This is a genomic window from Prevotella aff. ruminicola Tc2-24, assembly GCF_900110895.1.
Taxonomy (GTDB): Bacteria; Bacteroidota; Bacteroidia; order Bacteroidales; family Bacteroidaceae; genus Prevotella.
The window spans coordinates 230,687-288,357 of the sequence record NZ_FOIQ01000001.1 but is presented as its reverse complement, the minus strand read 5'-3'; the positions used below and the strand labels follow the sequence as shown (position 1 = coordinate 288,357).

Sequence of the window (57,671 nt, the reverse complement as noted above, 5' to 3'; positions counted from 1 at the left end):
GATATCTACCAGGGCAACGACTATGCCGGTGTTGTGACTGGTCTGGCCTGGACGAGTGTGGGTGGTGAGATCCTCTTTATCGAGACCTCGTTGTCAAAGGGAAAAGGTTCGAAGCTTACGCTAACAGGAAATCTCGGTGATGTGATGAAAGAGTCGGCCATTCTTGCACTGGAATATGTGAAGGCACATGCCGATCTCCTGAACATCGATTATCGGATCTTTGACAACTGGAATATCCATATCCATGTGCCAGAAGGTGCCACCCCGAAGGATGGTCCGTCGGCAGGTATCACAATCGCCACTTCTATCGCCTCTGCTCTCACCCAGCGCAAGGTACGAAAGAACACAGCCATGACAGGAGAGATCACCCTTCGTGGAAAGGTGTTGCCTGTAGGCGGTATCAAAGAGAAGATTCTTGCAGCCAAGCGTGCGGGTATCACTGATATCGTGATGTGTCGTGAGAATGAGAAAGATATCAATGAGATTCCCGATGTCTATCTGAAGGGGGTCACTTTCCACTATGTGGAGAATGTGCAAGATGTGTGGGACTTTGCCCTTACGAAGGAGATAGTGAAGCATCCGCTTGACTTCAGCATAAAGGAAGAAGAGAAGAAATGACATTTGAGGTTCAATACAGAGACAATGCGAGTGACGCTCGGGCTGGTCTGATACAGACCGCTCATGGTCCCATTCAGACTCCGATCTTTATGCCTGTCGGCACGGCAGGTACTGTCAAAGGTGTGCATTTCAGTGAATTACGCGATCAAGTTAAAGCGCAGATCATTCTAGGCAACACCTATCATCTCTATCTCCGTCCGGGATTGGATATTCTTAAGAAAGCAGGCGGTCTGCATCAGTTCAATACATGGGATCGTCCGATTCTCACCGACTCCGGTGGCTTTCAGGTTTTCTCCTTAACAGGCATCAGGAAACTCCGCGAAGAGGGATGTGAGTTCCGTAGTCATATTGACGGTTCGAAGCATTTCTTTACTCCGGAGAACGTGATGGACACCGAACGTGCCATTGGTGCAGATATCATGATGGCTTTTGATGAGTGTCCACCGGGACAAAGCGATTACCAGTATGCCAAGAACAGTCTCCACCTTACCCAGCGGTGGTTGGAACGCTGCGTGAAGCGTTTCCGTGAGACTGAACCATTATACGGTTATGAGCAGAGTCTATTCCCCATTGTTCAGGGATGTACGTATAAAGATCTCCGTCGTGAAGCGGCCAAACATGTGGCCGATATCGGGGCGGACGGAAACGCTATCGGCGGTCTGGCCGTTGGTGAGCCTACCGAGGTGATGTATGAGATGATTGAGGTGGTGAACGAGATTCTACCGAAAGACAAGCCTCGTTACTTGATGGGAGTGGGTACTCCACAGAATATCTTGGAGGGTATTGAGCGCGGTGTTGACATGTTCGACTGTGTGATGCCTACACGCAATGGGCGTAATGCCATGCTCTTTACTTATGAGGGAACCATGAACATGCGCAATAAGAAATGGGAAGATGATTTCTCACCAATCGACCCTGAAGGTTGTGAGATTGACCGCATTCATACAAAAGCCTACCTGCACCATCTTTTCAAGGCACAGGAGTTATTGGCCATGCAGATTGCTAGCATCCATAATCTCGCCTTCTATCTACGACTAGTCACAGATGCGCGTCAGCACATTATCGCAGGTGACTTCGTACAATGGAAACGTTCCGTTATCGAACAATTAGGGAAACGCAGATGAAAGAGCAATTAAAGACGATGACTGCCTATCTGAAAACGTTGTGGCAGAAGATACAAGAGCCACTACGGAAAGTGGTTTCTCCCTTACGCTTCCTGAACCCGAAGCTTTATCTGACTCGTCTCGACAGATACATCATTACGAAGTTTATTGGTACGTATGTCTATTCCATCATTCTGATTATCTCCATATCCATTGTCTTTGATTTCAATGAGAATCTATCGAAGTTTGCGACCTACGGAGCACCCGCAAAGGCAATCATCTTTGATTACTATGCCAATTTCGTACCCTACTTCGCTAATCTCTTCTCACCGTTGTTCGTTTTCATTTCCGTAATCTTCTTCACGTCGAAACTCGCAGGCAACAGTGAGATCATTGCGATGCTGGCTGCTGGTGTCAGCTTCAAGCGACTTCTTCGGCCCTATCTCTTCTCTGCAGCTCTTATTGCAGCAGTCAATTTCTACCTGGGGGCGTATGTTATCCCCAAAGGTAATCAGGTAAAGATGGAGTTTGAGTCAAAATACAAGAACAAGAGGCGAGTTACGTCAGCTAGTAATGTCCAGCTGATGGTTGGTCCTGGCGTTATCGCGTATCTACAACAGTATGATGACCGTTCCAAGACAGGCTATGGCTTCTCGCTCGACAAGTTTGAGAATAAAAAGCTAGTGAGTCATATGACCGCTTCATCTATCCGATATGACTCTATCAGTGACGAACGATACCACTGGAAGGCACAGAACTATAAGATTCGTACTTTGAAAGGATTACGTGAAGAGATTGTCTCTGGAATGGTGATGGACACGTTGATACAGATGGAGCCAATGGATTTGGTTTTCTCGAAAGGACAACAGGAGACTCTCACCTCAAATGAACTGCGAAAGTACATCTCCAAGCAGACGGAACGCGGATCGGGCAATGTCGTGCAGTATGAGGTCGAGTATCACAAACGAATAGCGACCTCTTTTGCCTCGTTTATCCTAACCGTTATCGGAGCCTCACTATCCAGTAGGAAAAGGAAAGGCGGCATGGGACTCTATCTGGGTATTGGACTGGCGCTATCATTCTCGTATATCCTCTTGCAGACTGTCAGTTCCACGTTTGCTATCAATGCCGACACGCCACCGATGTTGGCTGCATGGATACCTAATCTGTTGTATGTGTTCATTGCATACTTCTGCTATAGACAGTCGCCGAATTGATGAAAATGAAAGATTAAAGAATGAAATTTGAAGAAACATATTTGAACGATAATATTCTCGACGCGCTCTATGACATGCGCTTCGATGAAATGACGCCTATTCAGGAACGGTGCATCCCGGAAATCCTCGATGGATACGATGTATTGGGAGTTGCTCAGACGGGTACTGGTAAGACGGCGGCATATCTTCTACCAATTTTGTCACAACTTGACGATGGAGAATACCCCAAGGATGCCATCAATTGTATTATAATGTCACCGACCCGTGAGCTTGCCCAACAGATCGACCAGGCCATGCAGGGCTTCGGTTACTATCTTGACGGAGTGAGTAGTGTAGCTGTCTATGGCGGTAACGATGGCGGACGCTATGAACAGGAACTTAAAGGAATGCGTCTAGGTGCTGATATGCTCATCGCCACCCCAGGGCGATTACTTAGTCATCTAAAGGTGGGAAATCTCGATCTGTCACGATGCTCATTCTTTGTGCTCGACGAAGCTGACCGTATGCTCGACATGGGCTTCATCGATGATATCATGAAGATTGTGAAGGAGTTGCCGGATTCTTGCCAGCGTATCATGTTCTCTGCAACAATGCCGCCTAAGATCCGTGAACTCGCTGTCACCCTGCTTCATGATCCTGTAGAGGTAAAGATTGCCGTTTCAAAGCCTGCAGAGAAGATTCAACAGTCAGCATATATCTGTTATGATCCCCAAAAGTTGAAGATTATCAACCATATTTTTAAGGCTGGTGACTTGAAACGTGTAATTATCTTCTCTGGTAAAAAGGAAAAAGTCAAAGAGATTGGACGGAGTCTGAAGCAGATGCATATCAACTGTGATCAAATGCACAGCGATCTGACTCAGCAGGAGCGTGATGAGGTGATGTACCGCTTCAAAGCTGGACAGACCGATGTATTGGTAGCTACCGATATTGTTGCCCGTGGTATAGATATCGATGATATCCGTATGGTCATTAACTATGATGTGCCGCATGATGCCGAGGATTACGTGCATCGTATCGGTCGTACTGCCCGTGCCGATCGCGACGGACAGGCCATTACATTTGTGAGTGACGTAGATATCTACCGTTTTCAGCAGATAGAGCATTTCTTAGGCAAGGAGGTTGAGAAGACTCCCCTGCCCGAAGGTCTCGGAGAGGGACCTGAATACGTGAAACGCGAGAAGAAGCGCTCGAACACTCGTCGACATGGTCGATGGCACAGTCGTGGGAATGGTAAGAACAGCCAAGGGAAGACAAAACAAGAAAAACCTGGGCAACGGAAAAATCACCGTCGACAGAAAAAGAATAATGGGGCGACCCCACAAGCCTGACAGTTAATACGATAGCAATATGTTTACACAGCCCATCGCAAAGATCAATCTCGGTCTTAACGTTGTTGAGAAGCGTCCTGACGGTTACCACAATCTGGAGACCGTTTTCTATCCTGTGCCAATTACTGACGGACTAGAGGTATTCCCGATGGATCCCCTTTTCCCCTCTACCGTTGAGTGTGATCTGAAAGTAACAAACATCCACATTGAGGGTGATGAGCAAAAGAATCTGGTGGTCAGGGCTTATAATATTCTGAAACAGGACTTCCCAAATCTTCCCCGTGTACATGCGCATCTCTATAAAGGTATACCGACTCAAGCAGGTATGGGAGGAGGTTCCAGTGACTGCGCGTTTATGATCACTCTGCTTAACAATCTGTTCGGACTTGGATTAACAGAAGAGCAGATGATTACCTACGCCACACGTCTGGGGGCTGACTGTCCCTTTTTTATCGTTAATCGTCCTTGTTATGCAGAGGGAATTGGAGAGAAACTACAGCCTATCAGTTTAGATCTGAGCGGATGGTACCTGGCTGTAGTCCGTCCTGCTATTCCCGTTCCTACGAAAGAAGCGTTCTCTTTGATCACCCCTACCCGTCCTGTCTGGAATTGCAAAGATATCGTCATGCAACCAATGGATACTTGGCGTGAAGTTCTTACCAATGACTTTGAGAAGAGTGTTTTTGCTCTTCATCCAGAGATAGGAGCTATCAAAGACTGTCTGTACGATATGGGAGCTGTTTATGCTGCTATGTCAGGTAGTGGTAGCAGTCTATTTGGCTTATTTCGCCAACCTGTCTGTCTTGATGTGTTTGATAAGAAGGACACGTTCAAAACCTGCATCCCTCTTTAAAACGTTGAATGGGCCCGCGATTCACATCGAGAGCCCATCACAACACAAACACAAAAAGCGACTCATAATAAGCCGCTATATTTTTATCTACTGGATACCATCTTTGCGTAGCTTCTCCTGCCATTTCCATGCACTTCTCAGCACCTCGTCAGTCGGAGTCTCCGCTTTCCAGCCCAGTACTTTATTCGCTTTATCGACATTACCCCATACCTGTTCGATGTCACCCTCACGGCGTGGAGCATACGTCCAGTTCACCTTCACACCGGTAGCTTTCTCAAAGCCCTCTACAACTTCGAGGGTGGAGAGGCCGCGACCCGTGCCGATGTTAAACACCTCAACAGCATCTGTTTCTGGTTCGTCAAGCACGCGTTCCATCGCTTTTACATGTGCTTTGGCGAGGTCAACGACATAAATATAGTCGCGAATACAGGTCTTATCTGGTGTGTTATAGTCATGACCAAAGATTTTCAGTTGCTCACGGATTCCCATGGCCGTCTGTGTCACAAACGGAATCAAATTCATAGGCACACCATTGGGTAGTTCACCGATGAGTGCTGAGGGATGAGCACCGATAGGATTGAAATATCTCAAGATGATGCTTTTGATAGGAGCACCAGAATGAATATAATCCTGAATAATCTCCTCGTTAATCTGCTTGGTGTTACCATAAGGTGACATGGCTTTCTGAATCGGTGCATCCTCTGTCACTGGCAGATTCTCCTGAGAAGGTTGCCCGTATACCGTACACGAACTGGAGAAGATAATACCTTTCACATGATATTTTGGCATCAGTTCCAACAGGTTGATCAGGGATGTCAAATTATTACGATAATAGAGCAACGGTTTTTCCACACTTTCACCAACAGCTTTAGAAGCAGCAAAATGAATGATGCCCTCTATCTTCGGATATTTCTTAAACACGTCCTCCAGCGCTTCCATGTCGCAGCAGTCTACTTTCTCGAAAGCAGGACGTATACCCGATATTTTCTCTATTCCATCGAGCACATTCTCGTTGGAATTGGAAAGATTATCGATAATCACGACCTCATACCCCGCTTCCTGCAGTTCTACTGTCGTATGACTTCCGATAAAGCCCGTCCCCCCAGTTACCAAAATTGTCTGTTTCATTATATTAAAGTTTTAGTCTGTTTTATTTACAATGATGCAAAGTTACAACATATTTCTCAGACGGGCAAACAAATGGTCCAAATATTTGCCAGAATGCACATGAGGTGCATCTTTATTCATTCCAAGCCGAAAAGTGTACGCAAGCCACCATCAACACCAGAGAATCCCATGAAAGCGAGACTCAGCAGACCGGCTAAGAGCATCACAATGGCCATGCCCTGCATCCCTTTGGGAACCTTAACAAGTTCCAATTGTTCCCGCATGCCAGCGAATACTATCAATGCCAGACCGAAACCGATAGCCGTGGAGAAGGCATAGACCACGCTCTGTAACAGAGAATAATCTTTCTGGATGACAAGGATAGCCACGCCAAGTACAGCACAGTTGGTTGTAATCAAGGGAAGGAAGATTCCAAGTGCCTGATATAGAGCCGGTGATACCTTTTTCAGTACAATCTCTACGATTTGCACAAGGGAAGCTATCACGAGGATAAAGGCTATGGTCTGGAGGTATTGCAGGCCAAAGGCCTCAAGTACATATTTATGTACAAGCCATGTGACAATAGAAGCCAGAGTTAACACAAAAGCGACTGCAACCGACATTCCTAGTGAGGTATCGATTTTCTTCGACACGCCAAGGAATGGGCATATGCCGAGGAACTGCGACAACACAATGTTGTTCACAAAAATGGCAGAGATGAAAATCAGTATATACTCCATTGATTTATACGTTTCTGAGTTTGTTGACAATCGCAATCAGGAAACCAAGAGTAATAAAGGCCCCTGGAGGTAATACGAAAAGGAGAATATGATAGGTTTCCGGCAACAAAGTCAATCCGAATATCGAACCTGCCCCCAATAACTCACGGAAAATACCAAGAAGAGTAAGGCCTATTGTGAAACCAAGTCCAATGCCGATACCGTCAAAGAGAGAGGCCATTGGTGAATTTTTGGCTGCAAAAGCCTCTGCCCGCCCGAGAATGATACAGTTGACAACGATTAATGGAATGAAAAGTCCTAGCGCAGCATCGATATCAGGCAGGAAAGCCTTAATTACCAGTTGTAGAATAGTCACAAAGGCCGCTATAACAACGATAAATACGGGAATTCGTACCTTGTCAGGTGTAATAGTCTTCATACAACTGATTACACAGTTGGTACAGATAAGCACAGCCATCGTGGCAAGTCCCATCGACAAACCGTTAATAGCAGAGGTTGTCGTAGCTAACGTGGGACACATACCGAGCATCAGGACGAATGTCGGATTCTCCTTAATAATGCCATTCTTGATGATACTGATATAGTTCATATTTATTCTACTTTTAACTTTCTATTCTTTCTTCGTAGCTCCTGTCTGTGCATCGATAGGAGTGTTCTTATATGCGTTATAAGCATTGTTGATAGCGAGCAGGAAAGCACGACTGGTAATGGTAGAGGCTGTTATGGCATCAATTTGCCCACCATCCTTCGAAACCGTCAGCGGTTCTATGGGTGTTATTCCTATAATATCACCCTTTTCTCCTTTCTGGAACCAATTGTCAGCCTTGGCGCCAAGTCCTGGGGTCTCAGCATGTTCGAGTAGCGTATAACCCAATATCTTCCCTTCGGGGTCGAAGCCGACGAGCACTTTCAGGTCTCCACCGAAGCCACCGACAGTACTCTCCACAGCAGCACCCAAGTCGTTTCCTCGGGCATCTCGGGTCTGATAGATGATATAAACACGCTCTTTACCCGTGGCATCATGCTGACAAACGGTATCGGTACGATCAACAGCAATATCGTCGCATACCATAACGGCCTTAATGCCATCAGACAATGCCTTAGCTTTCTGGGCATTGATCGGTCCTTCGGTGAGGTGGTTCACATAAGCGAGAATACCACCCATGATGACAGATATGCCTGTAAGTACGAGCACCATATTTAATAAAGATGATTCGAGTTTCTTCATATCGTTATCCTTTCTTTATTTTGCTGGCTCTTCACCGAAACGTTTGGGTTTTATATAATTATTAATGAGTGGTGTAAACGCATTCATAATCAAGATGGCAAACGACATTCCTTCAGGATAAGCTCCCCAATTACGGATGACAATGGTAAGGAAGCCTATCGCCACACCGTAATACAGTTGTCCTTTCGGCGTCATTGGCGAGGTGACATAGTCTGTTGCCATGAAGATAGCACCTAACAGCAGACCTCCAGACAAGATTACCGAGATAGGATCAGCATATGCAGGATCAGACAGATGCAGCAAACCTGCGAATATGAATACCGTTGCGATGATTGACACAGGAATGTGCCAAGTGATTATTTTCTTCCATAACATGAAGATCAAGCCTATAAGCAACGCCAGAGCACAGACCTCACCAAGTGAGCCTGCACCATAGGTGCAAGATGAAGGTAGACCAATCATCATATGCAGACTATCCGGCAACTTTTCCAACAAAGAGGCATCACCACTCTTGATAGCTTCTTTCATGATAGAAAGAGGTGTGGCGCCTGTCTCTGCATCTAAATAACGGCTCAATCGACCTGCTTGAGGCCATGATGTCATCTGAGCAGGAAAGGCTACCAACAAGGCTGCACGGCCCACGAGTGCTGGGTTGAAGATATTATTACCAAGACCTCCGAATGACATCTTAGCAACCCCGATAGCAAAAAGGGCACCGATGAGGATAATCCATATAGGGAGATTAGATGGCAAATTGAAAGCAAGAAGCAACCCTGTGAGAGCGGCAGACCCATCACATATCGTAAGTCTTTTCTGTTTCAAGACATATTTGCTAATAGCCCACTCTAAGAAGATACAAGCTGTAACACTCGTAGTCGTCACGATGACGGCTCCCAGACCAAAATATAAGAATGATACAAGGAGGGCGGGTATCAGTGCAATTATAACACCATACATGTTGCGTTCCACACTGTCTGTTCCGTGCGCATGTGGCGATAGAGAAACAATTAATCTACTCATTGAACATTGCTTTGAACATTGAACATTATTATTTTTGTGCCGCTCTAGAACGGATAATTCCCATGACAGTGCTCTTTCCCAAACGGATATGGTCGAGCAGAGGACGGTGCGCTGGACATGTGAACTGACACGAGCCACACTCAATACAACTGACGATATCCTCACGCTCACTGCGTTCCCAATTCTTGAGCTCAGATAATTTTGCAAGCAGATATGGTTCCAGTCCCATCGGACAGGCACCGACACACTTAGCGCAGCGGATACAGACCTGCGGTTCTTTCCGACGCGCATCTTCACCAGAGAGTATCGTTACAGAGTTTGTGCCCTTGCAGACAGGAACCTCAATAGATGTTAGCGCCTTTCCCATCATCGGACCACCGGCCAACAGTTTATTCTCGCCATCGGGCATACCACCACAGGTATCAATAAGATCTTTCATCGGAGTTCCCATTCTTACTAAATAATTGCCCGGGTTCCGGAGTCTCTTTCCTGTTACAGTTGTATAACGCTCTACGAGAGGCTTGTGTTTCATAACTGCCTCATAAACAGCATAGGATGTACCAACATTCTGAACAATTGCTCCAACATTGACAGGAATGGCCGGAGGCGCAGGAACCTGACGACGGATGACGGCATCTACAAGCTGTTTCTCACCACCTTGTGGATATCGCTGCTTCAGAGGAACAACTTCAACATCAAACTTCGACGATTGAACATTGAATTTTTGGTTTACCTTCTGCGTTAGTAGTTTGATGGCTGCCGGTTTGTTGGTTTCAATACCAATATACCCCTTGGTCACCTTGGCTGCTATCATCAGTAACTCAAGTCCAACGAGAATTTCATCAGCTTTCTCCATCATCAGACGGTAATCAGCTGTAATATATGGCTCACACTCCACAGCATTTATAATCACGCATTCTGCTTTGGCTGTCGGCGGCGGCATCAGTTTGATGAAAGTCGGGAAACCAGCCCCACCCATACCCGTGACACCAGCAGTCTTTATCATCTCTATAATCTTCTCTGATGTAAGCTCCGGATGATTCTCTACAGTTTCGAGCACGTCGCTACGATCAATCGATTCCTCCCACTCGTCACCTTCTACATTAATAATGATGACAGGCTTACGATAGCCTGTCGCATCAATGGCAGTGTCAATCTTATATACGGTACCACTGACAGACGAGTGAATGGGAGCAGAAACAAAACCTCCTGCCTCTGCAATCAATGTTCCAACCTTCACTTTGTCGCCTTTCTGGACCACAGGTTTGGCTGGTGCTCCAATATGTTGACTTAAAGGAAATATAGCCTGTTTTGGTAGACTAGCCACCTTTGTCACGGCATCATTCGTCAACTTGTTTTCCCCAGGATGAATACCCCCTATACTAAATGTTCTGATAGTCATACTTGATCCTCCTTTCCTGTGTTTGTCTCTGATTTAACCGGATTCTCTGTTTTGGGTTTCGTAGCGGGGAAATTAACGGTAGTGATAGCATGTGTCGGACAGACGGTCACACACTTCCTACACAGACGACACTTATTGAAGTCTATATAGCTAAGTTGGTCTTTTACCGTGATTGCACCGAAGGGACATTCCTTCTCGCACTTACCACAACCGATACAACTCACCTTACAAGCTTTCATGGATACAGCCCCCTTATCTTTGTTGACACAGGAAACAAATACCCTCCTACCCTTCGGCCCTTTCTTGCGTAACTCGATAATGCCTCTTGGACATGCCTTTACACAGGCACTACAAGAAGTACATTTCTCTTCATCGACTTCTGGAATACCGGTCTCAGGATTGATTTTGATGGCACCGAATTGACATGCCGCCACACAGTCGCCACAACCTAAACAGCCATAGCCACAAGCCGTTTCACCGGCACCACAAGCATGCATGGCGGTACAAGTACGCAGTCCACCATACTCAACGACATGCGCACGGTGCTCACAGGTTCCAAGACATCTTACAACAGCTACCATTGGTTCTGAATTGGCAATCGCCAGCCCCAACAGATCAGCCACTTTACCCATGATGTCTGTACCACCGACAGGACAAAACATGTTATCAATATTACCCTTATCGGCTCCCTTGACAAGTGCGTCGGCCATACCAGCACATCCGGGGAATCCACACCCTCCACAGTTTGCGCCTGGTAGAAGTTCGCTGACCTGCGCAATACGAGGATCCTCATAGACTGCAAATTTCTTGGAGGCGACATATAGAATAACTGCCGCTATGAGTCCTATTGCCCCAAGTACCATCACTGCAATTAAGATGATGTTTATCATGAATATGCTATTGTTTTAGTTGATTCGAATAATCAATATGGAAGGAAATATTCTGTTTAATACAATCACGACAGAAATACAAAACCAAATAATACAGTCCCAGAGCAAATAGTGCGGCTATGGCCGACGCACCTTCGTTGCCCGTAAACCATAAAACTCCTGTGAGCACACTTACAAGAATGAGAAAAGGTATGCCGAACCCCATCAGGAGTGCACGACTCGCCATCTTGCCGGAAGTATAAACGACGACGATATCCCCAGGCTTCAGACTGTTTATGTTGCTGACATCATAGACATCGACAACCTTCTCCTTTGACTCGGCTGCATTACAATGACTTGCGACGTGACATGCTGCGCATGAGGAAGTCTGTTGAATACGCACCCTCACGCATCCATTGCTAATGGAATCCACAATGCCAGAATGACTAACCCGGGTACTCATGAGTTCACAATTTGTAAAAGCATTTTTGCTATCTCTACTTTGCAAATGCAAAGATACGAAGAAAAAAAGAATATCAAGGTATGAATTAAGTTTTTTTTGAAAAAATGACCACAATCGTTTGTGGTTACAAAAGTTTTTTATACTTTTGCATTGATTAAAGAATTTATAAGCATGAAACCCAGTGAACAGACACTTCAGCAATTAGATCGTGCTATTCGGAAGATAGCAGACAAATTTCCTCCTGCAGATGAATACTCTCAGATGACAGATATTCATATCCGCGTGACGCAGGAGACTGGTGAAGTGACGGCTTTCAATGACGATGACGAGGAGATTACACGCTTTGTCATTGAACAGTGGATTGGCAATACCGACGATGATTTCTATGATCAGATTGCTTCAATCATACGCAGGAGTATTGAAGCAAACAAGGAAAATATAGAGAAAATGTCCATTCTTAAGCCTTTCTCTTTTGTATTGGAAGATGAGGACAAGGAATCGTTGGAGGAGTTGTATCTGGTTGACGACGAGGTGGTCATGATAAATCCCGAATTGATGGCTGGCTTGGATGAAGACTTGAATGACTTCATGGAGAAGTTATTGAAAGATTAGTCCAACTCACTTTTCTGCAATACGAATTTCCGGGTTTCATCGATATAATACACTTCTTCAAGTCTGGTCTTGTTTTTTGTCTTTGAGAAATCTATCAGATGAATCTGATAGTCACTTGTGATGGAAAAATACTGTATAAACTCTTCCTTCTCTATCTCCTCGTATTCTTCCGGATCCTGATCTTCTATCGCATATAGACAGAGTTTATCAACGGGGACGTAATCATCGTCCAGAGAATAAAGCCATATAGAGTATAAATTATCATACTCGTCTGAGGCTACTACCAACAGACGTGTACCAACGCTCTCTGGCAGCGTAATCGCTTTAGGATGTTCCCCGTCAAACTCCAATAATGAAACTATCTCAGAAGGTACGTCCTTGAAGTCTGGCAAGAAGCGGACATAATCCTCGGAATAACTGAGGGGCAGTGGTTGTAGGTTAAGACTGTCGTAAAACAGTTTTAAAGGATTGTCAGACTTCGTGAGGTCTATTCCTTGCAGAGCCAGACGTTCCTTAATCTCTACAGCCTTGATACTGTCGAGTTTGTGCTGTAACACCTCTGGCGACAGTCTTTTGCTTCCACAAGACAGGATCATCAAGAGTCCTGCCACTCCTACGAACCACTTCTTCATCTCTTTTCCTCCTTTCGCATGATTATAGCTTAATCTTCCTCTTTACCGCCTTACTCTCATTCTGGAGACGGTCTAACGCTGTGACCACATATACCCACTTCTCTTTCCCCTGTTGATATGGCAGTTTCAGGAAAGTCTTATCAGTGATGGCACAGATTTTGGAAGGATCGTCCGTATTGATGAACTCGCCCTTGGCAAAACGATAGACGACATATTTCTCCGCTTTGTCTTCCCAACCCGTACCCTTCGGTGCTGTCCAGAAAAGCACATAGTCACCATCAATCCATATAGGTTTCAGTTTTTTCACCTTTCCAGGAGCTTTCCCGTCAATGAATGGCATGACAGGTTGTAAGGATGGGTATTTCCAGTATGCTGTACGCAAGGCCGTTCCATAGTTCCCGATATTATCAACAGCGGCCTTGGCATACCACAGTACTGTTCCTTTAATGTTAGGTAACTGACGATGGAGCGTCATCTTAGCTGGTAACTGATGGATATTGGGATTATTCTGATCGGCATATTTGACCGTACGCTCCACATCCTCTCCAATAATCAACGGACGGGCAGCAGCATGCTGGCTCCACCATTTGATCAATGTCTGATAATCGGCATTCTTATTACCTATCTCCCAATATAACTGTGGTACACAGTAGTCTAACCACCCGTTGTTAACCCACAAGAGGATATCTGCATAGAGATCATCATAATTCTGTATTCCATTGGTGTTGCTTCCCACTGGAGAACTTTTCTTGTTCCGGTAAATACCGAAAGGAGAGATACCCACCTTCACCCATGGCTTAGTCTCGTGGACGGTCTTATAAAACTGTTCAATAAATAGGTTCACATTATATCGACGCCAATCATCCTGGTTCTTGATACCATTTGAGTACTCCATAAACAATTCATCATCTGGAATGGTCTCACCTTTTACTGGATAGGGATAAAAGTAATCATCCATATGAATACCATCGATATCATATCGAGATACGATGTCTTTTGCCACCTCACAGATATAATCCCGATTCTCAGGGATACCCGGATTCAAGACGAATAACTCATCGTAGGCGAAACAGCTCGTCGGCTTTCTCACTGCGATATGGTTAGATGCCAACTGTTTGGTGCTCTTCGTCTTCGCCCTATAGGGATTGATCCATGCATGGAGTTCCATGCCGCGTTTATGACTCTCATCAATCATCCACTGCAGAGGATCCCAATATGGTGATGGTGCGACGCCCTGTTTTCCTGTCAGGAAACGACTCCATGGCTCAATCTTACTGGCATAGAGCGCATCACATTCCGGTCGGACCTGGAAGATAATCACGTTCACACCATCTTTCTGCAGTTCATCCAATTGGTAGGTCAGCGTCTGCTGCATCTTCTCCTTACCCATTCCTTGGAATTGTCCATTAACACATTGTATCCAAGCTCCTCTAAACTCCCGCTTCTGCGCTCCTGCTGCCACAGTCATCAGAAATGCCATGGCCAACCATATCGTTTTTCTCATATCTTGTTTTATATTATTCTACATTCAAATACTCATATATCTCTTTGGTCCAATCTGCACCGTTCTCTGGACAGAAGGTGTGAATACCCATACTTTCAGCCACCTCTACGTTCCGAGGTCCATCGTCAAGGAATAAAGACTCTTCCGGAACAATCTGCTCCACATCTAACACATATTGAAAAAAAAGTCTGTCGGGCTTCATGGCTCCCACAAGGTAACTCAAGTAGCATGCATCCATATAATACGTGACAGCATGTCCTTCCCCATCAAAATCTGGCGACATCGCCCACGACATCATGTATGGATTCGTGTTCGACAGCAGAATCAGACGATAGCCATCTGCGCGAAGACTCTTGAGCGCATCGAGGTTACGCCGTGGCACCTCCTTCGCATAGCCCAACCATGCATGGCGACAGTCTTCCCACGTCAGTTCATGTTTCACCATCCGACTCAATTCCAGACGAAATGTCTCGGCACTAATCTTACCATGTTCCAGATCTCCGAAAATACCCGCCTGTGTGTATGAATCCAACTGACGTGCAGCGTCTTTCAGACCTAGATCCCGAAACCGTTTGACAGCCTCGTCAGGATCCAAGGTCATGATAACTCCACCTAAGTCAAATATGATGTTTTTAATCATTCGAACAGATTTAGTTTGTTTTTTCTCGCCTCTTCCAATGTCAACAGTCTCTCCTGTTCCTGATGATACTCTTCTCGGAGATGTTGGTATCGCTCAGTCAATTCTTTCCCAACCTGTTGACCATCAGTCATCAGGCGCGATGCCACTAATGCATTCTGTGAGGCATCTTTCATCCATACGACAGGACCGCCATAGACTGGGGCTATCTTCAGAGCAACATGCAGTTCGCTGGTCGTGGCACCTCCTATCATGATGGGGATATTCATACCGGCACGCTGCAGTTCGGTGGCGACATTGACCATCTCTTCCAGACTTGGTGTAATCAGTCCACTGAGTCCGACCATGTCAACATGTTCTTCCTTTGCTTTCCTGACAATCTGTTCTGCAGGCACCATCACGCCCATATCAATAATATCATAGTTATTGCAGGCCATAACCACTCCGACGATATTCTTACCAATATCATGGACGTCACCTTTTACTGTTGCCAAGAGAACTCGACCTGCACTCTTTCCGCTTTCTGCTTTTTCGGCTTCAATATATGGCTGAAGGATTCCGACCGCCTGTTTCATGGTTCGGGCAGTCTTAACAACCTGTGGCAGGAACATTTTACCTTCACCAAACAACTGCCCGACGGTATTCATACCGTTCATCAGTGGGCCTTCGATGATATCGACAGCATGAGGAAAGCATTTCAAGGCTTCATGCAAGTCTTCCTCCAGATAGTCACCGATACCCTTAATCAACGCATAGGCAAGTCGTTCTTCCACAGGACGAGCAGTTCTGGATTCCTCCTGATGGCCGTTTACAGAACCATTATTATCCGTACCATCAGCCTGACGTCGTTTGTCTGCTTCTTCAGCAATCTTGGCAGCCAATTCTATCAGTCGCTCTGCCGCATCCTTCCGACGGTATAGAATAACATCCTCTATTATATCAAGCTGATCTTTAGGTATGTCTTCATACGTCACTCTCGTAGAGGGATTTACGATTCCGAAATCCATTCCTTTCTGAATAGCATGATAGAGGAAGGCTGCATGCATGGCCTCACGGATGTAGTTGTTGCCGCGAAAGGAAAAAGAGAGGTTGCTCACACCACCGCTGACATGCGCTCCAGGCAGATTCCTATGAATCCAGTCAGTCGCTTTTATAAAGTCAGCCGCATAGGCATCATGTTCTTCCATGCCCGTTGCAACCGCTAACACATTCGGGTCGAAAATTATATCCAAAGGATTCATGCCGACTTTCTCCACCAGAAGATGATAGGCCCTCTCTGCTATTTCTATTCGTCGATCATAAGTCGTCGCCTGTCCTTGTTCGTCAAAGCACATAACCACGACAGCAGCTCCATAACGCATCACGTCACGTGCGTGCTCAATAAACTTATCTTCGCCTTCCTTCAGCGATATGGAGTTCACTATCGATTTTCCTTGCACGCACTTCAGACCTGCCCGGATAACATCCCAGTCGGAAGAGTCGATCATGACAGGTACTCTGGCGATATCTGGTTCCGACGCAATCATATTGAGGAAATTAACCATCTCTGCTTTGGCGTCAAGCAGACCGTCATCCATATTGACATCTATCACAAGGGCCCCGTCAGCAACCTGTTTTCTGGCAATGCTGAGCGCCTCTTCATAACTCTTCTCCTTGATCAGGCGAAGGAATTTACGTGACCCCGCAACATTACAGCGTTCTCCGACATTCACGAATTGGACCTCTGGTGTTACGTCCAACAACTCCAGTCCTGAGAGCCACATTGTCTGCGGCTTTTCAACAGGTACATGGGGCTTCTTCCCTTTCACAAGAGGTACATACTGGGCGATAAACGTCTCGTCAGTACCACAGCAACCACCGATAATATTCACAAGACCTTCATCGACAAGCTCCCCCATCTTCGGTGCCATGGTCTCTGCTGTCTCATCGTAAAGTCCCATAGAATTGGGTAGTCCTGCATTCGGATATGCACTGATATAATACGGTGCTTTCTTGGCCAGTTCCCGTAGGAACGGCTTCATCTGCGTTGCACCAAAGGAACAGTTCAGGCCAATGGAGAAGATAGGATACGAACTGACACTGGCCAAGAAGGCTTCAAGCGTTTGGCCGCTAAGTGTACGACCGGCCAGGTCACTGACTGTAACGGAGAGCATGATAGGAAGTTTCACCTTCTTGGTCACCATAACTTGCTGAGCAACATCAATAGCCACTTTCGCGTTCAAGGTGTCGAAGATTGTTTCAATCAGCAGGGCATCCACCCCACCCTCAATAAGCGCTTCTATCTGTTCTTGGTATGCGACGAACAACTCATCGTACGTCAAATCTCTGGCAGCAGGATTACTGACATCTGGAGACATAGAACAGGTCTTGTTGGTCGGCCCGATGGAACCCGCCACAAATCGTGGCTTTTCCTTCGTTGAGAACTCGTCAGCCACTGCCCTAGCAATCCTCGCCCCTTCATACGCCATGTCACGCGCAGCCTCTTCAAGACCATAATCTGCCTGAGATATACGTTGACTGCTGAAGGTATTGGTGGCAATGATATCCGCACCTGCCAGCAGATACTGGCGATGGATATCCTCGATGATATCCGGCCGTGTCAACGACAACATGTCGTTGTTGCCTTTCATCTGTCCGACGGCATCTTTAAAACGGTCTCCACGGAAATCACTTTCCGTAAGTCCGTATGTCTGTATCTTCGTACCCATCGCCCCATCGAGGATGAGTATGCGATCCTGAATGATGTCGTTCAGTCCTTTCACGGCTTAATATCTTTTCATTACGCGGTCTATCTCCCGACGGTCTTCCTTTTCTTTGAGTGTCTGACGCTTGTCATACTCTTTCTTACCCTTACATAAGGCGATATCCATCTTGGCGCGTCCTTTCTCGTCGATGAAAACCAATAGTGGTACGATGGTGTATCCTGTCTGTTTGGTGGCGCTGGACAGACTGCGTATCTCTTTCTTCGTCAACAGGAGTTTCCTGTCACGTTTCATCTCATGATTATTATACGACCCATAAAAATAAGGGCTGATACTCATCCCTTTCACCCATAGTTCACCATTGATAACGACACAATAGGTATCTACGAGACTTGCCTTTCCTAAACGGATAGACTTGATCTCCGTTCCTGTCAGTACAATACCGGCCGTATAGGTCTCTATGAAGAAATATTCAAACGAAGCTTTCTTATTTCGGATTTGTACAGGACTTTTCTTTCTGAGCTGTTCTTGTTCTTTATTCATTGAATAGTCGCAAAATTCTCCAGATGATCGTCTACATAATGGGCGATATCCTCCGTCCATTCCTCTTCATGTTCTATGAAAAGGTCGTCGAGGTCGTCGAATTCCGGGAAACGTTCAAAGAGCGCCATGAACGCCTCTTCGTCACAGTCTTTCTCTATCTCGTCCCTGTATTTCAACCAAAGGGTATGGGCATCGTAGATAAGCTTCGACAGTCCACGGAGCTCCCAAAGACGCAAGGCCTTGGCAAAGGGGTTCTTAAAGATAAACGGACCGTAACCGTTATGGATTAGTTGTATGAAACCACCATCCATCAACTCTTCATGCAGGACCTCCCACGACAACAACGTGATCTGATCTGCATTCAACTCGCCCATATTTTCTGCTGTCAGCTCTCCACCGATAGTCTCGTGGATAGCGTCCGTAAAAACCTTCAAGAAGGCATCCATACCCTCCTGGGCAGCTTGCTGCAAGTCTGCGTCTTTAACAATTACCTCTTTCATATTCTCTTATATGAGTTCGTATATACCTGTCGGTGTCTTCCGACGAAGAACCTCCAGATTGAAATCCTTCCCGGGGATGATACCATAACTCCGGAGGATCGTCTCTACGGTCTTTCTAGCCAACTCCGGGTGGTTGTTCTCTTCACTGAGATGGCAAAGCCATACATGTCGGAGCCCTTCTGTTATATTCTCAGCCAGAGCATGACCACAGTCAGTATTCGAGAGATGACCGCTTCCACTGAGTATCCGTTTCTTAAGATACTCCGGATAGGGTCCATTCTTCAGCATCTCAATATCATGGTTGGCCTCGATGACCAAATAGTTTGCTCTAGAGATGGCCTCCTTGATATCTTCTGTGACACTGCCCATATCTGTAATAATCACAAACGTCACGCCCTCGGCCTGAATCTCATATCCCACATTCTCACTGGCATCATGCGGCACAGGAAAGGATCTTACTAAGAACTCACCTACCTGCACTGGCTTGTTGGTCTCCATAACCATCTTCATATCTTCCGCCACTTTTCGTTGTACACAATAGTTATGGTCAATACCTTGATGTACGAGGCGTGTGGCATAGACAGGTACATGATAGTCATGACTAAACGAGCCTACGGACTTAATATGATCTGCGTGATCGTGTGTCACGAAGATATGTCGTACGCTGTTCAGGCTGATGCCATATTCTCTGAATTGCTTCTTCAGTGTGCGTATCCCTACGCCGATATCTATAATAAGTCCGTCTGTGGCGGTGCTCAGGTAATAGCAATTACCACTGCTGCCGCTTCCAAACGATATAAATCTTAACATGTCTATTTGATATTTTCGTGCAAAGGTACGAATAAAATAATAATTAAGAATTAAGATTTTGAAATTAATACCGTACCTTGTTATTTTTTAACGCTTAGAATGGCAGTCCTACGGCGAAATGGAAGGCCAGATCACGACTTAGATCAGGATGGATGAGTGGATAGTGGGCCTCCTCTTCCGTCCGATATGCCGGGTTAATGGCTTTCATACCGAGATCAAAGCGTAGAATAAAATAGTCAAAATTCAGGCGTAATCCCATACCATAACTCACAGCCATATCATTAACCAGACTACGCAACGTCAACTGTCCTCCAGGCTGTTCGTCGTACCGTCTTAACGTCCATATGTTTCCCGCATCAGCGAAGATGGCACCATTGAATTTCCAGAACAGTCGGGTACGATATTCCAGGTTGATGTCCAGTTTCATATCACCCGTCTGGGTAATGAAATTGATACGTCCGTCTTTATCTTTGTAGCTTCCCGGTCCAAGACTTCTCACGCTCCATCCTCTCACGCTATTTGCGCCACCTGAGAAATAGCGTTTCTCAAAAGGAAGAACCTTACTGTTTCCATAAGGATATGCAATACCCCATCCGAGATGGAAGACAAGTTGGTCACGGAAGCCTGCAGCAAGCAGATTCTTGGTGAGGTCAATGTCAGCCTTTACATACTGGGCATAGGCAATATCAAAGACCCGGTATTGACCATATTCATTTTTGGAGCCACCGAACATGCCTGACGTGAGATTCAAGAGGTTGCCTGCGGTTTCCACATGAGTCTTAAAAGCCAGTCTACGGTTATTATAAGTATACCCAAAGCCCATCCGCATGATAAACAGATCCTCATAGTTATAACGGAGGATCACATTGGAGTTTGAGGTATTCTCCAGGTATTCATTTCTAAAGGTCTCACTGATCCACGGCATAAACACATAGTTCAGATCCACCAGATCGAAGCGATAACTGTCGTTATGGTGTTGGGGTTTCCATTGATAATGCCACCCTGCCGACAAGACTCTGCGGTGGAACTCTGGACGATCCTGAGAGTCAAAGAGCAACGTCACCTCACTCGTGGCTATAATCCGACGACGCACATCCGAACTCAGGAACGGGAAGATAAACCGGGGGAACGACAGTCTGCTCTCTGCACTGTATTCGATAAAATCCTGATTACGGTAGCCCTCCAATCCACGAATCGCCTCATAGGCGCCACGTATCTGCATACTGAATGTCTCTGAGCCACGGAACAGGTTTTTGTTCTGATAGGTCAACGAGGCCGCAGCACCGAAGTCTCCTGCCGTATTTGTTCCTTCCGGTTGGAAACTGACGGTGGACGGTTTGTTGGTCTGTATCAGAATCCTTGTATCAAGTTGTCGGGTGTCAGCAACCGGTTCGAAACTGATGTTCGTATACCTGACAGCGCCAAGTCGTCCAAAATGGTTATATGTATTCTGCAGGGCTTCAGCGGAATAGGGCTCTCCTTCTTTTAGGAAAGTGTTTTCGCGAAGAACATGACTACGCAGATGTATCACACTGTCTGCGGCATTCCCGCTCTGATAGATAATGTTTCGTATGCTGTAGCTACTATGCAGGGTGTCAGGCATGTCGGGACGCTGATACGGGTGGAGCACCATGGTCAGATTAACCCTGTGATGTTCAGCATCTCTGCTGGCCCGGTAGGTAATAAACTCCTTATGAAACCGGAAGTATCCTCTATTCTGGAGGAACGATGTAATCTGTGAACGTTCGGTATTCAGGGCCTCCGTGCTGAACTGCATGCCAGTATGAAGGGTCGGCTTTCTGTCGATGAGGAGCTTGCTGATGACAGAATCACGGATATCAACATCAAATGTCCCGATATGATGAGGGGTGTTGGGATGAAGCACATAATAGGCATCTGCTTTCTTCTTTTTCTTATGTGTGAAGAGCTCTACCTGTGCGTCAAGATATCCCTTGTTCTGCAATGCCAACTTCAGATCCTCACATGTCAGACGTGCCTGTATGCTATCATACAGTACAGGAGGCTCACCCATCGCTCGTAAGGTACGGTTCAACCATGAACTATCCCTGCCTGCCATGGAATAGACTCCCAAGGGGATCCTGAAGGTAGAGAACCAACGGGAGTTCGTCTTCTGCCTGACATAATCTTTCAACTGTGTGGTACTGATATCCTTGTACTTCCCGTCGGCCACCACCTTCACATGGTTCAGCAGATAAGCGTCTTCTGGAAGGTCACGCGTAACCGAACAGGCACTTATCAGCAATGTGCCTGTAACCAAGGAAACATTTCTCCATAATCGGAACATCTTCATCAGCACGGTCATTTTGAATTGCAAAAATACAAAAAACTCTTAATTCATGAATCTAAATTCTTGATAAATTGTTATCTTTGCCACGGAATTAACGACTTTTGGGAAAATGATCAGTAAAAACCAGTTCAAATACATCCGATTACTCGAACAAAAGAAATACCGTCGTCGCGAAGGTCTGTTTGTAGCCGAGGGTACGAAGACCGTTGACGATCTTATGCAACGCACTCAACCAAGGATGGTCTTCGCAACAGAAGAGTACCTTCAGGTCCGTCCTCATCTATTCAAGACGGAGGGCGAGATCGTAAAAGTTACTGACGACGAACTGCGTCGTCTCAGTTTCCAACAACACCCTCAACAGGTTCTTGCACTTTTCCCCATACCCGACGTAAAAGCATCAAAGACCCCTTCCGGTCTGTCATTAGCCCTTGATGGCGTACAGGATCCCGGCAATCTGGGCACCATCATACGTATCGCCGACTGGTTCGGTATCGACACGATATACTGCAGCGAAGAGACTGTTGACGCCTGGAACCCCAAGGTTGTACAGGCTACGATGGGAAGTATCGCCCGAGTGAACATCATATATACTGATCTCCCCGTCTTCCTGGATTCCCTGCCCCACGACTTCCCTGTCTACGGTACGTTCCTCGACGGAGAGAACATATACACGCAACCCCTCTCCCGTGAAGGACTTATCATCATGGGAAATGAAGGCAACGGAATCTCTGATGATGTCCGTCGACGTGTCAGTCACCGACTGCTCATCCCGGATTTCCACCAAGGAGGCACAGCCGACAGTCTGAATGTCGCTATCGCCACAGCCATCACCTGTTCTGAGTTCAGGCGGAGGTTATAATAAAGAAAAGGATTATTGGCTACCTATTCGCTGTAGGCCTTCACACCAATGGTCTCCTGAGAACCGATGGTCATCTGACGAAGGTCATAATAAGAGCCGTTGTAGATATTGAAGTCTACACTACCTTTGATACCTGGCAACCGCCCTGCATCGGTATGCTGCCAGAATTTCCATGGTCCCTGATATTCCAAAGAATCAACATAATAATGGGCTATCCAATATGGATACTGGTTGAAGATGGAATCGCTGAGGTAACGTTTCTTGAACTTATAATAAGTATAGATAATAGGCTTGACCTGATAATGTTTTTCCACAAGTTGAAGCCATAGAAGCACGGAATTCTTGAACTCCTCGTCAGTCTGCTCCTTGGGTTTATGCTCTACATCCAGCACTGGGGGCAGATCACCATTCTCTAGTTTCACCGTACTCATAAAATGATAAGCCTGTTGCTCTGCCGGTGTATGCACACTATAGAAGTGATAGGCACCTCGTGTAAAGCCATTCTCACGTGCCTGATAGAAATTATCACGGAAATTCTCATCGGTCTGAGTAGCCCCTTCCGTTGCTTTGATCATGACAAAACGGATCGGACATCTGTTAATGCTTCCATTGTCCTTCAGTTCGCCCCAGTCTATGCGTCCCTGATGATGGGAGATGTCAATGCCATGTATCTCATAACCTTCCGGATATGACACGTCGCCATAGAGCGCACGCCAACGGAAGCCAAAAGGACTGACAAAGAAATAGTAAAAAAACCAGATATAGGCCAAAACAATAGTCACACCGCCAACCCACCAGGCCCATCCTGGTAGTTTCTGGAGCATACGTATCAGAAGACTCGGTCGTCTTCTCCTGCCGGGACCATGATATGTCCGTGTCGTGCCTACTCCTTTCCGGCGAACTACTCTCCTTTTTACCATTTCAGAAAAACAATTAAGGATTAACAATTATGATGACTCTGACAAGCATTGTATTTGTTTTCGCCTGCAAAGCATATCATAATTATTAACCCTTAATCTTTCAACTTATTTATTTAGCCTGCTCAAGCGCCAGGGTTCTGGTAGGCTGGTCGCAGACCTCTGTGGGTCCCCAGTACTGGATTGGGCCCGGATAGATATAAGCCGTATTCTTAGCCCAATCATCACGCTGAGCTGCGAAGGTCTTGAAGGGAGCTCCATCGAGTTCCACAAGAGCCTTTCTGATTACGGGCTTCATCTCACCATTACGGCGCTCCATGTTCATCATCATGGTGATGGGCACACCACCGGCGATCCACTGCTCTGCGGGTGCAGTCGTGTTCTTGACGATAGCCATGTAACCGGTCTTACCGTTGGCAATCAACTGAGCGGCACTCGTTCCGAGAGCATAGCAGTAGTCTGCGTCGAAGTTAGAAGGAGCAGCGCAACGACCCTCATAACCGAAGAAGTGATGCTGGGCAGCGAACTTACCGCTATACTGACCGGCCTTCTTCATCTTCTCCATCTTCACAGCCACCATCGTAGAGAGGAGCTTCTCTGTCTCGATCAGACTCACCTGCACGTTTCCGTGGGGGTCACGGTCGAGAGCCAGCTGACGAGCAACACTTGTGGGCAGTGAGTTGAAGACTGCCAGGTTCTCCTCTGTCAGGTGACTCTTGGCAAAGTCGATCTGCTCAGAACGACCCAGATCCTTTGCCTCAGGCATTGCAAGCACATCATTGAGCTGAGCAATCAGCTTCTTGATAGCAGGAATGAACTCGATAACACCCTCAGGGATAATGACAGTACCGAAGTTGTTACCATCGGCTGCACGTACAGCTACGGCATTGGCGATATAATCTACGACATCGTCAAGACTCATGTTCTTCTGCTCGATCTCCTCGGAAATCAGACAGATATTCGGCTGTGTCTGCAGAGCGCACTCAAGAGCGATGTGAGAAGCCGAACGGCCCATCACCTTGATGAAGTGCCAGTATTTACGGGCAGAGTTACAGTCACGCTCGATATTACCGATCAACTCTGAATAGGTCTTGCAGGCAGTATCGAAACCAAAGGATGTTTCAATCTGTTCGTTCTTCAGGTCACCATCGATCGTCTTCGGGCAACCGATGACCTGTACGCCATACTGCTTGGCAGCATAGTACTCAGCGAGTACACAAGCGTTCGTGTTAGAGTCGTCACCACCGATAATGACAATAGCCTTGATGTCGAGCTCACGGATAATCTCCAAACCCTTCTCGAACTGATCAACCTTCTCCAGTTTTGTACGACCAGAGCCGATCATGTCGAAACCACCGGTATTGCGGTACTCATCGATAATTTCCTTGGTGAGCTCCATATAGTTGTGATCTACCAGACCGCCAGGACCGAGAATGAAACCGAAGAGACGGTTCTCAGGGTTCAGCTTCTTGATCTGATCAAAGAGACCAGTAATGACGTTGTGTCCGCCAGGAGCCTGACCTCCTGAGAGGATGATACCTACGTTCATCTTCTTGGTGTTTGCCTCTGTAGCAGGCTCGAACTCAACGATCGGCATACCATAGGTGTTGGGGAACAACTTCTTGATTTCCTCCTGATCACCTACGCTCTGCGTCGGTTGGCCTTCTTTGATTTTTACAGCACCCTGAAGAGCCTTCGGCAGCTTCGGCTGATAGGCGGCTCTCGCAATCTGCAATGCACTTTTTTCCATAATTCTGATAACTTTATTTATTGATAAAAACGTTCACCTAATATACCTATTCTTTTATTTAGCGATGCAAAATTAGTTGATTTTTGGCAGAAACACAAAAGAAAAAGTAGTAAAATCGCCTTTTTAATATTTTTTGAGAGTGAAAGACTTGCCATCTCAGAAAAAATGTCTATCTTTGCTTACTGAATATGTCAAAAACAATAAGGAGGATTTGAATTATGGCAAATAAAAGAACGCTAAAGAAATGTATTAATTTGATCTGTGAAGACCTGTTTGCCGAAAGTGTGGCTGTTTCGTTGTATGGTCCTGAAAATGATAGGGAAAATGCAGAAGCCGTGCTTTCCTCCATCGTGAAGATGGAAGATCATTACATCAAGAGAATATCACATCCGGAGCCTGGGATTCCCGCCAAGAAATACTATAAGGATCTGCGGGAGAAATTCAGTTCTCAGGTCAATGAGATTCTAGATCAGATCAACTCATAAAAGAGCACCAAAAGGAAAAACGAACAATGTGGAAGAATTTTTGTAATTGGTTATTATACAAGCGAATGGGGTGGACGGCTGAAGTAACAGAAGACCACCCCGATAAGTTTATTATCTGTCTGGCGCCCCATACGAGCAACTGGGACTTTCTGATTGGTCAGCTCTATATCGGCGCAAGAGGTATGCAAAGCAATTTTCTGATGAAGAAAGAATGGTTTTTCTGGCCATTCGGCACCCTCTTCAGGAGGATGGGTGGCATACCTGTCCACAGACAGAAGCATACCAGCATGACCGACAGCATGGCAGAGACAGCCAAGGCTGCCAAGACGTTTCATCTGTGTATCACTCCAGAGGGCACGCGCTCGAAGAACCCCGAATGGAAAAAAGGTTTTTATTTTATCGCACTGAAAGCCGGTCTTCCCATCCTATTGTATGGCATAGACTATGAGAAGAAGCATATACAGTGTACTAAGACGATCATCCCTTCAGGTGATCTGGAGACTGATATGCGTGAGATCAAACTCTATTTCAAGGATTTCAAAGGCAAGAAACCGGAGAATTTCACCATTGGGGAGGTATAATATGAGGAAAACCGTAGCCATCTGTCTGACACTGCTCCTACTCTTCTCTGCCGACACGCTGCGGGCTGCTAAGAAAGCACAGAAGGTCCCTGATCCCCAAAAGGAGCTAAAAGACAAGATCAACAAGTATCTTAGCAGCTACCGTCCTGACGGACAACGGGTTCGTTCCGCCTCGCGGTTGCAGACTCTCCTGATCAATGATTCGCTGTCTACAATAGAGGTGGTGGCCGACAGTCACTTCGGTGAACAGGTGTTCACTCCACAATCTGTGGAGCATATCTATTCAAGCATCGGAAACCTGCTACCCGACAGTTGTCAGAGTTATATCCTCACCGTGAAGAGCGGCGGTCGTGATATCCGCGACCTGGTACCCAACCGTCTGCGACGTGATCTTGACGAGAAACGGATGTGGGGTGATATCGACTACCAAGGACGCCCTTGGGTCAGCAACGCATCCCTACCCTACAAGGTGACGAATGGTCTGCAGAACCGGCACCTGTCCCTTTGGGCTAGTCATGGCCGTTATTTCCATATCAAAGACAGTGTGTGGAAATGGCAGCGCCCCTCCCTGTTCGGAACTCGTGAAGACCTGTTTACACAGACCATTGTCGTACCCTATCTGATGCCGATGCTTGAGAAAGCCGGAGCCATTGTCTTTACCCCACGTGAACGAGACTGGCAGCGCCATGAGGTCATCGTGGATAATGATATGCCCCACACAAGATGGTCTTCCTATCAGGAGACGATCGGCAGTCATGCATGGTCACAGACCGACTCCGTCGGTTTCGCCTATCATCAGGGCAACTACCTGGATGGCGAGAATCCGTTCCTTGCAGGTACGGCCCGACAGACCGAAACGGTTGACCACCGCCGGAACCAGAGTCTGGCCTCTTATATCCCCACCATCCCTGAGACAGGACGATATGCCGTCTATGTCAGTTACCAGACTGTAGAAGGCAGCATTGACGACGCCCATTACACGGTGTGGCATCAAGGCGTGCCTACCGAGTTCCGTGTCAATCAACAGATGGGCGGTTCGACATGGGTCTATCTCGGCACTTTCGACTTCGATGAAGGAAGTAGTGCACAGAACTGTGTCGTACTGAGTAATCAGAGTCGGAGTCGAGGCATCGTCACGACTGATGCCGTCCGCTTTGGTGGAGGTATGGGTAATATCCGGCGCGGCTATACCACCAGTGGTCTCCCCCGTTGCCTGGAAGGTGCCCGTTATTATGCCCAATGGGCAGGTATGCCGTACGAGGTCTACTCATCGAAGAACGGCGAAGATGACTATGGCGATGATATCAACGTACGTTCTCACATGACGAACCTGTTGGCCGGTGGTTCCTGTTATATGCCCGACACCACAGGAAGACATGTCCCCATAGAGTTGTCGCTTGCTGTGCACAGTGACGCAGGTTATACCCGTGACGGCAGTCATACGGGCACACTTGCCATATGTACCACCTATCTGAACGACAGCATCCTTGGCACGGGCATGTCCCGACTGGCGTCACGCGACCTCGCCGACGAACTGCTGGTATCGGTGTCGAACGATATCAAGAGAAAATACGCCAACTGGCAGATGCGCGAGCTCTTCGACCGCAACTATTCCGAGACCCGCTGTCCTGAGGTGCCAAGTGCCATTCTGGAGACGATGTCGCACCAGAACTTTGCGGATATGCGATACGGTCAGGATCCGAACTTCCGTTTCGACCTGGCCCGTAGCATCTACAAGGCACTACTCCGTTATATCTCACGGATGCACCAGACCACCTACACGGTGAGTCCTCTTACCCCCAACAAGGTACGTGTCGAACTTACAGGGAAAGGTGAGGCCAAACTGTCATGGGCGGCAGTAAAAGACCCACTGGAACCTTCTGCTGTTCCAACCGGTTATATTGTCTACACCGCCATTGGCAAGGGAGGCTTTGACAACGGACAATATATCCAAGGGCCACAGACCAGTTATACGATAGATGTTACACCTGGAGAGTTGTATTCGTTCCGGGTGACCGCCGTCAATGCCGGTGGCGAGAGTTTCCCGAGTGAGGTTGTCTCGGCCTGCGACGTACCAGAAGCCCAGAAGACGGTGCTGATCGTCAACGGTTTCCATCGGTTGTCATCTCCTTTCGTGAGGGACAACGCCGCCGAACAGGGTTTCGACTTGGAGGAAGACCCCGGAGTGACCTATGGCAGGACAGCCGGATGGCTGGGTTACCAGACTTGTTTCAATAAGGCTACCATGGGACGGGAGAGCAAGGACGGCCTGGGCTATACAAACGACACGCTGCAAGGACAGTTTATTGCCGGTAACGACTTCGACTATATCCGTACACACGCCGAGGCCATCGCAGCAACACAGCGATACAGTATCGCAAGTTGTTCTGCTGAAGCACTGGAGACCAATGAGGTGTATCCAACCCAATATAACATGTTGGACCTGATACTCGGACTGGAGCGAAACGATGGTTACTCGCTTCGTCATTATCAGACCTTCTCTCCGATGCTGAAAGAACACCTGCGACTCTTTGCCTCACATGGAGGTGCTCTCCTCGTCAGTGGTTCCTATGTCGGTTCAGACATGCAGATGCCTGCCGACCGTCGTTTCCTGGAAGACGTCCTGAAATGCTATGGCGAAGGCGTAAACAGAGACAGTCTGCAGCGTGACACCATCAGTGGACTCGGCACGACCTTCGAGTTCTACCGTCATCTCAACGAGACGCATTATGCCGCCACGCACCCCGACATCCTGCAACCTGTCGCTCCTGCCTATTCGGCCATGATCTATACCGATGGCTACAGCGCCTGCGTGGCCTACGACGGTTCCGACTATAAAGCCATGACACTCGGCTTCCCCTTTGAGTGCATCAAATCGGAACAGAAACGGCAGATGCTGATGAGGGGTATCCTAAGATTCCTATTACAATCATTATAAACTACAAAACCATAATGACATGAAAATTCAAGCCAATTCATCCGGTACTCGAAGTATCGAAGTGACAGAGATTCATCTGCAGACCATCGAGAAGTATCAACTCTTCCGCGACCTGATCGACTCCAACGGCTATGTCGACGAGCCCGTCCTTGATAAACTCCGTCTGAATATCCGCTCGTTATTGGAAGGCGATGCCGGTAAGGACAAGGATCTTCTTGACCTGTGTCTCGATGTGATCTATCACCCGAACATGAAAGCGTATGGTCTCCAGCAACTGGTGCTGCTTTACATCAACTGGAAGAATCAGGCAAACGACGACCTGGGGATGACGGTAAAAGCTGTTCAGGGCACCCCATTTAATTAAATAACGAATCCATGGAATACAGGCTGACGGACTTTCTGCCAACGACCAAAAAAGAACTCGACCTCCGAGGATGGACAGAGGTTGATGTGATTCTCTTTTCAGGAGATGCTTATATCGACCATCCCTCTTTCGGTGCTGCCGTTATCGGACGTACCTTAGAGGCTGGCGGATATAAGGTGGCCATTGTCCCACAGCCCGACTGGCATGGTGACTTCCGTGACTTTAAGAAACTGGGACGACCGCGCTTGTTCTTCGGTATCGCACCGGGGTGCATGGACTCCATGGTCAACAAATACACCGCCAACCGGCGCCTCCGTTCTGAAGACGCCTATAGTCCCGATGGAAGACACGACATGCGACCGGAATACCCGACCGTCGTGTACTCAAGGATTCTCAAGCAACTATATCCAGACGTACCCGTCGTCCTTGGTGGTATTGAGGCGTCTCTGCGCCGTCTCACCCACTACGATTACTGGAAGGACAAGCTCCAGCCGTGTATTCTCTGCGACGCCGGTGCCGACATCCTGATATATGGCATGGGCGAGAAGCCCATCCTGGAACTGGCCCGACAACTGGCGGAAGGCCGTTCCATCCATGATATACGTGATATCCCACAGACAGTCTTCCTATCCCGAAAGGACGAGATTCCAGGAGGTATCCGCGACAACGATCTGGTGCTGCATAGTCATGAGGAATGTGTTCGCAACAAACGGGCACAGGCTGAGAACTTCCGTCATATCGAGGAACAGTCGAACATGATGCATGCCCAGCGCCTCCTGCAAGAGGTCAACGGACAATACGCCGTTGTCAACCCGCCCTATCCCCCGATGACCACCGAGGAACTCGACGCCTCGTTCGACCTGCCTTATACCCGACAGCCCCATCCGAAATACAAAGGCAAGCGTATTCCGGCCTACGACATGATCAAACACAGTGTGAACATCCATCGCGGATGCTTTGGCGGCTGTGCCTTCTGCACCATCTCCGCCCATCAGGGGAAGTTCATCTCATGTCGTTCGAAAGAGAGCATTCTCAAAGAGGTGAGACAGGTCACGCAGATGCCCGACTTCAAGGGTTATCTCTCCGACCTCGGAGGACCGTCTGCCAATATGTACGGTATGGCTGGTAAGAACAAGAAAGCCTGCGAGAAATGTAAGCGGCCGAGTTGTATCCACCCGCAGGTCTGTCCGAATCTCGACACTAACCATTCCCGACTCTTGGATGTCTATCACGCCGTAGATGCCATCCCGGGCATCAAACGGAGCTTCATCGGCAGTGGCGTGAGATATGACCTGTTGCTGCACCGCAGTAAGGACGAGGAGGCCAACCGTGCCGCCCTGCAATATACTAGAGAGCTCATCAGCCGACATGTGAGCGGTCGTCTGAAGGTGGCCCCCGAGCATACCAGCGAACGTGTGCTCTACCTGATGCGCAAGCCCTCCTTCCAACAGTTCTACGAGTTTAAGCGCCAGTTCGACCGCATCAACCGTGAAGAGAACCTCCGAGAGCAGATCATCCCCTACTTCATCAGTTCTCATCCCGGTTGTCAGGAGGAGGACATGGCCGAGCTGGCCGTCATCACCAAACAACTTGACTTCCATCTGGAACAGGTGCAGGACTTCACGCCTACGCCGATGACCAATGCCACTGAGACCTGGTATACGGGATACGACCCCTACACGCTCGAGAAAGTATTCAGTGCGAAGACCCCGAAGGAGAAATTGGCCCAGCGACAGTATTTCTTCTGGTACAAGCCAGAAGAGCGCCGGAACATCGAACAGAGTCTGCGGAGGATCGGTCGTCCCGACCTGATCAAACAGTTGTATGCTGGCTCATGCCCCTTCGAGCAGCGTTCTCCGAAAACGAACCGTCCGCAAGAGAGCCATAAGACAAGACCTTACCCGCAAGACAATCGTAACTCGAAGCCTTATCCGGAGAAGAACCGTAAGGACAAACGAGGACGGGATCGCCGTCGCCCCTGACAACAGGTCGCCTTTTTTTGACAGTTCAAGTGGGAAATGTGCACTATTCTCTGCATTCGCGGCTTGAAAATTTGGCGGATTCCGAAAAAATGTCTAACTTTGCAGCCGATTTGTTGGTTCGGTAGCTCAGCTGGATAGAGCAACTGCCTTCTAAGCAGTAGGTCTTGGGTTCGAGCCCCAACCGAATCACATCACAAATTTATATCTGAATGCAAATCCCTGATACTCCTATGAGCGTCAGGGATTTTGTTATTATGTCCATGTTTATGGCCGATATGACAGACTTTGTCGACATGAATGCCATTTTATACGGAATCTTTCCCTGAACCGTATCTCGCCCGCTCTTTCGTGGTCGTAAAAAAAATAATACCAAAGTCATGGTATGCGGAATGACACATTAAAGGGATTGTAGGGGTAAGGAAATCGCCGTATCTTTGCATCGTCGTAAAGACATCATAACACACGAACCTATTAAAAAGATGAAAAGAATTGCATTTATAATACTATTGCAATGAAAATGAAGTGTCACTTATTATATATATATTTAGGTCTTTCCTCGCTATCAACTCATGCGCAGGAAGCAGCTGTAAAAGACTCGGCGGCAACCATTGATGGCAAGAAGTTGAGCGGAGTGACGGTGTCAGCTCATCGACGCGGGTACACCAAAGGGATTGATGTAACCAATAGCGATATGATCAATGCGCAAGAACTGTTACGTGCCGCTTGCTGTAACCTCGGTGAGAGCTTCACGACGAACCCTTCCGTAGATGTGAACTATGCCGATGCGGCAACAGGTGCACAGCAAATCAAACTACTGGGGTTAAGCGGTACTTACGTCCAGATGCTGACGGAAAACATCCCTAACCATCGTGGTGTGGCAGCTCCCTATTCACTGAGTTATATTCCAGGTCCTTGGATGCAGAGCATTCAAGTGTCGAAGGGAGCCTCTTCGGTGAAGAACGGATACGAGAGTATCACGGGACAAATCAATGTAGAGTTTAAGAAGCCACAGGCCACGCCCTTTGCTGATGCGAACCTCTACTATAATACAAAAGGGAAGTTAGAAGCGAACATCGGAGGAAACTTGCAGCTGTCAAAGCGTTGGCACACAGCGTTGCTGGGCCATTACGAGATACTCGACAAAACACACGATGACAATGGTGATGGATTTGTCGACCTCCCTAAGGTAAGACAAGGCTCGCTTCAGAGCCGCTGGGCGTGGATGGGCGACCACTATGTGTTCCAGGCTTCTGTAAAAGCTCTGAAGGAACATCGCGAAGGTGGCCAACAGGGACATCATGTAGCACCTTCCGCATCCGATGAGGAATGCCATGACACGTCGAGTTCCTATCTGATAGATATTACCAATGAGCGCTATGAGGCTTTTACGAAGAATGCTTATATATTTAATAAGGAGAAAGCCACCAACGTGGCCCTGATATTATCGGGCTCGTTACATCATCAAAACGCAGCCTATGGTAATAAGCTGTATAATGTTGACCAGCGCAACGGCTATGCTTCACTGATGTTTGAGACCGAGGTAGACGAACATCATAGTCTATCAACAGGTATCAGCGTGAACCACGATTATTTCAACCAATACTATTTGCAGCAGGAACTTGAGGAGGAGACAACGCCTGGAGCGTATGCCCAGTACACCTATAAGTTGGGTGAGAAACTGACGGTAATGGGAGGCCTGCGCTGGGATCATAGTAATATCTATGGTGGCTTCGTAACACCTCGTATGCACCTAAAATACTCGCCCAATGACATCCTCACGCTTAGGGCATCAGCAGGAAAGGGCTATCGCACCAACCATGTTTTGGCCGAGAATAACTATTATCTGGCCAGCTCTCGCAAGGTGGTGGTTGATGATAATCTGGAACAGGAAGAGGCTTGGAACTATGGTGTGAGTGTTGCATTGAAGATTCCTGTGGGTGAGAAATCGCTCGAATTAAATGGCGAATATTATTATACTGATTTTCAGCGTCAGTTGGTGATTGATCTGGACAGCGACCCTCATGCCGTACACTTCACCAACCTGCGAGGTAAGAGTTATTCGCACACCTATCAGGTGGAAATTACGTATCCCTTCTTCAAGGGATTCACGTTGACTACCACTTATCGGCGTACGAATGTAAAATCCACCTATGGTGGTGTGTTACGCGAAAAACCTCTGACCAATAAATACAAGGGACTGCTTACAGCGCAATACAAACCAGGACTGGGATTATGGCAATTTGATGTCACACTGCAGTTGAACGGTGGTGGTCGCATGCCCAACAGCTACACTACTGCTGCAGGAACGCCAGCTTGGAGCAATCGCTACAAGGGCTACGAACAGCTGAGTGTTCAGGTGACTCGCTTTTATCACCATTGGAGTATCTATGCCGGTGGTGAGAACATCACCAACTTCAAACAGAAGAATCCAATCATCGACGCGACGAACCCATGGGGAGATAAATTCGACTCTACCATGATATGGGGCCCCCTTCACGGTGCAGTGTATTATATAGGAGTAAGATTGAACTGGAACAAAATATAATAGTTATAATTAAAACTCTAAGATGATGAAAAAAGTAAGTTTATTATTCGTATCGCTGGCAGTCGCAATCGTCTGTGGCGCAAAAGACATTAAGACCGTTGTTTTGAATACCACACCTGAGATGCATTGCTCTGGCTGTGAGAACCGGATCAAGTCAAACATTCGTTTCGAGAAAGGTATCAAGAATATTGAGACCAACTTGGAAAACAAGACCGTCACTATCGAATATGATGCAGACAAAACTTCTGTAGAGGAAATAATTAACGGTTTCAAAAAGATTAATTATGAGGCAACCGTGGCTGTTCCAAAAACCAGTGAGACAACAGGCGAGAAGAAAGGTGGCTGCTGTGGCAATAGTTGCAAATGTGGTAACAAGAACAAGAAATGAAATTGCCCTGATTTTTTCCATTCACGGAGTTCAGAAAGTTTTTCTGAACTCTTTTTTTACCCTATTTGTGGGAGTTAGTTTACTATTAATCGGGTATTGTGGATATGCAGGAATCGTCATACCTTTGCATCGTTGAAAAGGTAATAATATAAAAGATAAATGAAACAGGTATGAAAAAGGTAATGATTGTTTTCTTATTGTCAGTCCTCTCATCATTATATAATGAGGCAGAGGCACAAGTCATACGAGGCAGCGTAGTTAATGCTGAGCAGGAACCGCTTATCGGAGTGGTTGTGAAAGTGAATTCTAAATCCAATATATCGACCGTAACCGATGCCGATGGAAAGTTTAAGTTGAGTGTGGACAAGAACGTGAAGTACCCTATTCAACTGCAATTCAATTATGTGGGTTACATTCCTTACGATCTGGATATATACGAGCAAGCAGAGGATTTAGGTACTATCGTGTTGCACGATAAACGTTTCACACTGAATAATGTAGTTGTGGTGGCCTATGGTTCACAGAAGCGTCGAGAATTAACAGGTGCTGTAAGCAGTATTAATGGCAAGGAGCTCGTAAAAAATCCCATCACCAGTCTTGAGCAGGCACTGGAAGGAAAATTAAGTGGTGTTCAGGTAACACAAGCTACGGGTGCTCCTGGTGGTGCTGTAAGCATCAACGTGCGTGGTACCAGTAGTATTTCTGCAGGCAACGAACCGCTCTATGTTGTTGACGGTCTGCCTGTAGTCTCTACAGACCTGTCGGACGTGGGTGGTTATCAAGGAAACTCTCTCAGCGGTCTTGTTGACATAAATCCTAACGATATTGCCAGCATTGAGGTTCTGAAGGATGCCTCTGCTGCAGCACTTTATGGTTCACGAGCCTCTAACGGTGTGGTGCTAATTACGACCAAGAAAGGTCGCGTAGGCAAGACCCAGGTATCACTTGACTCTTACATTGGTTTTCAGGATATAGCCCATAAACTTGATTTCCTTCATGCCAGTGAGTATGTGGCCGCTCGCAATGAGGCTATTGATAATTATAATACGTCACTGGGACTGACACCTGCCGATGCTACCTACAAGCAACATATATCGGCAGCTGTGCCAGGTGCTGATACAAACTGGTTTGATGAGATTACCCACAAAGGGCTACAGACCAATCATCAACTGACCATTTCGGGTGGTAATAGTCAGACGCAGTTCTATATCTCTGGAGGGTACTATAAGCAAGAGGGGGCTATCATCAATACGGGCTATGAGCGTTATAACCTGCGCACCAATATAGCTCATCAGGTGAATAAGCGTTTGAATGTGACCACCAACATCGCACTGAGCACAAGTAATACGGAGCGTGCCACAGGAGATAACAATATCTACTCCCCCTGGATTAATGCGATCTCTGTGTCGCCAGATTTCTCCATCTATGATGCGGATGGACGTTACGGTAATGTGAACAATAGTCGTCGAAACCCCGTACAACTTATTAAGGAAGAACCTCAGAACTCAAGGAAGTATCGTGCTATTGTGAACATTAAGTCAACCTACGATATTCTACCTGTATTGCATTATCACCTTAATTTGGGTGGAGACTACGTCATCCTACATGAGCGTCAGGTGTGGCCCTCTACTTCTCTTCAGGGTGCCAGCACTAATGGTGATATTGTTGATGGACGTGCTTTCACGTTTACTCATCTGGCTGAGCACACGCTCGATTATACCCATACGTGGGGTGCCCTCTCATTAAAGACTTTGGGTGGATATAGTTATCAGAAAACAAGGGTAGATAATGCCTACGTGGAAGGTATCAACTTTGTATCGCCCTCGCTCATCTACCTCGACTCAGCCGGTGAGATTGCTTACGGTGGTTCTTCTGCAGAGAATAATGCGCTGCAGTCGTTCTTCACTCGTGTCAATCTGAACTATGCCGATCGTTATCTGTTGGAACTATCATTCCGTAGTGATGCTTCCTCAAAGTTTGCTTCAGACAAGCGCGTGGGTTACTTTCCCGCTGCTTCTGCAGGTTGGCAGATTTCCGAAGAGGCTTTCTTTCCTAAGACGATTGCTGTGAACGATTTAAAACTGCGTGCCAGCATAGGCTACACGGGCAACCAAGAAGGTATAGGAAACTATGCTTTCCATCAAACCTATAGTGCAAACAGCATCAAATACAATGGTCAATCAGGCTACTCCTTCCCCTCTTCAAAGCCCAATCCAGACCTGACTTGGGAGAAGACTCTGCAGTACGATCTCGGTTTCGACGCTATTCTATTCAATCGTAGGGTGGAAGTGGTGTTTGACTGGTTCAGGAAAGATACCCACGACCTGCTGCTCAGTCACAGCATCAATTCACTAAGCGGTTATAGTTCCACCACATCGAATGTAGGTAACATCACTAATTCCGGTATCGAACTGGGCATCACTACCCATAACCTCACTGGTAAGTTCAAGTGGGACTCTCGTTTCAACGTTACATATACGAAGAACAAGGTGACAGAGTTGGTGCAGAATGCTCAAGGAGAACAGCCCTATATCACCACCGGTTTCTGTAATATCCTACAGGTGGGAGAGCCTATGGCTTCTTTCTTCTTAATACGTGCAGATGGTATCTATCAGTCAAAGGAGGAGATTCTGGTTCAGCCTGGTGGACAGACACTTTGGGATAAGGGTATTCGTCCTGGTGACGTTAAGTACTATGATAAGAATCAGGATGGTGTCATCAATTCCGAAGATCGTGTTGTGAGTGGCTCTCCATTCCCCCATATCTTTGGTTCACTCTCAAATATCTTCAGCTATCGTGGTTTTGATCTCAATATTGACCTGCAGTACTCTCTCGGTGCTAAGCTTTATGCCGCATGGAAAGCCAACGGCACTGGTGCCGGCAACCAAGGTGGCCATGCCAATGGATACGGAATCCTGCGTGAGGAATGGGAGAATCGTTGGACAGAAAGCAACCCCTATGGCAATGCACCCCGGGCAGTAGCCAATGGTGCTGCATATGAGAATAACATCACCAACTACACCACTCGCTACCTGGAGAATGCCGACTATTTGAAAGTACGTAATATCTCATTGGGTTATACACTGCCTACTTCAGTTGTCAAACAACTGGGCATCAGTCGACTGCGTTTCTATGCCACCGTACACAACCTATACACTTTTACCTCTTACGATGGTTTTGATCCTGAGGTAACGCTCTTCCCCAATCGCACAACCTATCGTGGCTATGACTCCGGTAGCGTACCTCAACTTCGCTCACTCGTTTTTGGGTTTAATCTCACATTCTAAATAAATGACTAAATAATAGATATTATGAATACAAAATATATTATCACCGTTTTTACATCACTGGCTCTCACAGCCTGCAACTTGGATTATAATCCCACCACTGCCGTTTCTGACGCTACGCTCACGTCTAGCGATTATGAGAACCTGCTCACAGGAGTCTACGATGGTGCACAGAGTATCAAACTCAACATCAACGATATTGCCGCCGACAACCTTACTAGTCCAGGGTGGTGGCCCGACATCGACAACAATGGACAGACTGCAAGCACCAGCAGCGACATCAACTCGCTATGGAATAGTCACTATAAATACGTACAGTTGGCCAACAATCTCATCAATCTCATTGATAACACACCCAATCCCACCATCCAGCAGATACAGATTTCTGCACAGGCTCATGTCATCCGTGGATGGCTATATAGTCAGATAGCACAACATTGGGGCGATGCACCTTTACTGCTTGAAGTTACCGATGCATTGGCTCCACGCGACCCCGAGGCTGAGATATGGAAACAGGTTGTGGCCGATTTCGAATATGGCGTAGAGAATGCACCAGAGTTCTCTGACCGTGGCTACGTTAGCAAAGTAGCGGCAAAAGCCCTATTGGCTCGAACATTACTAACCGGTGCCCCAGAAGTCAAGGACGTAGTTCGTGCCAAACAATTAGCAGAAGAAATTATCAGTAGTAATCAGTTTACGCTGGCCGATAATTTCGCCGACATCTTCCATGCCAAGTCCTCAAATGAAATCATCCTCCAATGGACCAATCTCAATGGCGATTCTGGAAGCGATGGATGGTTCATGCGTTCCGATATCGTCAACCTTTACGAGGCCGAAAACGGCCATGGTAGTGCCGGCTACGGCGAACAGGGACGCTACGAAAACCGTGTGGATAAAAGTGCTTTCAGTATTTTCGAGAATTCTGATAAACGCAAGGATGCCACCGTACGTCATCTGAAGTTAGCTAACGGTGTGGAGACTTGGGACTGCGTGAAGTATCCCAGTTATAATGCTGCCGACCCCTGGCCAGTCATTCGTATTGCCGAGCTCTATCTAATCTCCGCCGAGACTCAAGGATATCCTGATGGTGTTGAGCGTCTGAATCAGTTGCGCCAGATTAGGGGACTCAACGCCTATGTAGTAGGCACCGATATTACAGTCGATAATTTCCTTGAGAAGATTATGCATGAACGACGATTGGAATTCTTTGCGGAAGGGTTGCGCTGGTATGATTTGCGCCGCTGGTTTAACTCTGGAGAAGCAGGAAAAAAAGCTGTTCTGTCCCTTCGAAAATATCAACCAGGAGAGACTGCAGGTAGTCGTCCTCAGGCATCTGAAACCATGAATATCGCTGATGATGGACACAACCTGCTGTGGCCTATTCCACAGACAGCGATAGATCATGATCCCAATCTTTTACCCCAGAATCCAGGCTATTGATACCCTCCCCTCCCTAAAAGGGAAATACCAAACAAGTGGTATAACGAATGCCCCATTAACGGGATTGTGGAAGCAAGAAAAGTGCCGTACCTTTGCACCATCAAATAATTATAAAAGGTTAGGATATGGTAAAAAGATTGTTCTTTGCGACAGTTATGGCAGTAAGCCCTCTCATGATGCTGGCGCAAGGATTGATAACAGGTAGCGTCAAAGATGCACGTAGCGGAGAAACGCTGATTGGTGCATCAGTGATTGTGAAAAATGAAAAGGGCCAGGGAGTGGTTACCGATACCAACGGTAACTTCTCTCTTCAAGCCCCAAAAGATGCCCCGTTGACGCTTCGCGTAGAGTATGTTGGTTATCGGCCGATTGATGTGGATGTCTACGACTTTGAGGAATCCATAGAGATTGCACTCATCGATAACTCCAGTAAGTTGGATGAGGTTGTTGTGATAGGCTACGGCACACAAAAGCGAACTCAGTTGACAGGTAGTGTGACCACCATTAATCAGGATGTTCTGAATAATAATGTATTGCCAACAGCTGATGCTCTGTTAGCAGGTTCTGTCGCTGGCGTTCAGGTAACCACTTCTGGTCAGCCAGGAAGTGGTTCTACCATACGTATTCGGGGAGGAAACTCTATTAGTGCGAGTAATGATCCACTCTATGTTATAGATGGATTCATATATTATAAGGAAAGTGGAACACTTAATACTGGTGAACGCGGTACAGGAATCAGTGGAGGCATCAGCCCTTTGAGTCTTATCAATCCCAACGATATCGAAGCAATAGAGGTGTTGAAGGATGTGTCAGCCACCGCTATCTACGGTTCACGTGGTGCTAACGGTGTTATCATTGTTACCACAAAGAAAGGAAAACGCGACAAGACCAGCATTAAATACAACTATCAGTTGACATATGCTTCTCCTTCCAAAAAGCTCACTGTACTGAATGCTACAGAATGGGCTAGATACCAGAAGCAATATTTCTATAACAAGGGAGGTTATACAGATGAACAGATTAAATCTCTGGGAGCAGGAACCGACTGGCAGGATGCAGTGCTTCGCTCTACGATTAGTCAGTCGCATAATTTAACAATCAGCGGTGGAGATGAAAAATCCAGATTCTTGCTTGGCGGTAACTTTATTGATCAAAATGGTATCGTGCTTAACACCGGTTTCAATCGTTCTGCGCTCCGACTGAATGCTGATCGTAAGTTGACAGACAGGCTTACGGTAGAGACGGCCCTGAATGTAAGTCGCAACAAGCAAGACGGACTGACAACAACCACTGGCGTATCTTTCAATTCTTCGCCATACCAAGGTGGTATTACTAACTCCCTGACATACGCTCTGCTCATGCCACCTGTTGTTCCCATCTACAAGGCCGATGGTTCATATAACTATACCAACCCCTATGAGTATGCCTACTTCGCCATGGGCGATATTGCTGCTAATCCAGTATCAGATTTGGAGAATAGCGTAGCACAATCTGTAGATGACGATATCATAGGAAATGCGAGTGCGAACTATGAGTTTGCAACAGGACTGGTTGGTAAAGCCAGTTTCGGCTTTGACATAGATAACCTGACGCAGAACTATTTTGCTCCACATTATACGGCATTAGGATTAGCTAATGGTGGTACAGGCAGTATAGCAAAGCGCCGTCTGGTGACGTGGCAAACAGAGTTTACGCTCAATTACAACCATCAGTTTGGTAGAAATCATCTTCTCGATGCACTTATTGGTTATACTTATCAGACTACCAATAGTTCTTTCCTGACAGGATCATCGAGCAAATACACCGATGAGAGCCTGAAACAGAATAATCTGTCTGGAGGTAGTCTGTATGCAGCTCCCCTTTCTGGTGAGAGTTCAGCAAATCTGCATTCTCTTATTGGCCGTATCAATTATACGTTGCGGAACAAGTATAATGCCACTGCCACCATTCGTGCCGATCGTTCTTCACGTTTCTCACAGAAGCATAACTGGGGCATATTCCCATCACTCGGTCTTTCGTGGAATGCGAACCAAGAAAGATTTCTTAAGGGGGAGAAATGGTTGACAGACTTGAAGATTCGTGCCTCTGTGGGCACTGTAGGCAACCAGGAGATCGGCGATTACCAATACTCTACGTCGTATTCAACCAGTACGACAGGTGGTAATGTACATTATACTAAGTCGAATGCAGCAAACAGCAATCTGAAATGGGAGACCACGGTGTCTTACAATATTGGTATCGATGCCTCGTTCTGGAATGAGCGCGTTAGTCTTACAGCAGACTATTATCATAAGAAAACCTACGACCTGTTGCTTACCGTGCCTGTTGATGTGGCAAAATACGGTGTATCGTCACAACTCCAGAATGTTGGAAACGTAGAGAATAGAGGCCTTGAAGTATCGCTTGACTTTATACCAGTCAGGAAAGCTGGCACAACATGGAATATTCAGGGAAACCTGGCAATTAACAAGAACGAGATAACCAATCTTGGAAAATATCAGGAGCTGAATGTAAACAGTTATACCATCTTGCGAAAAGGTGAGGCTGTGGGCTCTTTCTACGGTCTTATATACGATGGTGTTGTCCAAGCAGATGAAGATGTCTCAAAATTGACGACACAAAATGGTAGCCGTCCGAAAGTCGGACAGGAGAAATTCCGCGATATCGATGGTGACGGTAAGGTCAATGAAAATGATCGCGTCATCCTGGGACACACACAGCCAAACATAACCTATGGTCTATCGTCTAGTCTGAAACTTGGCAGATTCGATGCATTCGTGCAATTCCAGGGAACAGCCAGCGGACAGATATACAACTCGTTGCGCCGCACGCTGGAAAGTCCCACAGACTGTTATAATGTATCGTCGGTCATCCTCGATAGTTGGACTTCCTCCAACCCCAGTAATACATATCCTGCGGTTAGTGATGTGCGTCCTTACAGCTATATCGACAGCCGTTATGTGGAGAATGCCGATTATCTTAAACTCAAAACACTGACGATTGGCTACACGTTTCCTGTACATTTAGCCAAAGCAAGCGCTCACGTGTTGGCTACTGCTTCGAACTTATTCACCATCACAGGCTACAAAGGCTATGAGCCAGAGATACAAAGTGGCATAGACACAGGAGATTATCCCGCCTCACGTAACTTTACAATAGGTGTGGAACTGACATTCTGACAATCATTATTATGATATTAATAGTATTAATAAAAAAAGAGAAGATTATGAGAAAGATTAACAAGATTTTTGTGGGTGCCTTATGGGCATTGACAGTTTCAGGAGTGACAACATCATGCAGTAGTGACAACAATGATGATTTGAATACCATCCAGACGGATGCCGAGACACTAACTGACGAGCAAGCTCTGGCATTAGCCGACAATGCTCTGTTTGAGTATTATCATAAAGCCTTCGGACTCTCTTTCATTGTAGAGACCTTTACCTCAAAGACTCACTCTTTTGAAGGACCAGAGAGTGCTGACGGTCCACTTATCAGCCGTCATGAATTGACTCCTACCAATGTCTATTTCGTGAACAGATGGTACAATAAAAACTCTGCCATCTCCAATGCCAATGAGGCTATTGAGAAGATTACAGCAGCAAATGTTAGTGAGCAGACTAAGAAGGTGGCCATTGCACGTGCCAAACTGGCTCGCGCTCTAGGTTATCATGTGCTTGTGAGGCTGTGGGGTGAAGTACCTCTCTACACCTCAACGGATGGCGACACAAAGACACGTGCCAGCATTGACGATATTTATACCCAGATTGTAAAAGACCTTGAGGAAGCAGCAGAAGGTCTGCCAGAAACAGGAAATCTCCCCTCTGTTCCTACCAAAGCAGCTGCATACGGTCTGTTGTCTAGGGTGTATCTTGATTGGGGCAGCAACCCGCTCACCTACGATCAGGTGAATGCTATTAAGGATCAGACCAAGGATCCAACTCCTTCATATACTTCAAGTCGTCTGGAGAAGGCCATAGAGTATGCTAACAAAGTTACTGGATATAGCCTGAATAGTAGTTTTGCCAGCATTTGGGGTAAGGACAATGAGGCTGCCAAAGACGAGAAGATTCTGACCTTTGTACACGATGGAGATGCCGTCGGTACAGGTAACCATCAGGTTCACTGCTCATGGACATTTGGATTCAATGTGGATCAGGAGAATCACCTCTCTCCCGCACAGGATAGCTTCCTTGCCGCATGGGACAAGGCAGATACACGTCGTAACGTCAGCTATATCGATTCGCTCTATGATTCTCTCGGTGATTCTCTTGTACTGTTCCGAGCACCTCGAACACTTCCGCGTTATGGAAAGTTTGTAGACCATGGTTCAGAAGGACCTAACGAGTGCTACAAGCTGAACGATCTCGATCGTGTTGAGTTGCGTTATGCAGAGGTACTGCTTAACAAGGCTGAGGCTTTGGTTCTTCTCGGCAGAGCAGATGAGGCCAAAGAGCCCATTAACCTGATTCGTCAGCGTGCTTATGGTGACAATGCTCATAATCTCTCTTCAGTTACTTTCGATGATGTGAAGCGCGAGTGGGGACTGGAGTTCGTTTACGAACAGAAGGAGTGGTTCAACCTTGCTCGTTGGAAGGAAGTCATCAAGGATCTTGAAAGTGTAAAGAACAATGAGTACTTTGATGACAGCTATGCTATCGCTGGTAATATTGGCAGAAATGGTCAGGTGGTCAACGAATTCTTTGCAAAGACCTATAAGCATCTTCATGCGAAGTATGAAAACCGTCAGGGTAAGTACTACCGCTTCCCCATTCCTGTTGGTAAGAGCGGTGAGAGTCTTGGTATTTCTCCTCAGAATCCCGGTTATTAAATATTTCTTATGGAAATGCCATAGGCTTCCGTAAAAGTAAAACAAGTTGTTTTGGTGTGTTAGAGACCGTCTTTATGAATCATACAAGGCATCTCCACGACAGTAAAACAACCTGTTTTACTTTTTGACTTGACGTTTCTTTATCTGGAAAAGCCTATCTCCAACAATATAACAGATGTCTGTTATGACTAAGACAAAAGGGACCTGCCTCACGGTAAGTCCCTTAACTAAAACTAAACAAATACTTTATGAACTCATGTTGAGAGAGTTTTCTGCGTGCAAAGGTAAGTAGAAATAAGAAATGCTACAATACCTAAAAATGATGTTTTATCCGAAGACAAAACGTAAGGACTCATAGAACTGTATGAGAAGAATGTAAAGGACAAACAGGACGGCTCCCCTCTCGATACCGAAAGACATGGCATGGATGATGGATGAGAGGGATTTCAGGCGTCCAGACACCACCCCGTAGGTGATGGAAAACACGCAGATACCGAAAGCAATGATGGGGACAAGACTGCGACTGAAGGCCGACGGGAAGAGATTACCCGTTGCCGAGAGGAGGATGGCATGAGGCGGGAATGTCAATAACGCAATCAAGCCCAGGTAGATCAGAAGGGAGACGGTGGCCACCCTGAGGGCCAGACGGTCGCGGTAGTTACGCTGCCAAGTCGTCAGACCACTCTTCTGCAGACTGCCGATGGCTATCAGCGCCAGCAACAGCCATACGAGCATCGGTGATGCGATGACACTGGTGAAAGAGCCGAAGAACCAGCGTATGCCTTCCGATGACAGGAGGGAGCGTATCCCCTCTGTCATGGTCGTGGAGAGGATCCACGAGAGAATGATCAGTAGGGCCTCGGCACACAACAGCACAGAGGCGATCACCCCTACCCCCTCCTTGGTCAGGAAAGACATATATCGCTCGTACCTACTCTTCATCAGGCTCCAGGTTATCGATGTCAAGGATACGTAACTCAAGGGCACGTACGACCAGACGCGTCGCATTGATGCCACTACTGCCCTCTGGGAAGAGCTTCTGGATCAGTTCGTTCTGACGTTTCTCAAGACTCTTCACTCCAAAAGGCATGCCACGCAGGTTGGTGATCTGCTCCTTGGTGTAGCCAAGGGCGAGATGGCGCAGGAAGCGTTCGTCATACTCGTCGATCTCATAATTGACGAGAGCCTCCTGTTTCACGAGTTGTCCACTGACGGCAGCCTTGAAGCGCTCCACGATCTTCTCGAGGATCGGCTCGTTGAACACCAGTTGCTTACCGTCCATCACGGCGTTCACATCGCGGCGGGTGAGCAGCTCTCCTGTCTTCAGGATCACACCGTCGGCACCGGCATCAAGCACGTCGACCCACAACTTCTCATTGAGGATCTCACCAGTGAAGATCAGCACTTTGACATCGGGATGCAACTCCTTGGTATGCCGACAGATCTCCACACCGATGGTTGTCGAACCACCCAGACCCAGATCTAGAAGCAGGAGGTCGGGTTTCTGCTGTTTGATTAGTCGCCAATATGCTTGTTCGTTCTCTGCCGTTCCGATGACCTCTGCCTCAGGGATATCATTACGAATGATGCCTAACGTTCCCTTGAGTTCAAGAGGCACGTCCTCAACGATTATTACTTTGAAGTTTTCCATACGCTTGGTAATGTTATTATCATATTTGTTGTTCCATTGATTATGGTGGCATAGATACCACAACCACGACGGTTAGTTGCCTCACCGTGGTCTCTAACAATCTGCCGACATAGCAGATAAGGGATATGCTCCTTGGAAGGGGTGAACAGCAGGGATACCTGTTCCTCTGTCATCTCCAGGGCCGGCATCGGGATCAGCACATCGATATAGGCCTTCTCCTTCTGGCGGAACGACATGTCGAGCTTCTTCTGTCCCGACTGTTTCCTGAGGATATCAAAGAGATAACGTATCAGGGTCTCATCCCCGAGGATCCTCACCTCCTCACGACCGTCGTCCGCAGGAGCGAGGACGATGGGCTTCAGATGGAGCTTGGTACGTTCTACCTGTCGGGTGGCCTGCAGACTGAGTACGCCATACAACTCACGGTAATAGTCGGTCACCTCGCACAGAGAGTCGTTATCGCCTACCTCCAGTAATTGCTGGATCCTACTGGGATAATACATCGTCTCATGCTTCAGAGTCGAGAGACAGTTGTCCAACACCGCGTTGGAGACATGCAGGTTGTTATCCTCCTGCTCCGCCTTCCGGAGCTCATCGCCCAGCAGTTCCAGGTCCGTCTGGCGTTGCTGCTCTTTCAGGAAACGGTCGTAGAGACGATGACGGTAGTACAACAGGTAATAGGCAGGCACGATAGACACTAGCATCAGAATAAGCAGGATGATGGCGATGGTCTTGTTCGTCTGCGACTGCTGCATGGTACGGCAATAGTCACCGAGCGTGTTATCTGCCGACATCTCCTTGAACAGCTGCGTGTAGATACGGTTGTTATAGGCATAGAGCTGCCACTGATGCAGGGCGAGCGCCGCCACGGCACTCTCATTACGGATATCCAGAATGATATTGTAGTTGATGTCCAGACTGTCGTGGAACCACTTGATCTCCGGTGCGAGCATCGACAGGTTCCCCATCTCTCGCATCAGATAGCGGCCATGGGGCTCCAGCTGACGATAATGCTTATTCAGATAGTAGCGGCACAAGTCGGCAAAAAACAAGGTCCGTTCATAGGTGCCGTTGATATTGGAAAAATAGGCGGAATCGGCATAGGCACTGGCCCGTGTCATTGTCTCGTCCATCGCAAAGATGTCTGACGCCTGCGCCCGGGTAACTCCAGATACCCAAAGACCAACAAACAGCAACCAATAGCCGACAGAACGCATGACACCTTTCGGCAGACGGAAGAACAGGCGACTGCCCTTGCCCAGTGTGCTGGTCGCATCAATGGCACAGACAGAGAAGAGCTGGCTCACCTTACGATATTTCTCAATGATACCCTTGCAGTTGAGCAGTCCGAAGCCATGCTCCTCCACAATCTTATGGTCGAAGAGATGACTAAGCTGTTCTTCGCTCATTCCTGCACCGGTATCCTCGACGGAGATTTCCACATACTGCTGATCCAGAACGGCAGACAGGCGGATCTGACCACCCTTGTCCGTGAACTTACGGGCATTGTCGGCCAACGTGTTCAGCATGAAGAGCGTCAGCACCCTGTCGGCCTTGACCACAGCGTCTGTCGGCTCTACCATCAGCTCCACACCTTTCATCTGAAAGGCGGTACGACTCTTACTGATCATATCAAAGAGGGTCTGTAAGGGGAAGCTCTCGATCTTAAGACTCAGTTCACCTTGCCTGAGCTGGATCCAGTGAGTGAGCACATCGTTATAATCCTCGATCTGATCGGTCAGCTCACGGATATAATCGACATTCCCACCATGGGGTGCCTTTAACTCATGGATAATACGGTCTATAAAGGGAGTCACACTGTTGACCAGCGAGATCTTGGCCCGCTGCTCCAGGTTACGCCGCTCACTGGTCTCCAACCGGAGCAGTTGGGCGTTCAACTCTTCTTGTTTCTGGTCAAAGAGATCGTCGGGTTGGTCCTCCTGACTGTGCCTTTTGTTCATGTGATTGAACAGCCAGAGGAAGAAAAGCAACAGGACGATCGCGATCACCACGGCAACCAGCATCATATTCAACTGGGTGACGGTCTTCTCCAACAGACTAGCTCGAGCTTCTAACTGCCGGTCCTGACGGGTGGTCTCCTGCAGGTCGAGGTAGAGATTTCGGTTGTAGTCGCTCTGTTGTTTATCGTCTATAGCGGCATAAGCCACACTCATCTGCTCACGGATACTCGCCACCAGGTCGGGTGCCTGGTTGATGATCGTATCGGAAAGAGCCTGCTCAAGATTGTTGAGTGCCGACTCATAATCACCCGTCTGTCGGTAACAGGAGGCCAGCGTTCGGTAGGCGCCGGCAATCTGGTATACATCTCCGTATGTCTCGAAAATATAAAGCGCGTTCTCCGCCAGGACACCCGGCAGGTCCTCGTCGGCAACATTCTCTGGATTGATGAACTTCGACGCCGGCAGGTTATCAGCTATCAGCTGTTGCCGGTCGTGCGGATCGGTCAGATGCTCAGAGAGTGCCTCAAGGGCATTAGCGGCAAAATAGGGATAGTTGCCCTTACGTGCCAACAGAAGACAACGCATGAGATGATCGAACTCCTGTTGGTTGATCTCCTTCTGTGTTCCTTCTGTGATGATGCCGCCGGCACCGACATTATAGAGATAGTTCAGGTATTGAGCCGTGTCTTTCTGTACCTCATCGGGGTTAATGGCATACAAGGCCTCGATGGACTGTTCTTCCAGTCCTACATAATAGTAGTACGTCGAGTTGACAATAGCAAACTCCGTCTCGGCATAGAGCATCCGCTGACGGTCATGCTCAGAGAGCTGATCCCACTCCTCATGGATACGACGCACCGCATGGTCGGCCCTCTCACGGAACTCATGGAACTCACGGTTCCTGGAACGACGCTGACAAAGACGCATCTGCTGCACATAGGCAATCAGTATCTCAATCTGATTGTCGGTCATCTTTGGCACCTCCGTCAGCAGTCGCTCCGCCTCGTCATACTGCATCCTGACAATATGGACGAAAGCCAGATTGTTCATGGCTTCGGCCTTGCCGGCATGATAGCCATCGGCTTCATGATAGGCGCGCCGGGCATACGACTCCGTGGAGTCGGCATCCCGATAGTGATAAGCATAGGAGATATCATTCAGCCTGTCTATCGCCCGTCTGTCTGTGCGAGAACATGCTGAAAAGAGAATGACTGAGAGAACGATTAGCCAGAGTCTCATAGTTAGAAACACCCCTTCCACCGACTTCTGTTGACAGACAGTCAGGCGGAAGGGGTATATGGATTATGCACGAGCCTTTGCTACGTAGCCAAGAGCCTCACGACACTTGTCGGTGACATACTGCCAGTCGCCGGCTTTCACCTTGTCTGAGGGGAAGAGTTTTGAGCCCATGCCTACACAGAACACGCCGGCCTTGAACCATTTAGTCAGGTTCTCCTCGTCGGGCGACACACCACCGGTCACCATGATCTTCGACCACGGCATCGGAGCCTTGAGCCCCTTCACCATGTTCGGACCAACGACATCACCAGGGAACACCTTTGTCAGGTCACATCCCAGTTCCTGTGCCTTACCGATCTCGCTGACTGTCATGCAGCCCGGGCAGTAAGGTACCAGACGACGATTGCAGACGGGAGCAATGTCGGGGTTGAACAGGGGACCTACGACGAAGCAGGCGCCTAACTGTAGATAAAGAGCAGCGGTCGGGGCATCGACCACCGAACCGATACCCAGGGCCAGTTCAGGACATTCTTTGTCGGCCCACTTCACCAGTTCACCAAATACCTCCTGGGCGAAGTCGCCACGGTTGGTAAACTCAAAGGCGCGGACACCACCCTCATAACAGGCCTTGACCACATTCTTACATGTCTCCAGATCCTTATGATAGAATACGGGAACCATACCCGTGTCACCGATCTTCTTCAGGACGGCTATCTTATCAAACTTTGCCATAATATGACTCGCTTTTTTATCTTTGTACTCGACCATTAGCACTACCACCGGCAAGCGCCTCTACCTCGTCAATGCTGACCTGATTAAAGTCACCATTGATCGTATGCTTCAGAGCTGAGGCTGCCACAGCGAACTCCAGAGCCTCGCCCTGTGTCTTCTTCGTCAGCAGACCGTGGATAAGACCACCAGAGAAGGAATCACCACCACCCACACGGTCGATAATCGGATTGATCTCGTAACGCTTGCTCTGATAGAACTCCTTACCATCATAGATCAGAGCCTTCCAACCATTATAGGTGGCACTGTAGCTCTCGCGGAGTGTAGACACCACATACTTGAAGCCGAACTCCTGCATCATCTGCTTGAAGATACCCTCATAACCTGCTGCATCAGTCTGACCGCCTTCCACGTCGGCATCGGGCTTGAAACCGAGACAGAGCTCTGCATCTTCCTCGTTGCCGATACATACATCCACATACTTCATCAACGGACGCATGACGGAGATAGCCTTCTCCGAGGTCCACAGCTTCTTGCGGAAGTTCAGGTCTACAGACACCGTAACGCCATGGCGCTTAGCAGCCTCACAGGCCAGCTTCGTCAACTCTGCGGCCTTGTCGGAGATGGCTGGGGTGATACCACTCCAATGGAACCACGCTGCACCTTCCATTATCTTGTCAAAATCAAAGTCGGCAGGAGAAGCCTCTGCAATGGCAGAATGGGCACGGTCATAGATCACCTTAGACGGACGCATCGAGGCTCCTGTCTCGGCATAGTATAGCCCGATACGGTCACCACCACGAGCAATATATTCTGTGTTCACCCCATAACGACGCAGAGCGTTCAAAGCAATCTGTCCGATCTCGTGCTTGGGAAGCTTGGATACATAATATGCATCATGTCCGTAATTGGCTACAGAAACTGCCACGTTTGCCTCACCGCCACCTGGAATAATCCGGAAAGACTCACTCTGAATGAAACGGTCATTGCCCTGGGGCGACAGGCGAAGCATAATCTCGCCCAATGTTACAATTTTAGCCATTGTTTTTGATTTAATGATAGATTTAACTTGTTAATTTCGTTTGCGAGGACAAAGGTAAGGACATTTTTCCAAACTACCAAATGTTTAGTATGAAAATACTTACGGAAACGTTTTCTGACAGATTATTTAAAAAAGTAGTGCATATTCTCAGTTTTTCTTTGTACCTTTGCCCCAAAAAGGGTGAAATATGCCAAAGGAGAATATAACCATTAAGGACATTGCCGCTAGAGCGGGTGTCTCAACAGGAACAGTGGACCGTGTGCTACACAACCGTCCCAACGTCAGTAAGTCGGCTCTCGAGAAGGTCAACAAGGCCTTGGCAGAGATGGACTACCGTCCCAATATGTATGCCTCTGCCCTCGCCTACAACAAGACCTACGACTTCTATATCGTACTGCCCAAGCACGAACAGGAGGCTTATTGGGACGAGATAGAGGAAGGGGCCCAGGCATGTACTGATTTCCGCCGTGATTTCGGTATCTCACTGAAGTTCGTCTATTACGAGCGCTTCAACCACCAGTCGTTCACGAAGATGGCCCGTGAGCTCTTCACGGCTAAGATCGACGGGGTGATCATCGTACCCTCCACGCTCGAACAGACCTCTCGTTTCACCCAGAAACTCATGGAGCGTAAGATTCCTTATGTGTTGCTCGACTCCTATATGCCCGACCTCAAGCCCTTGGCCTTCTTCGGACAAGACTCATTTGCCAGCGGCTATTTCGCAGCGCGGATGCTGATGCTCATCGCCTCCAAGGAAAAGGAGATCGCCATCGTCAAGCAGACACGCGACGGAAACGTGGGATCCAAGCAGCAGGCTAACCGGGAGACAGGCTTCCGTCACTATATGGTGGATCACTTCCCTGAGATCAAGATCTCGGAAGTAGACTTGCCGCTTGACGAGGAGCGCAAGGAATACGACACCATCCTGGAGAAATTCTTCAAGGCTCATCCTCAGATTCACCATTGTATCACCTTCAACTCAAAGGCACACCTCGTCGGGGAATTCCTCCAGAGAAGCAACCGTCGGGATATCCAAATCATGGGCTACGATATGGTGCATAAGAACGAGGAGTGTGTTCGACAAGGCAGCATTTCGTTCCTCATCGCACAGCACGCCTACCAACAGGGATATGCCAGCGTGAACGCTCTCTTCGAGGCTATCGTGATGAAGCGCGCTGTCACACCGGTCAACTATATGCCTATCGAGATTCTGACAAAGGAGAATGTGGCCTTCTATCGTAGGACGGCCATATAATCCAGACTGACCTCACGCATGGAATTAACTACTTATATAAAAATTAATCAGGCAGACAGCGTCGTCGTGTGTCTGCAAGACAAAAGAAAAGGGGCTATCATCGAGGTAGATGGGCGACAGATAGTTGTCAACCAAGATACACCTGCCGGACACAAGATACTCATCAACGATGTGTCTAAGGGACAGAATATCATCAAATACGGTTACCCCATCGGACACGCGATGGTTGATCTGAAGGCGGGCGACTGGGTCAATGAGACTAATCTGAAGACTAATTTATCCGGTAAACTCGAATATACGTACTCCCCTATAAACGAGCAACTTAATATCAAAAATGACAACCGCACCTTTAAGGGTTATCTAAGAAGGAACGGTGATGTAGGTGTGCGCAATGAGATATGGGTCGTGCCGACGGTCGGATGCGTCAATGGGATTGCCGAGCGACTTGTTCAGGAACTAAGACGTGAGACCTGTGGCGAAGGGGTTGACGCCATCTATGCATGGCATCATAACTACGGTTGTTCCCAACTGTCCGACGATCACGAGAACACCCGGAAGGTGCTCCGTGATATCTGTCTGCACCCCAATGCCGGTGCCGTCCTGGTGCTCAGTCTGGGATGCGAGAACAACCAGCCTGACGACTTCATGGCGATGCTGGGCGACTATGACCAGGATCGTATCAAACTGCTCGTCACCCAGAAGGTGGAGGATGAGATGGAGGCAGGCATGGATATCCTGCGGGCACTCTATGAGACAGTCCGCCAGGATCAGCGCGTGACCGTACCAGTCAGCAGACTACGGGTCGGCCTGAAATGCGGTGGCTCCGACGGATTCTCTGGTATCACGGCCAATCCCCTTATAGGTGAGTTCAGCGACTGGCTGGTAGCACAGGGAGGCACATCCGTCCTGACAGAGGTGCCTGAGATGTTCGGGGCTGAGACCATTCTTATGAACCGTTGTCGTACTAAAGAGCTCTTCGAGCAGACGGTCTCGATGGTCAACAACTTCAAAGACTATTTCCTTTCGCACGGCGAACCGGTCGGCGAGAATCCGAGTCCGGGGAATAAGGCCGGTGGCATATCAACCCTCGAGGATAAGGCGTTGGGCTGTACGCAGAAATGTGGAAAAGCACCTGTGAATGGTGTCCTAGAGTATGGCGATCGTCTGCAGCACGACGGTCTGAACCTGCTCTCGGCTCCAGGCAACGATCTGGTGGCTGCCACGGCACTCGCCGCCAGCGGATGCCATCTGATACTCTTCACAACAGGACGTGGCACTCCCTTCGGTACTTTTGTGCCAACCATGAAGATCGCCACGAACCCCGACCTGGCACGCCGGAAAGCGGGATGGGTCGATTTCTCTGCCGGTCAGCTATTAGAAGGACGCTCCATGCAGGAACTCGTTCAGGAGTTCATCGACAAGGTGATCCGTGTGGCCAACGGCGAACTGGCGAAGAACGAGCAGAATGACTACCGCGAAATTGCAATCTTCAAGAACGGAGTCACATTATAAAGATATAAAGGTAAAAGGATGAGAAAAGGACTTATCGCATTATCCCCGTTGATGGTATTTGTAGCCTTCTATCTTGTCACCAGCATCATCGCTGGTGATTTCTACAAGATTCCCATCACTGTGGCTTTCATGGTGTCGAGCATCTATGCGATTATCATCTCTGGTGGTAGACCTCTGATGTCACGTATCAACGCCTTCAGTCGTGGAGCCGCCACAGAACAGATGATGCTGATGATCTGGATCTTCATTCTGGCCGGTGCCTTCGCTCACTCTGCAAAGGCCATGGGCTGTATCGATGCGACCGTCAACCTGACGCTCAGTCTGCTGCCTCCACAGATGATTCTGGCAGGCCTGTTCCTCGCCGCCTGCTTCATCTCACTTTCCATCGGAACCAGTGTGGGTACGATAGCAGCCCTGGTACCTATTGCGGTTGGCATCGCCTCGGAGACTGGCACCGACGTGGCGTTGATGACTGCCATTATCGTCGGTGGCTCTTTCTTTGGCGATAACCTCTCTTTTATATCCGACACCACCATCGTGGCAACCCAGACACAGGGCTGCCGACTAAGCGATAAGTTCCGTGTCAATGCCTTTCTGGTGTTTCCTGCGGCCATTCTGATTCTTGGTATCTACCTATTGATTGGACTCCACGTGAGTGCCCCACAGCATATTCCCCAGGTAGAATGGGTGAAGGTTCTCCCTTATCTGGTCGTGCTGGTGACCGCCATCTTCGGCATGAACGTCATGGCCGTACTGACATTAGGCATCCTTCTGACAGGTGGCATCGGTCTGGTGACGGGCTCCTTCGAACTGTACGGATGGATGGGTGCCATGGGCGAAGGCATCCTCTCGATGGGTGAGCTGATCATCGTCACGATGATGGCCGGAGGCATCTTAGAACTGGTCAGACAACAGGGAGGTATCGATTTTGTAATCCACCAACTGACCCGTCATGTCAATGGCAAACGAGGTGCTGAGATGAGCATTGCCGCTCTGGTGTCACTCGTTGACGTGTGTACGGCCAACAACACCGTTGCCATCCTGACCGTTGGCGGTATCGCTAAACAGATTGGCGACCGTTATGGTGTCGACAACAAGAAATGTGCCTCTATCCTCGATACCTTCTCCTGTGTCATGCAGGGCTTCATTCCCTATGGGGCGCAGATGCTGATAGCGGCAGGTCTGGCATCACTGAATCCCATCGCGATGATTCCCTATCTCTATTACCCCTTCGCCTTGGGAGTGGTAGCAATCATGGCAATCTTTTTCCGCTATCCTAAAAGATATTCATAGTCATGGACATCATACAGCGCAATCTCTTCAGACTATTGAGAAGTGGTGTTTTCCAGACGACAGAACAGATAGAGCCGATGTCTGTCTATAAATGGGGACGCGTCTACCAGTTGGCCGTCCTGCATGATATCACTCCCTACTGTTATCAGGGATTACTCCGCTGTAAGGATCAGTTTTTCCTGCGCCTGACAGAGACACAATGGAAAGAGTGGAAGACGGTTGCGGAAAAGAGCAGTAAAAAACCAGTAACGGCTGAGTTGGAGGAAGATAGTTTTCTGCGTCCTGATCATCTGACCAACCCGTTCCTGAACAGCAGACTGCAGGCTATCCTTGACGATGAGGACTCTGATATTCCCACCCGTCGGCTGTTATTAAAGATGATCAGGGTGATTCGTCATATCCTGAACGAGGGACTGCCCATCCGACAAATGGTGGAGTTGGGGATATACCTACGCCAGCATCACAAAGAGATTGATTTCGAGATGTTAGGCCGATGGATCGAGGACCTCCACCTGACCCAGATGGCTCAACTTGAAGGCGAGTTCCTGGTCCGGTTATGTGGCTTCGAGCATCAGGATCTGCCGTTCCTAAAAGAAGGAAAAGACATCCATGTAGAGAAGATTGCCAAGGAACTGGTGGATTTTGCGAACACCCGATCAAAAGACTGGTATTTCTCTCAGGGCGATGAGAATATCTTCGTGCACAGTAATACCTCTGCCATCTTCAGTCATGTACGCCGTTCTGCGCGATACTTCCATTACTATCCCTCCGAGAGCGTCACCAACTTCTTCTCTTCGTTTGTACACTCCCTATCACATATAGAGGAATAGCATGACGGCCAACTGTCAGGCGGCTGTTCAGTGTATATACCGGATATCACGCAGACTATGGAAGCCCATAAAACGACTTTTGTCCACAAACCCGTTGACACCGAAGATCCGTCCTTTACTGGTATACTGCCACATCGTAATATCCCGATTGTCTGCCAATACCGGCTCCTCTTCGGTATACATGGCAATCATCAGTTTATAATCGTCGATCTTCCCGAGAAGGTGCTTGTTGTAGAAGTTCCGGAACGTATAGAGCAAAGGTTGCTGACAATAGGTCCTTTCAACCATCCCCAGGAACTTGAATAATGAGTCGCAGAAGATGTCCGTCGGCAGACCGCCTGTTGTCTCTATATCAATCATCGGTATCAGGTCTTGTTCTCCAGGCAGACACTGGGTCTTGAAGTTATCCAACTGCTGCTGCAAGGGTGTCTTCGGACGGAAGAAATGGTAGGAGCCAACCTTCAGGCCATAGCGATGAGCCAGTTCTATATTACGTTCATACCGTTCGTCGATCCGGTCGCCCCCTTCCGTAGCCTTCAGATAGACATACGCCAACTTGGTATTCTCGCCAACCGTCTCCCAGAACACCTGGCCCTGATAATGCGACAGATCGATACCATGCACATGCTCACAGGTATCCTCACACAGGATCATAGGCTGATCGTCCTGCGGCATATTCACCGGTCGAAGTCTTGCGATACGCTTGACGGGTCTGTGTCTCCTACCTTTCTTAACCACTCGGTGGGTTTTGTGTCGACCATGTAGCTTCCTACTTCTTGAACGGTGGGCAGACACCTCCCCTACGGTCATCAAAGCAATTAGTAATACCAATAATATAGAGAGTTTCTTCATGATGTTCTGGTTTTGCGGGGGCAAAATTACAAATATACGAGTGAAACACAAAAGAAAAAAACATTTTTCAATGGCATTTCACTCGTATTAACAACCCTACTCTGTAATCTTAATGGCAACAGCCTTAAGTTGCTGCCAACCGGCACGGTCTGTGAGACGCACCATAAAATGGTAGTCACCGGGATCAATGTCAGCAGGGATGGGTATGTTTATCTTGGCATCGTACTGTCTCAACCCCGTCGGGATGGCGAAATCCTGATTGTAGACCCATGGCTTAACTGGTTGTTTCAAAGCATCCATCGGACATTCCACCGATGAGGTGCTATGGGTGTGATGATCGAAGTTGTTGTGAATCTCAATGTTGTAAGTGCCAAGCTCCGTATCATCGGTGAAGAAATAGTTGAAGGGGATGGTCTCACCACGGTGGTAGACCTGACAGTCGATAGGATTAGCGGTGATTCCTTGATCGGTAATGATGGGCTGAGACATGTCCTTTGCCTCGTCATCGTCAGAACTGCTGCACGCACAGAGTGCGCACAGCAGTGAGAGTGATATTACAGTTTTCTTCATGTTTATTTTGGATTATTCGTCGTCGTCATCTTCCTCCTCAGTGATACTCTTCTTGGAGGTGGTGGTGAGTCCCTGTCCATCGGTGACGCTCATCTCCAGGATATCACCTTCCTCAACATTCTTGTCTGCGATATCCACGTGAACATGGAATCCGTCGATATTCAGTACTCC

At 47.8% G+C, this 57,671-nt stretch carries 47 protein-coding genes, 1 tRNA gene and 1 pseudogene (2 of these 49 running past the window's edge); 23 read left to right on the top strand and 26 right to left on the bottom strand.

All coding sequences use genetic code 11. The annotated features are described in order from the left end of the window. The 5 genes and pseudogenes from lon to ispE all read left to right on the top strand — a co-directional run. Positions 1–618, top strand: the final stretch of a protein-coding gene (gene lon, locus BMY63_RS01270; protein ID WP_091914217.1) for an endopeptidase La. The gene continues 1,833 nt to the left of window position 1, outside the view; only the last 618 of its 2,451 coding nucleotides appear in the window; the start codon falls outside the window, past its left edge; its stop codon occupies positions 616–618. Next, complete coding sequence (tgt, locus tag BMY63_RS01265) at positions 615–1,742, top strand: tRNA guanosine(34) transglycosylase Tgt (protein ID WP_091899361.1); 1,128 nt, start codon at positions 615–617, stop codon at positions 1,740–1,742. Before lon ends, tgt begins: the two co-directional genes overlap by 4 nt. Further along, positions 1,739–2,938: an LptF/LptG family permease gene (locus BMY63_RS01260; protein WP_255397403.1), complete on the top strand. Its 1,200-nt coding sequence runs from the start codon at positions 1,739–1,741 to the stop codon at positions 2,936–2,938. Before tgt ends, BMY63_RS01260 begins: the two co-directional genes overlap by 4 nt. Positions 2,939–2,958: 20 nt before the next feature. Continuing rightward, positions 2,959–4,107: pseudogene (locus BMY63_RS01255) on the top strand (DEAD/DEAH box helicase); the annotation flags it as partial. Between the two features lie 181 nt (positions 4,108–4,288). After that, entirely contained in the window at positions 4,289–5,122 is an 834-nt protein-coding gene (gene ispE / locus BMY63_RS01250; RefSeq protein WP_091899358.1) for a 4-(cytidine 5'-diphospho)-2-C-methyl-D-erythritol kinase, read from the top strand. Positions 5,123–5,209: 87 nt separating this feature from the next. Here the strand turns inward: ispE and galE are convergent, their stop codons facing one another. From galE to BMY63_RS01210, 8 genes are all read right to left on the bottom strand, one after another. After that, positions 5,210–6,250, bottom strand: coding sequence for a UDP-glucose 4-epimerase GalE (galE, locus tag BMY63_RS01245; protein WP_091899357.1), 1,041 nt, complete (start codon positions 6,248–6,250; stop codon positions 5,210–5,212). Positions 6,251–6,366: 116 nt separating this feature from the next. Further along, positions 6,367–6,969, bottom strand: coding sequence for an electron transport complex subunit RsxA (rsxA, locus tag BMY63_RS01240; protein WP_091899356.1), 603 nt, complete (start codon positions 6,967–6,969; stop codon positions 6,367–6,369). Positions 6,970–6,973: 4 nt separating this feature from the next. After that, positions 6,974–7,558 (bottom strand): electron transport complex subunit RsxE, encoded by a 585-nt coding sequence (gene rsxE / locus BMY63_RS01235; protein WP_091899355.1) that lies wholly within the window; start codon positions 7,556–7,558, stop codon positions 6,974–6,976. Positions 7,559–7,579: 21 nt separating this feature from the next. After that, positions 7,580–8,197: an RnfABCDGE type electron transport complex subunit G gene (locus BMY63_RS01230; RefSeq protein WP_091899354.1), complete on the bottom strand. Its 618-nt coding sequence runs from the start codon at positions 8,195–8,197 to the stop codon at positions 7,580–7,582. Positions 8,198–8,212: 15 nt separating this feature from the next. Next, positions 8,213–9,217, bottom strand: coding sequence for an RnfABCDGE type electron transport complex subunit D (locus BMY63_RS01225; protein ID WP_091899353.1), 1,005 nt, complete (start codon positions 9,215–9,217; stop codon positions 8,213–8,215). A gap of 28 nt (positions 9,218–9,245) precedes the next feature. After that, positions 9,246–10,619, bottom strand: a complete 1,374-nt coding sequence (rsxC, locus tag BMY63_RS01220; protein WP_091914213.1) for an electron transport complex subunit RsxC — start codon at positions 10,617–10,619, stop codon at positions 9,246–9,248. Then, complete coding sequence (locus tag BMY63_RS01215; RefSeq protein WP_091899911.1) at positions 10,616–11,506, bottom strand: Fe-S cluster domain-containing protein; 891 nt, start codon at positions 11,504–11,506, stop codon at positions 10,616–10,618. Before BMY63_RS01215 ends, rsxC begins: the two co-directional genes overlap by 4 nt. 10 nt (positions 11,507–11,516) lie before the next feature. Beyond that, positions 11,517–11,951 (bottom strand): SoxR reducing system RseC family protein, encoded by a 435-nt coding sequence (locus tag BMY63_RS01210; RefSeq protein WP_091914931.1) that lies wholly within the window; start codon positions 11,949–11,951, stop codon positions 11,517–11,519. Positions 11,952–12,122: 171 nt separating this feature from the next. Here BMY63_RS01210 and BMY63_RS01205 point away from each other — a divergent pair, with 171 nt between their 5' ends. Then, positions 12,123–12,563, top strand: a complete 441-nt coding sequence (locus BMY63_RS01205; protein ID WP_091899351.1) for a hypothetical protein — start codon at positions 12,123–12,125, stop codon at positions 12,561–12,563. Here the strand turns inward: BMY63_RS01205 and BMY63_RS01200 are convergent. The 8 genes from BMY63_RS01200 to tamL all read right to left on the bottom strand — a co-directional run bounded on the left by BMY63_RS01200 (position 12,560) and on the right by tamL (position 22,214). Further along, positions 12,560–13,195: a hypothetical protein gene (locus BMY63_RS01200; protein WP_091899350.1), complete on the bottom strand. Its 636-nt coding sequence runs from the start codon at positions 13,193–13,195 to the stop codon at positions 12,560–12,562. The two genes, BMY63_RS01205 and BMY63_RS01200, sit on opposite strands and share 4 nt — an antisense overlap. A gap of 22 nt (positions 13,196–13,217) precedes the next feature. Next, positions 13,218–14,699, bottom strand: a complete 1,482-nt coding sequence (locus tag BMY63_RS01195) for a glycoside hydrolase family 10-like protein (RefSeq protein ID WP_091914211.1) — start codon at positions 14,697–14,699, stop codon at positions 13,218–13,220. Positions 14,700–14,712: 13 nt separating this feature from the next. Beyond that, entirely contained in the window at positions 14,713–15,339 is a 627-nt protein-coding gene (locus tag BMY63_RS01190) for an HAD family hydrolase (protein ID WP_091914209.1), read from the bottom strand. Next, positions 15,336–18,044: a methionine synthase gene (gene metH, locus BMY63_RS01185; protein WP_371113570.1), complete on the bottom strand. Its 2,709-nt coding sequence runs from the start codon at positions 18,042–18,044 to the stop codon at positions 15,336–15,338. Before metH ends, BMY63_RS01190 begins: the two co-directional genes overlap by 4 nt. A 57-nt stretch (positions 18,045–18,101) precedes the next feature. Next, positions 18,102–18,581: an SsrA-binding protein SmpB gene (gene smpB / locus BMY63_RS01180; protein ID WP_091899346.1), complete on the bottom strand. Its 480-nt coding sequence runs from the start codon at positions 18,579–18,581 to the stop codon at positions 18,102–18,104. After that, on the bottom strand, positions 18,578–19,081 hold the full coding sequence (locus BMY63_RS01175) for a DMP19 family protein (RefSeq protein WP_091899345.1): 504 nt from the start codon (positions 19,079–19,081) through the stop codon (positions 18,578–18,580). The genes smpB and BMY63_RS01175 overlap by 4 nt, the downstream gene beginning before the upstream one ends. 6 nt (positions 19,082–19,087) lie before the next feature. Next, positions 19,088–19,891, bottom strand: a complete 804-nt coding sequence (locus BMY63_RS01170) for an MBL fold metallo-hydrolase (RefSeq protein WP_091914205.1) — start codon at positions 19,889–19,891, stop codon at positions 19,088–19,090. 94 nt (positions 19,892–19,985) lie between these two features. Further along, positions 19,986–22,214, bottom strand: coding sequence for a translocation and assembly module lipoprotein TamL (gene tamL, locus BMY63_RS01165; RefSeq protein ID WP_091914203.1), 2,229 nt, complete (start codon positions 22,212–22,214; stop codon positions 19,986–19,988). Between the two features lie 94 nt (positions 22,215–22,308). On the opposite strand from tamL, the gene BMY63_RS01160 reads away from it, so the two are divergent. After that, positions 22,309–23,058, top strand: a complete 750-nt coding sequence (locus BMY63_RS01160; protein ID WP_091899342.1) for an RNA methyltransferase — start codon at positions 22,309–22,311, stop codon at positions 23,056–23,058. A gap of 23 nt (positions 23,059–23,081) precedes the next feature. Here the strand turns inward: BMY63_RS01160 and BMY63_RS01155 are convergent, their stop codons facing one another. Together BMY63_RS01155 and BMY63_RS01150 are read right to left on the bottom strand one after the other, a co-directional pair. Beyond that, entirely contained in the window at positions 23,082–23,978 is an 897-nt protein-coding gene (locus tag BMY63_RS01155; RefSeq protein WP_091899341.1) for a glycoside hydrolase family 25 protein, read from the bottom strand. Positions 23,979–24,087: 109 nt separating this feature from the next. Continuing rightward, a complete protein-coding gene (locus BMY63_RS01150) occupies positions 24,088–25,725 on the bottom strand; it encodes a diphosphate--fructose-6-phosphate 1-phosphotransferase (protein WP_091899340.1) in 1,638 nt (545 codons plus the stop codon). A 218-nt stretch (positions 25,726–25,943) separates the two neighbouring features. Here BMY63_RS01150 and BMY63_RS01145 point away from each other — a divergent pair, with 218 nt between their 5' ends. The 12 genes from BMY63_RS01145 (at position 25,944) to BMY63_RS01090 (ending at position 44,566) form a co-directional block, all read left to right on the top strand. After that, positions 25,944–26,210: a hypothetical protein gene (locus BMY63_RS01145; RefSeq protein ID WP_091914201.1), complete on the top strand. Its 267-nt coding sequence runs from the start codon at positions 25,944–25,946 to the stop codon at positions 26,208–26,210. 26 nt (positions 26,211–26,236) lie between these two features. Beyond that, on the top strand, positions 26,237–26,791 hold the full coding sequence (locus BMY63_RS01140; protein WP_091914199.1) for a 1-acyl-sn-glycerol-3-phosphate acyltransferase: 555 nt from the start codon (positions 26,237–26,239) through the stop codon (positions 26,789–26,791). 1 nt (position 26,792) lies between these two features. Further along, entirely contained in the window at positions 26,793–29,729 is a 2,937-nt protein-coding gene (locus BMY63_RS01135; protein WP_091914197.1) for a golvesin C-terminal-like domain-containing protein, read from the top strand. 19 nt (positions 29,730–29,748) lie between these two features. Then, a complete protein-coding gene (locus tag BMY63_RS01130; RefSeq protein ID WP_091914195.1) occupies positions 29,749–30,093 on the top strand; it encodes a hypothetical protein in 345 nt (114 codons plus the stop codon). A gap of 11 nt (positions 30,094–30,104) precedes the next feature. Next, positions 30,105–32,075, top strand: coding sequence for a YgiQ family radical SAM protein (locus BMY63_RS01125; protein ID WP_091914193.1), 1,971 nt, complete (start codon positions 30,105–30,107; stop codon positions 32,073–32,075). Between the two features lie 115 nt (positions 32,076–32,190). After that, positions 32,191–32,264, top strand: a tRNA-Arg gene (locus tag BMY63_RS01120). A 322-nt stretch (positions 32,265–32,586) separates the two neighbouring features. Next, a complete protein-coding gene (locus BMY63_RS01115) occupies positions 32,587–34,620 on the top strand; it encodes a TonB-dependent receptor plug domain-containing protein (RefSeq protein ID WP_091914191.1) in 2,034 nt (677 codons plus the stop codon). A gap of 25 nt (positions 34,621–34,645) precedes the next feature. Next, on the top strand, positions 34,646–35,008 hold the full coding sequence (locus BMY63_RS01110; protein ID WP_091914929.1) for a heavy-metal-associated domain-containing protein: 363 nt from the start codon (positions 34,646–34,648) through the stop codon (positions 35,006–35,008). Between the two features lie 170 nt (positions 35,009–35,178). Beyond that, positions 35,179–38,295 carry a SusC/RagA family TonB-linked outer membrane protein gene (locus tag BMY63_RS01105; protein WP_091914189.1) on the top strand — a complete coding sequence of 1,039 codons (3,117 nt, stop codon included), beginning with the start codon at positions 35,179–35,181 and terminating at the stop codon, positions 38,293–38,295. A 24-nt stretch (positions 38,296–38,319) separates the two neighbouring features. Continuing rightward, positions 38,320–39,735, top strand: a complete 1,416-nt coding sequence (locus BMY63_RS01100) for a RagB/SusD family nutrient uptake outer membrane protein (RefSeq protein ID WP_091914187.1) — start codon at positions 38,320–38,322, stop codon at positions 39,733–39,735. A gap of 155 nt (positions 39,736–39,890) precedes the next feature. Then, positions 39,891–42,914, top strand: coding sequence for a SusC/RagA family TonB-linked outer membrane protein (locus tag BMY63_RS01095; RefSeq protein ID WP_177178352.1), 3,024 nt, complete (start codon positions 39,891–39,893; stop codon positions 42,912–42,914). 47 nt (positions 42,915–42,961) lie between these two features. Continuing rightward, on the top strand, positions 42,962–44,566 hold the full coding sequence (locus BMY63_RS01090; protein WP_177178351.1) for a RagB/SusD family nutrient uptake outer membrane protein: 1,605 nt from the start codon (positions 42,962–42,964) through the stop codon (positions 44,564–44,566). 327 nt (positions 44,567–44,893) lie between these two features. Here BMY63_RS01090 and BMY63_RS01085 read toward each other — a convergent pair whose 3' ends face one another. From BMY63_RS01085 to BMY63_RS01065, 5 genes are all read right to left on the bottom strand, one after another. Beyond that, the gene (locus BMY63_RS01085) at positions 44,894–45,508 is read right to left on the bottom strand and encodes an AbgT family transporter (RefSeq protein WP_256218890.1); all 615 of its coding nucleotides are present in this window, start codon (positions 45,506–45,508) and stop codon (positions 44,894–44,896) included. Beyond that, a complete protein-coding gene (locus BMY63_RS01080) occupies positions 45,498–46,217 on the bottom strand; it encodes a DUF5932 domain-containing protein (protein WP_091899333.1) in 720 nt (239 codons plus the stop codon). Before BMY63_RS01080 ends, BMY63_RS01085 begins: the two co-directional genes overlap by 11 nt. Next, on the bottom strand, positions 46,199–49,417 hold the full coding sequence (locus tag BMY63_RS01075; RefSeq protein WP_091914182.1) for an ATP-binding protein: 3,219 nt from the start codon (positions 49,415–49,417) through the stop codon (positions 46,199–46,201). Before BMY63_RS01075 ends, BMY63_RS01080 begins: the two co-directional genes overlap by 19 nt. Before the next feature lie 63 nt (positions 49,418–49,480). Continuing rightward, positions 49,481–50,149, bottom strand: coding sequence for a bifunctional 4-hydroxy-2-oxoglutarate aldolase/2-dehydro-3-deoxy-phosphogluconate aldolase (locus tag BMY63_RS01070; protein WP_091899909.1), 669 nt, complete (start codon positions 50,147–50,149; stop codon positions 49,481–49,483). A gap of 16 nt (positions 50,150–50,165) precedes the next feature. Then, positions 50,166–51,188: a sugar kinase gene (locus BMY63_RS01065; protein WP_091899331.1), complete on the bottom strand. Its 1,023-nt coding sequence runs from the start codon at positions 51,186–51,188 to the stop codon at positions 50,166–50,168. Positions 51,189–51,375: 187 nt separating this feature from the next. Here BMY63_RS01065 and BMY63_RS01060 point away from each other — a divergent pair, with 187 nt between their 5' ends. Genes BMY63_RS01060 through BMY63_RS01045 form a run of 4 tightly spaced genes read left to right on the top strand, consistent with a single transcriptional unit; the run spans position 51,376 to position 56,078 of the window. After that, positions 51,376–52,443, top strand: a complete 1,068-nt coding sequence (locus tag BMY63_RS01060) for a LacI family DNA-binding transcriptional regulator (protein WP_091914180.1) — start codon at positions 51,376–51,378, stop codon at positions 52,441–52,443. A gap of 18 nt (positions 52,444–52,461) precedes the next feature. Next, the gene (locus BMY63_RS01055; protein ID WP_091914178.1) at positions 52,462–53,955 is read left to right on the top strand and encodes a UxaA family hydrolase; all 1,494 of its coding nucleotides are present in this window, start codon (positions 52,462–52,464) and stop codon (positions 53,953–53,955) included. 18 nt (positions 53,956–53,973) lie between these two features. Next, a complete protein-coding gene (locus tag BMY63_RS01050; RefSeq protein WP_091914176.1) occupies positions 53,974–55,248 on the top strand; it encodes a Na+/H+ antiporter NhaC family protein in 1,275 nt (424 codons plus the stop codon). Between the two features lie 2 nt (positions 55,249–55,250). After that, a complete protein-coding gene (locus tag BMY63_RS01045; protein ID WP_091914174.1) occupies positions 55,251–56,078 on the top strand; it encodes a hypothetical protein in 828 nt (275 codons plus the stop codon). A 27-nt stretch (positions 56,079–56,105) separates the two neighbouring features. Here BMY63_RS01045 and BMY63_RS01040 read toward each other — a convergent pair whose 3' ends face one another. From BMY63_RS01040 to BMY63_RS01030, 3 genes are all read right to left on the bottom strand, one after another. Beyond that, positions 56,106–56,753: a glycoside hydrolase family 25 protein gene (locus BMY63_RS01040; protein ID WP_256218926.1), complete on the bottom strand. Its 648-nt coding sequence runs from the start codon at positions 56,751–56,753 to the stop codon at positions 56,106–56,108. 273 nt (positions 56,754–57,026) lie between these two features. Continuing rightward, positions 57,027–57,500, bottom strand: coding sequence for a DUF4625 domain-containing protein (locus BMY63_RS01035; protein ID WP_091914173.1), 474 nt, complete (start codon positions 57,498–57,500; stop codon positions 57,027–57,029). Between the two features lie 12 nt (positions 57,501–57,512). Further along, positions 57,513–57,671: the 3' end of a hypothetical protein gene (locus BMY63_RS01030; protein ID WP_091914171.1), read on the bottom strand. Its footprint extends 261 nt past the window's final position; 159 of the gene's 420 nt are visible here — the last part of the coding sequence; the start codon falls outside the window, past its right edge — the gene reads right to left on this strand; its stop codon occupies positions 57,513–57,515.

Coding starts and splice junctions, on each gene's coding strand:
- BMY63_RS01065 (WP_091899331.1), bottom strand. CDS start 51,188: ATGGCTAAAATTGTAACATTGGGCGAGATTATGCTTCGCCTGTCGCCC.
- BMY63_RS01175 (WP_091899345.1), bottom strand. CDS start 19,081: ATGAAAGAGGTAATTGTTAAAGACGCAGACTTGCAGCAAGCTGCCCAG.
- BMY63_RS01060 (WP_091914180.1), top strand. CDS start 51,376: ATGCCAAAGGAGAATATAACCATTAAGGACATTGCCGCTAGAGCGGGT.
- BMY63_RS01085 (WP_256218890.1), bottom strand. CDS start 45,508: ATGAAGAGTAGGTACGAGCGATATATGTCTTTCCTGACCAAGGAGGGG.
- BMY63_RS01210 (WP_091914931.1), bottom strand. CDS start 11,951: ATGAGTACCCGGGTTAGTCATTCTGGCATTGTGGATTCCATTAGCAAT.
- BMY63_RS01040 (WP_256218926.1), bottom strand. CDS start 56,753: ATGCCGCAGGACGATCAGCCTATGATCCTGTGTGAGGATACCTGTGAG.
- BMY63_RS01140 (WP_091914199.1), top strand. CDS start 26,237: ATGTGGAAGAATTTTTGTAATTGGTTATTATACAAGCGAATGGGGTGG.
- BMY63_RS01100 (WP_091914187.1), top strand. CDS start 38,320: ATGAATACAAAATATATTATCACCGTTTTTACATCACTGGCTCTCACA.
- rsxC (WP_091914213.1), bottom strand. CDS start 10,619: ATGACTATCAGAACATTTAGTATAGGGGGTATTCATCCTGGGGAAAAC.
- BMY63_RS01155 (WP_091899341.1), bottom strand. CDS start 23,978: ATGGTAAAAAGGAGAGTAGTTCGCCGGAAAGGAGTAGGCACGACACGG.
- smpB (WP_091899346.1), bottom strand. CDS start 18,581: ATGAATAAAGAACAAGAACAGCTCAGAAAGAAAAGTCCTGTACAAATC.
- tamL (WP_091914203.1), bottom strand. CDS start 22,214: ATGACCGTGCTGATGAAGATGTTCCGATTATGGAGAAATGTTTCCTTG.
- rsxE (WP_091899355.1), bottom strand. CDS start 7,558: ATGAACTATATCAGTATCATCAAGAATGGCATTATTAAGGAGAATCCG.
- BMY63_RS01075 (WP_091914182.1), bottom strand. CDS start 49,417: ATGAGACTCTGGCTAATCGTTCTCTCAGTCATTCTCTTTTCAGCATGT.
- BMY63_RS01035 (WP_091914173.1), bottom strand. CDS start 57,500: ATGAAGAAAACTGTAATATCACTCTCACTGCTGTGCGCACTCTGTGCG.
- BMY63_RS01080 (WP_091899333.1), bottom strand. CDS start 46,217: ATGGAAAACTTCAAAGTAATAATCGTTGAGGACGTGCCTCTTGAACTC.
- BMY63_RS01145 (WP_091914201.1), top strand. CDS start 25,944: ATGGCAAATAAAAGAACGCTAAAGAAATGTATTAATTTGATCTGTGAA.
- BMY63_RS01045 (WP_091914174.1), top strand. CDS start 55,251: ATGGACATCATACAGCGCAATCTCTTCAGACTATTGAGAAGTGGTGTT.
- BMY63_RS01125 (WP_091914193.1), top strand. CDS start 30,105: ATGGAATACAGGCTGACGGACTTTCTGCCAACGACCAAAAAAGAACTC.
- BMY63_RS01115 (WP_091914191.1), top strand. CDS start 32,587: ATGAAAATGAAGTGTCACTTATTATATATATATTTAGGTCTTTCCTCG.
- BMY63_RS01105 (WP_091914189.1), top strand. CDS start 35,179: ATGAAAAAGGTAATGATTGTTTTCTTATTGTCAGTCCTCTCATCATTA.
- tgt (WP_091899361.1), top strand. CDS start 615: ATGACATTTGAGGTTCAATACAGAGACAATGCGAGTGACGCTCGGGCT.
- BMY63_RS01160 (WP_091899342.1), top strand. CDS start 22,309: ATGATCAGTAAAAACCAGTTCAAATACATCCGATTACTCGAACAAAAG.
- BMY63_RS01110 (WP_091914929.1), top strand. CDS start 34,646: ATGAAAAAAGTAAGTTTATTATTCGTATCGCTGGCAGTCGCAATCGTC.
- BMY63_RS01230 (WP_091899354.1), bottom strand. CDS start 8,197: ATGAAGAAACTCGAATCATCTTTATTAAATATGGTGCTCGTACTTACA.
- rsxA (WP_091899356.1), bottom strand. CDS start 6,969: ATGGAGTATATACTGATTTTCATCTCTGCCATTTTTGTGAACAACATT.
- BMY63_RS01055 (WP_091914178.1), top strand. CDS start 52,462: ATGGAATTAACTACTTATATAAAAATTAATCAGGCAGACAGCGTCGTC.
- BMY63_RS01095 (WP_177178352.1), top strand. CDS start 39,891: ATGGCAGTAAGCCCTCTCATGATGCTGGCGCAAGGATTGATAACAGGT.
- BMY63_RS01170 (WP_091914205.1), bottom strand. CDS start 19,891: ATGTTAAGATTTATATCGTTTGGAAGCGGCAGCAGTGGTAATTGCTAT.
- BMY63_RS01130 (WP_091914195.1), top strand. CDS start 29,749: ATGAAAATTCAAGCCAATTCATCCGGTACTCGAAGTATCGAAGTGACA.
- galE (WP_091899357.1), bottom strand. CDS start 6,250: ATGAAACAGACAATTTTGGTAACTGGGGGGACGGGCTTTATCGGAAGT.
- BMY63_RS01260 (WP_255397403.1), top strand. CDS start 1,739: ATGAAAGAGCAATTAAAGACGATGACTGCCTATCTGAAAACGTTGTGG.
- BMY63_RS01195 (WP_091914211.1), bottom strand. CDS start 14,699: ATGAGAAAAACGATATGGTTGGCCATGGCATTTCTGATGACTGTGGCA.
- BMY63_RS01150 (WP_091899340.1), bottom strand. CDS start 25,725: ATGGAAAAAAGTGCATTGCAGATTGCGAGAGCCGCCTATCAGCCGAAG.
- BMY63_RS01070 (WP_091899909.1), bottom strand. CDS start 50,149: ATGGCAAAGTTTGATAAGATAGCCGTCCTGAAGAAGATCGGTGACACG.
- BMY63_RS01050 (WP_091914176.1), top strand. CDS start 53,974: ATGAGAAAAGGACTTATCGCATTATCCCCGTTGATGGTATTTGTAGCC.
- metH (WP_371113570.1), bottom strand. CDS start 18,044: ATGGGTACGAAGATACAGACATACGGACTTACGGAAAGTGATTTCCGT.
- BMY63_RS01190 (WP_091914209.1), bottom strand. CDS start 15,339: ATGATTAAAAACATCATATTTGACTTAGGTGGAGTTATCATGACCTTG.
- ispE (WP_091899358.1), top strand. CDS start 4,289: ATGTTTACACAGCCCATCGCAAAGATCAATCTCGGTCTTAACGTTGTT.
- BMY63_RS01135 (WP_091914197.1), top strand. CDS start 26,793: ATGAGGAAAACCGTAGCCATCTGTCTGACACTGCTCCTACTCTTCTCT.
- BMY63_RS01200 (WP_091899350.1), bottom strand. CDS start 13,195: ATGAAGAAGTGGTTCGTAGGAGTGGCAGGACTCTTGATGATCCTGTCT.
- BMY63_RS01225 (WP_091899353.1), bottom strand. CDS start 9,217: ATGAGTAGATTAATTGTTTCTCTATCGCCACATGCGCACGGAACAGAC.
- BMY63_RS01205 (WP_091899351.1), top strand. CDS start 12,123: ATGAAACCCAGTGAACAGACACTTCAGCAATTAGATCGTGCTATTCGG.
- BMY63_RS01090 (WP_177178351.1), top strand. CDS start 42,962: ATGAGAAAGATTAACAAGATTTTTGTGGGTGCCTTATGGGCATTGACA.